Genomic DNA, 57,671 nt, shown 5'->3' with positions numbered 1-57,671 from the left:
AAAACATATTTGATAAAATAAAATCGAACGATCATTTTCTATCCTTGAGATAGTAACGACCGTTCGATTTTTATTTAACTATTTACTAAATTGTTAAGATGTCTATGACCAATAGACAGCGCTGTAAAACCATTTTCCCGTTCATTTTCAGGTTCCACTACTAACCACTGCGTACCAGCCTGTTTGCATGATAAATTGATTTTGCACCAATCATTCACATCCTCCGAATCTCCTAGCTTCACATCAAAAGAACCATCTCTTTTCACTGGTTTAGCATGAACTAATCGAGCACGAGCACCTAACTCTGCTATCAATTTTTGTGGGCACTGATTGCCTTTGATACTGCTGCCGGTATCTACTTCGATCCCAACCAGAGAATTCGTATTTTCACGAATAAGCTCAAAAGACGTTTGCTGACCCTCAATTTTTTCATTGAAGTCATAATCATGTGTATGATAGCTCAGTGTGAAACCGTTCCGAGACAAAGCCTCTTGAAGTTGATTCATCTTTTCGATATGAGCTTGCCATGTTGAACGTGTATTTTCAGTTTTCTTATGACCGGATTCCCAAGGACCGCCTAATGCGGAGATAATGATATTTTTGTTTCCAATAATATGATGGTAATCCATAACCTCTTGAAGATGTGCTTGATTGAGATAACGCCATGAGGTTTGTGCTCCGCTTACTTCCAGCTTGTATTTCTGACAAAGCTCTTTAATTTTGAGGGCTGGGTGGAAGAAATTTCCGTAAAGCTCGATTCCTTCGTAACCCATCAGTGCAATTTTTTTTAGCGTTTCATCGGGAGCTTTCTGGAATTCAGGGTAGACAGGAAAGAGTCCCGCTGAAAGCTTAAGCGCTGCTGCCATGTTAATCTTCCTTCACTTTATTTGCCATCAGCACAAACGGTAAATAAACGAACACCCCGACAACAATAATCACGATCTGCAAAATCGAAGCCCGAATGTCGCCTCCTGTTGACAAGTAGCCTGATAAACCAGCAGGCGTAACCCAAGGAACCGTCAAGTAGGTTTTCCCAACCCAGCCAAGACTTGTTGCTGTATAGGCGATCGTACTTGAGACAATCGGAACTAGGACATAGGGGATACCTAGCAATGGATTAAAAATTACGGGCAATCCGAACATTAACGGTTCACTAATGTTAAAGAAGCTTGGGACTGCTCCGATTTTTGCGACTGCCTTTAAATCGGCTTTTTTAGAACCAATCAGTACGGCGATAACTAACGAAACCATTGTAATATAGATATAGCAATCCACATAGGGCTGGGTCACGACGTTAGGAAGAGCCGTGCCATTTGCGTGTGCATCCATATTCTGTTGTAAGGAAGTCAATAAAACTGGACCTGATACTGATCCAAGTACAAAAGGACCATGGATACCAAAGAAAAAGAGCAAACAGGATAAGAAACAATAGAAGGTAATTCCGAAGTAGCTCTGGAAACCACCCACCAAAGGCATTTGAAAAACTTTAGCGACCACATCAGGAATCGAAAGGCCACTTAAATGACGGAGCGATACTTCTAAAATTCCAAAAATAATAGCAACGAACAACCCAGGCGCAAGGCCATTGAATGATTTAGCGATTGCCGGCGGGACACTTTCCGGCATTTTGATCTTTAATTTTTCACTGTTACTAAACAGAATAAACAAACGTACCCCAACTAACGCTGCAAAAATCCCTAAGAACAAGCCTGTTGCGCTGGTGTTCGATTGTGCGAAAACGCCTGTAACCTGTGCCGTTTCTCCTGTAGGTGTATAGGCAGTGACTGTATTGGGATTCAAAATAAAGAAACAGACAAGTGCGATTACTCCTTCTAAGTAGCCCTCTTTACCAAATGATTGGGCTAAGTGCAAACCAATCAGGAACGTGACAACCAACCCTAAAATTCCAATCGTTCCATTATAGATTTGACCGCCGATTTCCCGCAGTGCAACAAAATCTCCCAAGCTTCTGAGCAACCCATTCGTCGGATCCAAGAGTAAATTGTTAATCAAAATAAAGACCGAAGCGATGATCGTAAGCGGTATGGTACTAGCAAATGCATCACGAATCGCAGCGATGTACCGATTGCTTGCAAGCTTGTTCGCATAGTATGCGGCTTTTTCACCAAAAGCGTCTTTGTTAAACCAACCAGTTTTTTCCATTTTTTCTTCTCCTTTATTAAATGATTTTCGGTATAACTGCTCCATTCTCTCAAGCATTCATACCGATGACGGCAATGCATCTATTTTAAGAAAGGAATCCGGATTCTAATTGGCACAGATTCCATTTCTAATTATTTTTCTTCCATCTTATTTGAAATAAGAACGAACGGCATGTAAATGAAGACGCCCACAGCAATAATCACCAACTGTAAAATTGCGGCACGGATATCTCCAGCAGTTGCTAGATATCCTGATAATACAGGCGGCGTGACCCAAGGAATCAAGATATAGGTCGGATTGACTAAATGCAAGCTGGTGGCAACATAAGCCAAAATTGTTGAAACCATCGGCACGATACAAAACGGGATCGCATAGACCGGATTAAAGACGATCGGCAGTCCAAACATAATGGGTTCACTGATATTGAACAAGTTTGAGACACCACCCAATTTTGCGATCATACGTTGATCTTCTCTTTTTGAAAAGATTAATAGCGCAATGACTAAACAGATCATCGTACCGCCGCCGCCCATATAAACATAGGCATCAAGAAATGGCTGAGTCACGATATTCGGAGCAGCAGAACCTGTGTTAATCGCTTCCACATTTTGCTGCAATGATGTTAATAGAATTGGACCAGAAATTGCGCCAAAAACGAATGCTCCGTGAATCCCAAAGATAAAAACAAACGTTGATAAAAAGACATACATTAAAATCCCAGGCAAGGTTTGGAAGCCGCCAACTAATGGTGCTTGTAAAATATTGATGATAATTTCGGGAATCGTCAGACCTGTTGCAGTACGCAAACCTACTTCGACAATTGCAAATAAGCTAATCGTAAGAACCGTCGGAATCAAGCTGTTAAATGATTTAGCAATTGCCGGTGGAACACTATCCGGCATTTTGATCTTCAAGCGATCATTATTCGTTAACTTAACTACTAAAGGAACACTGACTAAAGCTGCTATAATTCCTAAAAGCATCGCAGAAGCACTGGTATATGTTTGAGTTAAAGCCCCAGCTATTTCCAGCCCTTTACCGTTTGTTCCAGTCACATTGATTACGTTAGGTACCAGTACAACGTAAGCAGCTAAGGCAACAATTCCTTCCAATGCACCATCAGCATCATAGGAGCGAGCCAAGCGCAACCCAATTAGAAACGTTACCATTAATCCCAAAATTCCTAGTGTACCATTATAAGCCTGCACACAAATTTCAGAGATCATCGCGCGACCAGGAATTCCTCGTAAAAGCCCCGTCTCTTCTGTCAGTAAAACATTATTTATTAATAAGAAAAATGCTGCAGTAATGGTGATTGGAATGGTACTGGCGAATGCATCACGAATCGCCGCAATAAAACGATTACTCGCAAGTTTATTTGCATATAAAGCAACTTTTTCTCCTAAAGCCTCTTTGTTGAACGTGCCATCTTTCATCATTGGTCTAAAACTCCTTCTTCATGTTATGGAATTAATTTTCAAGACGTCTATTATTTATTCTTCAGTTTTTATCAACTCTGCTACTAACGACAACCATTTACCGGCTATCCCAACCCATACCTCTTTATATGTGGCATTATTAAATTGCGGCCAGTAAGGTTCGTCCTCATTGCCGAAGGTCTGCATCCCAACCGGCATCTCGCCAGTCATTTCTCCGGAAGAAACGGAGTATTGCTGCGGATAGTTGTAGCCTTCACCATAGATCATGGATTGACCGAACGGATTTTTTCCAACCATCCATTGCAACTGCTGATCTGCTTGGTCCAGTAGTGTTTGACGATCAAGCAAACGCCCCATCACTGCAGCGCTTTTACCCATTGAGAGCAAAATACCGTTATTGCCGCGGAAGGAGAACCAAACTGGGAATCGCTTGATGTATAGACCCTCACCGATCTTGATTCCTTGCTTCAGCTGTTCCTGATAGCTTGTCTCTGCCTCGTCATCGACTAATAAATGCTGTCTGTAGAAGCTTTCCTTCTCCTGCCATTCGTCCTCATGGTAAATACCGCTGGCGTACATGGGATAAGGATCGGTAAATCGTCCTAGATAATCCAAATAATCCCCATAGTCATTTGCCTGTTTTAACCATTCAGTCCTTTTTTCATGTTTCGGTGAAGCAGCTAAAACTTCTTCGAAAGCCAAAGCGTAGAGATGCTCTCTGGCTTGATGATTGAAGTGCTGGAAGACTTTATGACTCTCGTCACGATAAAACATGCCTTTAAGCATGGTGCCATCTGACAGTTCAAGACCTGCTTGTTCCTGACAACGAAGCAACTCTTCAAACCATTCAGTCATTTGCTCTTGATACACTGCTTCTCCCGTTAGTTGATGCATGAGCGCTGCTGTCCAAGACATTGTCGCTAAGAAGAGACTCTTCGATGTATTGTAGGTATGTTCCCAGAAAATCGGTTCATGCGTGAAGCCCGTTTTCTTAAAGCCAGCAAGTGCATAGGAATAATCTTCTTTTACTACTTGCAGCAGCTGTGGTCGCAATGCATAGTTTTCGGGTAAGGTTTTAATGATCTTGGCTAACAAACCAGTAATCAAAAAATTATCATAGGGACTGTTATGAATTCTTGGTACCGCGTCGTCCATATTTCCAATACGATTGTCAGTCCAGCGAGTGATTCCCGCGCTAGTCACGCGATCGCCTTCATCCAAGCGGGTCTTTAGAATAAAATCGATGCCCCATTCGCCTTCTTCGATTAAACGCAGATAAAGCTCTTGTTGATCTTTGACTGTTTCCGCAGCTTCAAACAAGCTGCTAGTCACTTCGGCCGTTTGAACCAATTGCTGTGAAAGATCGCCAGCATCGTGCCAGCCACCATTGAAGCTGACCAATGAACCTTTGTATTCGACGGTTAAATCCTCATGACAAGTTCCGTGAATACCATGGACTGGACACCCGCAGCGCTCGCAGAAAATAAAGTTCAAGGACTTCCAAATCGAAGCTGCCTTTAGCATTGAAGTATTCCCGATCTGAAAGCTCGGTGTTTTCGTTTCACCAATTTGTAAATAATACATGCCAGATTCCTTGACAGATGTAAAATCCAATAAGCCGAAGGTGCCGGTTTCTGTTGAGGTCGTTTTAATCTCCGCTTGGAGCACGACCTGATCATCTTTTTTTAGCTCAAAAGTTTTCGCTGTGAAATCTTCACGATTAATAATTGCTGTTTTCGAATAATTCGGATGGTAGCCAATATGAGAAAAGACGATTTCATTTTTCGAGACCTGCCAGCCTTTCGCTGACGTGCTTTGCTGATTCCTTTCTAAAAATAATTTGCTGATGGTATAACTCAATTGCCCCTTTAGATTCATATAAGAACCATTTGCCCCAGTGAAGATGCGGATGCCTGTTACGACATCTCTTGGCAAATTGCTGATATCTAACACATACGTGCGTTGGGCCTGACCCTCCAAGTTAATCACATGGGTGCCTTCACGATTATAAATATCAGGAATTTTGATTTCCCCATCATTTTCTAAAGTAATCGTGATGTTGGGATTGACTGCATTGATGCACTCAGCCGAAATATCCAATTTGATCTGAGTAAACTCCGACCAGTCTTCTCTTGGAATCGGCAGGTACGCACCGACTTCACCAAAATTTACGTAATCGCCATCGTCTGGCGCCCCCTCTGCCCAACTGTCGTAACGCATTGGACTCAGTAACGTCACCGTTTGTTCGGTATGCTTGATTTCGCCGCGACTATTTTTTAGTGGTTGCCAATTTTGAAAACTATCGGTCAACGGCCACCGCGCTGTAATGACTTCTTTTTCTAGCTGTCGCTTCTCGAAGGAACGGCTGCTGTCTAATGGCAGTGGACGATGGATGTAGCCTGTTGCTTTTACATCTTGTATAAAATCACGCATATGTTTTCTTTAAGCCCCTTTCCATAATAAATGCCAAGGTTGCAGCACCTTTTAATGCCACTTCATTTGGGTTCAAGGTGGTTACCCGCATACCTTTTGTCACAAAACGGACGGTTTTGGCATTTAGAAACGTTACCAAATGTTTCAAAAACCAATCGTCATTCATCACGCCGCCACCGAAAACGACGGCTTCAGGATCGCTTACCCGCACCAAATTCATCGTCAAGGCTGCTACAGCCCGCAATGCCTGATCAACTACTTTTCTAGCCAGTGGATCATTGGCTTCATAGGCTGTAATCAACTCTTGAAAAGTAACACGGCGGTCTTCTTTAATCGTTAGCATCGTTTGTGGATAATTCGGAGCAAATTTCAGGGTCTGATTATGCATCCCTAACCCTGAGGCGAATAGCTCCACACAGCCGTTTCTTCCACAGGTGCATTGATCGTCACTGTTCATATCAACAACCATATGGCCGACTTCACCGGCATTGGAATTGCCGCCCTTGATTAATTGATTGTCAGCGACTACTCGTGCTGCGATTCCAGTACCGATATTGATGTAAACAAAATTACCGGTTTCTTGACCGATACCTAAAATACTTTCAGCCAGAGCCGCACTTGAAACATCATTCGTGATCCAGCAGGGTAATTGAAAAGCTTGTGCGATTTCATCAGCTAAGAAAATCGGCTCCGATAAGCCTGGATGAATCTCCAGCCACCGCCCCTGATCTGTATTCACTCTGCCTACTACACAAATTCCGATACCGACTAGATCACCTTGTATAATATGTTGTTGCAAGTAATTTTTGATTGCTAGTTTAATTTTTTCTGTTGCACTGCGTTGATCCATCACTGTTGATAGGTATTTCTCACTTGTGAGAATCTCACCAGCAGGAGTGACTTCACCAACTAAAATCTTGGTTCCGCCTAAATCAACCGCTAAAGCCGTTTGTGTCATTCTGCACCTCGCATCTGGTAACGTTACCAAATTTAAATATTATGTTTCCGTTTTCACAGTCATAATAACCTGTGTATATTCCACCTGTCAATAGTTTTTTTAACATTTAGAAACGTTACCAAAAATATCTTGCATTTTTTTCATTCCTCCCCTAAACTAAATTCTAGGAGGCGCTCTCTCATGAAAAAAAATATTACAATCAAAGAAATTGCTAAAGAAAGCGGTGTGTCTGTTTCGACCGTTTCTCGTGTTTTGAATAACCATCCTTCCGTTTCACCTGCTAAACGGGCCAAGGTCCAAGCGGTGATCGAAAAAGAAGGATTTCAACCAAGTATGTTAGCTCGCGGGATGATCTCTAATAAGACGAAAACCCTTGCAGTTGTCGTTTCGGATATCACTAACCCATACTTTACCTCATTGGTTTCAGAAATCGAACTAGCCAGTGTTGAACAGAATTATTCGCTCTTACTCTTTAATACCATGACTGCTGGCCGTCAAAAAAAAGCGGATAGCAGCTTTGCCGAACGCGATACCTTCAATACAATTTTTGAAAAAAAAGTCGATGGCGTATTGATACTCGGTGGTGAAATTGATCGGGACGAACCAAATCCTGATTATCTTCACACTCTGGAGCAGTTGAACAATCAAGTCCCTGTCCTGATCATTGGACAAAAACAGGCAAACTGCAGCTGTGAATTTATCGAGCGGGATCTGGAAAAGGGAATTTTTCTTTCCGTTCAGCATCTCTTAGCTCTTGGTCATCGAAAAATCGGCTTTATAGGTGGTGAACCGAATGTCAAAATCACGACACAACGGGTTCAAGCCTTTGAAAAGGTTATCTCGCTCTACAGCACCTTTGATCCGTCACTGATTCTTTTGAGTGATTTCTATACAGAGGATGGCTATCACAATATGGAAACCCTTATCCAAAAAGGTGACCTGCCTGATGCAGTCTTAGCGATTAATGATCGTGTGGCATTGGGGGCTTTTCGCGCATTGGCTGATCATGACCTGTCTTGTCCAAAAGACATTGCGATCGCCAGCTGCGATGCTTTTCCTGATGGGGATTATCAAATTCCTAGAATCACGACGATCAATCAGCACAATCAATTTCTGGGCAAACAGGCTGTGAAACGCTTGCTGAAAATGATTAATGAAGAACCGCTGGAAACCTTGGAGACACATTCGCCAGATTTGATCATTCGCGAATCCTGCGGTATTGGAAGGAAAAGAGGATAGATGGAAAAACATTTAATTTTTATGGATATTGATGGCACCCTCGTTGACCGTGATCAGCAGATCTCTCCACGAACGCGATCTGTCGTCACTGAACTTCAGCAAGAAGGACACGAATTTTATGTTGCTACCGGCAGAAAATATTCCTCCGCGTATGAAATGGCTAAAAAATTGACCGACGCCACACAGGTCATCGCTTCAAACGGCAGTGTTTACTCGATCAATGAGACTTTGCATAAGAAACGTTTATCGGATGCTGCTTTGGAATTTATCTATCAAACAATGTCAGTGCATGACTTGCCGATGTTTTTCTTTGGCGAGCATACGATTTTTTACACGCAGCAGCTGCCAAGCTATTTGCAAAAAAATGACCAATCGCGGATTGGCAATAGCGAAGAGGATTTTCTTTTTATTGACTCGCTGGAAACCTTGATGGCCATCAGCCAGCGAATCGTTAACGGGATCGTCATTGCGGATGAACGTGAAGCGGAGCTTGAACAGGTCCGTAAAATTTTGGAAGAGAGTCATTTGCTATCGGTCTCTTCTTCTCATCCCAATAATCTTGAGTTGATTCCCTTAGGCGTTAATAAAGCCACGGCGATTCAAGCCGTGCAAAATAATTTAGTGATCCCGCAGAAAAATATCATCAGCTTTGGCGATGGAATGAACGATCTAGAAATGCTCCAAGCTTCCGGTATAAGTGTCGCGATGGGCAATGCCGTCGCTGAGTTGAAAAAGCACGCGAAGTTCATCACTGATACCAATGTTGAAGATGGTATCGCCAATTTTCTGATTGATTATTTCAGCTAAAACAATTTAGGAGAAAAAATGATGTCAAAACCTACCATGTTGTCATATATTTTAGAAGAACAAGAAACCTTAACCGCAGCGATCAATGCCTACCCTACTAATATCGACGCAGCGATTAACGGACTAAATTTAGATGCCGCAAATTGGCTCGTTTTAGGAACAGGCTCAAGTATCAATGCGGCGAAAAGCGCAAAATACTATATCGAAAAAATGGCAGATGTGAAATTAGCCATTGAAGAGCCCTATAACTTCACGCATTATGAAAAAATCGATCCCCAGCTTCAAGTCGTTTTAGGAATCTCCCAAAGCGGACAAAGTACCTCAACGATTGAAGCGATGGCTAAGATTACGAATCATCATGCCGTGCATACAATGGCGGTCACCAGTATTCCAGATAGTGAAATAACAAAAGTCACGACCTCAACTTTGGATATCCTTTCTGGACGTGAACGTGTGGGCTACGTCACACTAGGCTTTTCTGCAACCGTTTTAGCTTTGATGCTTTTAGGTCTGCGTATCGGCGTGAAAAAAGGCTTGATTACACCTGAAAAAGAAGCCGCTGAACTACAAGAGTTTTTAGATCTGACTAGCCGCTTCAATCATGTGATTGAACAGTCCACTCGCTTCTTTGAGACACATCGCAAGGATTTCCAATTGGCTCCCCGCTTCACCTCGATCGCCTATGGACCAGCGGCGGGAACTGCCAAAGAAATGGAGACAAAATTCTCCGAAACGATTCGCGTCCCTTCACTGGGTGTCGAGCTGGAAGCCTTTATGCACGGGCCTTATCTAGAAATCAATCCAGAGCACCGCTTGTTCTTCATTGAGACTCCGGCAAAACCAGAGATCATTGAAAAAGCTGGGCTGTTAAAGGCATACGAGCAAAGGCATACGGGACATGTCTTTACCATTTCATTACGGACAAGTGCGGCCGAAGATCTGAATACGTTGGCCTTAGGAAATTGCACAGATGAGTTTAAAGCACCCTATCTAGCAATTCTTCCATTCCAAGTCTTTTGCTGGTATATCTCTCGAGAAAAAGGCATTGATATCACGAATCGAATCTTTACCGATTTTTCGCAAGCAGTAAAAAGTAAAACAGCTGTTCAAGATTACGTATAAACTTAACCCCCTATTTGATTTGGCAAACCCCTAAATTTGCCAATCAATTAGACATAAAAGCCGCGCCACTCAAGATTTCTCATAGAGTGGCGCGGCTTTATTTTATTATCCCTTCAGCAACTCCCCATGCTTAACCTGATTTTTATCCAATAAATCAAAACTTTCCCCGCCATTGGTAACCAGCGTTAAAACAACCTCGGCTTTTCCTGCATGCCGAATTTTATCAAAGTCTGCAATCACTAGTAGCGTATTTTCATCTACTACTTGTCCTTCTTGAACATGCACCTCAAAGGGAGAACCGGCTAATTCCACCGTGTCTAAACCAATATGAATCAAGACTTCACTACCTGACTGACTCGTCAAGCCAATTGCGTGCTTGGTTTGAAAAATCGTGGTGACCGTTCCTTTGATTGGTGCATAGATTTTGGATGAAGCCGGTTGAATTCCAAAGCCCTCACCCATCATCTTTTGTGAAAACACGGGATCAGCTACTTCGCTTAACGGAACAAACGTCCCATCCACGGGTGCAAAGAAAGCTTCTGCTTTTTTCTTTTTAAAGCGTTCAAACATTTTCTATTCTCCAATCCTGCGTATTAATCATCGCGTCCTAATAATTGATTGATTTCTTGACTAAACAAGTCGGCTTTTCCGCCAAAGACCGCCTGGATGCCACCTTGAACTTCAAAAACCGCAGTTGCTCCAAGTTTTTTGAATACCGGTTTTTGAACCTTATCGCCTTGTTTTACAGCCACGCGTAAACGCGTTGCACAGGCTGTCACGTTTTCAATATTTTCATCTCCGCCAAGTGCTTCAATGATCTGCCACGCTTGTTCCTTCAAACTCGCCGAACCAGAGTCATCGGCTACTTCAAGCATGTCCTCATCATTTTCCATACCAGGAATCGCAACTTTAAATTTTTTGATACAAAAACTGAAGACAAAGAAATAAATCAATGCCCAAGCGATCCCAAATGGAATCACTTTGATCCAATTGGTCTTATCATTTCCCTGCAGAACACCAAATAGCAAATAATCAATCAAGCCGCCAGAAAACGAATTTCCGATCCTAATATTCAAGATATCGGCAAAATAGAAGGACAATCCGTCTAAGAAGGCATGAATTACGTAGAGCCAAGGAGCAACAAATAAGAACATATACTCAATCGGTTCTGTAATCCCAGTTAAGAAAGACGTCAATGCCCCGCTGAAATACAAACCGCCATTTTTCTTGCGATTTTCTTTTGGAATCGCGCGATACATCGCATAACAAGCAGCTGGCAAGCCAAACATCATCGTTGCGAAACGGCCCGCAAAGAAGCGAGTTCCGTAAGTGAATAAACCCGTATGACTAGAATCTGCAAGTTGCGCGAAGAAAATATTCTGTGCTCCAGAGATCGATTGTCCGGCAACCGTTTCAACCCCGCCTAAAGAAGTGTACCAAAACATCGGGTAAATCGTGTGGTGCAAGCCCACAGCGCCAGTCAAACGCAATAAGAATCCATAAAAGAAGGTTCCGATACTCCCCATTTGCGCTACCTGCTGCCCAATGACCACCATCCCATTTTGAATCGGCGGCCAAATCAGATAGAAAACACAACCAATCGCAATCGCGCTAAAAGAAGAAACAATCGGGATAAAACGAGAACCTCCGAAGAAGCCTAAAAATTGCGGCAGCTCGATTTTACGATAACGATTATGCAGAAACGCCACCGTTCCACCGATCACAATCGAACCAACCACACCAGTATCAATGCTGGCATCTTTAGCAGAAAATAATTCCAATAACCCGCTGATCGTCGCTGTATAAACTAAAAATGCCACACCGCCTGCTAAACCGGCTGTCCCCTTATCTCCTTTAGCCAACCCAACTGCAAGTCCAATCGCAAAAATCAAGGCAAGATTGGCAAACACGGCATTTCCCGCAAAGCTCATGACACTTAAAATCGTTTGCAACCATGGCTGATTCAAAAATGGATAAGCCGCTACCGCACTCTCATTTGTCAGTGCGCCACCTAATCCCAACAACAAACCTGCCGCCGGCAAAATCGCGATTGGCAGCATAAAAGCTCGTCCTAACTGTGAAAACTTTTTAAACATGATTTATCCTCCTTATTCTTCATTCATCAATGCTTGAATAAAACGCGTCGCAATTTCCTTCGGTCTAGTAATCGCTCCGCCAACAACAACGCCCACAGCGCCTAAATCCTGAATACTTTTTGCCTCCTCTGGTGTATGAATTTGTCCTTCCGCAATCACATGAATTCCCTCATCAACCAAGGCTTTTACTAAATCACTGGTTGAGATCGAATCAGCTTTGGTATACCCTCTTAACGTTGTACCAACAAAGTCGACACCTGCTTGCCAAGCATTAACCCCTTCTTCAAAGGTTGAAATATCGGCCATCAAAAGTTGATTAGGATATTTCTCTTTGATTTGTTTAATCAATTGATTCATTGTCTGGCCATCGGGACGTTCACGCAAAGTACAATCAAGGGCAATCACCTCTACATTCGTTTCCGCTAACGCATCAACCTCTTTCATCGTAGGTGTGATAAAAACGTCAGAATTTGGATAGGTCTGTTTGATAATTCCAATAATCGGCAAATCAACTTTTTCTTGTATTTGCTGAATATCTCTGACGGTGTTCGCTCGAATCCCAACTGCTCCTGCTTCTTTTGCCGCTAAAGCCATTAATGGCATGATCCCCCCCTCTTCTGTATACAACGGTTCTCCTGGCAAAGCTTGACAAGAAACAATCAAGCCGCCTTTCATAATACTTAAAAACTCTTTTTTTCTCACGCTCCGTTTTCACTCCGTTTTTAAATTATTTTGGATTATTACTCCAAAAATATAGCATGCGCTTTCAAAAATGTAAATAGAAAATGAAAAAAAAAGTTTTTTGACGTATAATCGAAGATGACAACTGAGAGGAAAAAGGAGAAAGAATGACCATTTCATATACAATTCAAGAAAAATATGCGACCCTAACAAAATCCGAAAAAAAAATTGCTGACTATATTTTGTCCAGCGGTGAAAAAATCGTTCACAGCACCATGAGCGACATCAGGGAAGCCGCAACTGTTGGCGACGGAACGATTATGCGTTTTTGCCAAAAAATTGGCTTTTCTGGCTTTTCAGATTTAAAGATCGCCATCGCTAAAGAAGATTTCAGCAAACAGCAGGAAGATTCACAGGAATCTGATTTTTTTGATAAACGTACTAAAACCATCGACAAAGCTTTAAAAACCACGAATCAACGTTTGGATAATAATAAGCTTAAACAGGCTGTCCAGATGATTACCGAAGCCAATCAAATCTATATCTTTGGCGTAGGCTCTAGCGGTAATACTGGAAATGATTTAGAAGCAATGCTGCTGCGCGTCGGCGTCCAATCACGCTCAGTGATCGATCCTCATTTCCAAGCACAAATCGCTTCTCTGCTTACCGAAAAGGATTTAGTGATCGGCTTCTCCTTGTCTGGTCGAACAAAAGACACCCATGATTCTTTGAATATCGCTAAGAAAAATCATGCGAAGATCATCGCCATTACCAATTACCAACTGTCACCTATCGCCCAATTAGCTGACGTTGTCCTGCAAACAGCGATCGATGAATTTTTGGATGGCGCTTCACTGGCAGGTAAGATCTCCCAGTTATATTTGTGTGATTTACTTGTTCAAAGCTACGAGATCGAAAATAACGTAAACACAATCGAACTAAGAGAAACCGTGTTACGCTCTATTTTGGATAAAAGCTTGGATTGATAGTTAAAAGCCGCTCACCCTTGAGAAACTGTTTAGGGAAGCGGCTTTTTCTTCGTAAGATGTAGTAGGAAATCCAGGTTCATTTTCTTTCATGATGAACCCATACCAACAAAAAGGATATAATTTTCTGATTTGTCAAATTAAGCTAAACAATATATCTTTATCTATGCAGCTCAAAAATACTTCCAATGGTGTTCGTAATTGAGTGATTTTCTTGGATGCTTCTGTGCTTTAAATTAATGCTAGATCAGTTAGTTTGCTTAAAATTTCAGGTTTACTAGAGATGTAAAGCTCTTGCTTTCCTTTGTACTCACGAATTTTTGTAAACATATTTAATAATTCATAACTTAACGACAACTTTTCCAAGATTTGATAATTAAATTCTTTCACCACAACCACTCCTTTTTCTCCGCCATTTTATAATATTTGGCGGAGAAAGATCTTCTTTCAATTTTTTTATCCGCTAAGTAAAGCTTCATTTAATCACGATCAAAAAAGCTGCCTATCTTCTTCGACAGGCAGCGTCTTCTGATTTATTTTATTGTACGGTTTGCTGATTCGGATCAATAGCTTGAGGTTCTTGTTGGGCCGGTTGCTGATTTGGATCGGTTGTTTGTGTTCCTTGCGGATGCATCGCGAAATATTGTGCTTCACGATTCTCAGCATTTTGCTGCAGATTGTAATAATAGAAGCTGATGTCATTATTGTGGAATGAACCAGCTGGGAAAATCTTACGCGTACTTTCCGGCATCTCATATTTGGCTTTATCTACAGTTGAGGAGACCACCAGACCTCTTGTTCCATCAACCGTCGCATCTGCAAGATTCATGACCTTCGAGTAATCCCCGTTGTCATTTCGCACATAAGAACCTAGATTTTCTTCAGCTGTCGCTGGTGTGCCATCGGTTCTCCAGTTGATTGGATTAATCGCTAGTGCGCCTTCATCCCAAGTTGGCAAAGTACCAGTAAAATCTGGCGCAACCGTATTATATGAAATGACTACACCGGTATCATCCGGTCCTGTCGCAAATTTCACTTGCGGATTGTCGTTCATTTCTTGTTGGGTCACCGATTGACCTAATACATAGGCGGCGATCATCCGATCACTGACTCCAGGATTATTCTTGAAATAATCATACATGATGGCTTTGAGCATCCGAGCCCCTTGGGAGTGTCCCACTAAAATGAAAGGACGATTGTTGTTTTCATGTTTGATGTAATAATCAAAAGCTGCCATCACATCTGCTTTAGGAACACCATCCGTATATTGTGCCTGTTCTTCTTTAGATTTTGTCAGCAGCCATTTTGCATCCAATTGACGGTAATAAGGTGCATAAACATTGCCGCTTGTATCAAAGGCTGAACCTTGTGTCGCTAGAAATACTTGCGCTCCAGCACGCATCGTTGGGTTATCGATTTTTGCTACGGGAGATGAATTTTCATTTTTTTGTGCGTAAGCCGTTGGATACAACATAAAGACATCCGCTTGGCTCGTGATTTCTGTTGGCTTTGCCAGCCAATTATCAGTGTTGCTATAGTCGCTGGCTTTGATGGCTTCGCCGGCTTTTTCTGGTTCTTTTGCTTTTTTGATCGTTGTTTTCCGAGTTTCTTGCTTTGGTGCTTCTTCGCTAGTAAAGAAAGTCGTATAAGCATAGTAGCCGCCAACACCCAATACAGCTACTACTAATAGTCCAATAATGAATTTTTTCATTGTGTCCTCCAAAAAGATTTTATGTACCTCATTATAGGGTAGTTCGGTTTTATTTGACAAATTCCCTGTGTATTTAATTAGAAAAGCTTATGAATTGTTTGTTATTGATTAGTGAGTAATCATTAGAAATCAACTTCAAAATGCCAATAAGCCAACAGCATTGGTTGCCATGATGACATTTTTACTCGCAAATGGCTACTTAACTAACTTTAAGCCAAGAAGTTACAACAAAACAAGCGCTCAAAAGAAAAATCCGAGCGCTTGTTGATTAATTTTTTTTATTCGCTTCCAAGGCATTGGACAGTCTCGCAAATTCTTCTAAAGATAGCGTTTCACCGCGACGCTTTGGATCGATTTCGGCTTGTTCTAAGCTCGTTTCCAACCAAGTTTTCGTTAATTCGTCTTTGCCATAACTGCTTAACAAATTGTTCCATAACGTTTTACGGCGCATATTGAAAGCGGCTTTAGTCAATTTGAAGAATTCCGCTTCGTTTGTCACCTCGACTGCAGGTGTTTCGCGTCGTACTAAACGTAAAATCGCAGAATCCACGTTCGGCTGTGGAACGAACACTGTTTTTGGAACAATGAAGGCCGTACTTGCTTCCATATAATATTGAACAGCGATCGATAAGGAGCCATAAGCCTTTGTTCCCGGTTTTGCAGAGATTCGATCAGCGACTTCCCGCTGCATCATGACCACCATCTCATCAACAGCCAAATCTGATTCTAAGATGTGCATCATAATCGGTGTCGTAATATAATACGGCAGATTCGCCACGACTTTGATCGGCAGCGTTTGATCAAAATACTCGGTTTCTTTTTTCAGGTCCACCTTTAAAATGTCGTTGTGCACGACGCTAATATTGTCATAAGGACTCAAGGTATCTTCTAGTACCGGAATCAAACGATCATCAATCTCAAAGGCCAAGACTTGGTGAGCCGCACGAGCCAAGTGTTCAGTCAATGCGCCAATCCCCGGTCCAACTTCGATCACATTTGTGTGTTCGTCGATCTCGGCGGTAGCGACAATTTTTTGTAAAATATTTGGTTCGGTCAAAAAGTTCTGACCGAGACTCTTCTTGAAGGAGAAGCCATGCTTTTGCAAAATTTCTCTCGTTCTAGAAGGTGTTGCAATGTCTTTATAATTGTTCAAGAGGTTTCCTCAACTTTCTTCATAGCCTCATGCAATTGTGCTTCGGTGATCCGAAACATCGTTAAACGTTTTTCCAATTGTTTGGCGTTGGTATAGCCAATCTTCAGCTCATCCCCTAAACGTTCCCGCCGTTCACGGGCTTGAGCTCCCGCTATTAAACCATAATCTAAGAGCGTTTGTCTAGCTATTTTTGGTTCATCCCTCTCAGCGGGGGTGACAACCTTGTGCAGTGCGTCGATGATCGCCTCATCGCTAGCATGCTCCACTCCAAGACTGCTCCCGCGTTTTTGCGGTGCCGCCATTCTTCTAGATAAGAAGGCATGCTGAGCATCTGGGATTGCTTCCATAATCGTCTTGCGGATCTTTTCGCCGGAAAAATCAGGATCAGTAAAAACGATCACTCCCCGGGTTTCTTGCGCATGTTCGATTTGTTCTAGGATATTTTCATTGATGGCCGAACCGCGAGTCTCGATCGTATCCACATCAAAAACTTCCTTCAAACGTTTGGTATCGTCTTTGCCTTCGACTACGATGATTTCTTCAATTTTTTCCTTCTGTTTGTTATCCATTGGCTTTGATCCTGAATAAGCGGTGTGCATTTTCCGTCGTTTGCCGTGCTACTTCTTCCATTGGTAAATTCCGAAGTTCCGCGATTTTTTCTACAACATAACGGGTATAGCCGGGTTCATTGCGTTTCCCGCGATAAGGCATTGGTGCTAAATAAGGCGCGTCGGTCTCTACTAATAATTTATCCATCGGTACCACCGCTGCCGCCTCTTGAACATCTAAAGCCTTCTTAAAGGTCACAACCCCAGAAAAAGACACATGCATTCCTAAATCCAAAAAACGCTTCGCCCATTCACCGCTGCCGCTGAAGCTGTGCATGATTCCGCCGATGTCGCGAATGTCTTCTTCCTTCAGAATTTTATACGTATCCTCCAGTGCATCGCGGGTATGGATGCTGATAGGTAAATTCATTTCTTTTGCAATCGCTATTTGACGACGGAAAACTTTAGCTTGAACTTCCTTTGGATCTTCCATCCAGTAATAATCCAAACCAATTTCGCCAAGTGCTACAACCTTAGGCAATGTCAATTTCTGGATCAAATCTTCTTCGATTGCTTTCGTGTAGCTGCCCGCCTCTGTCGGATGCCAGCCGATGATGGAATAAATCCCCTCATATTGCTGGTTCAGCTCCAAGCTTTTTTCAATCGTCGGTGTATCAAAGCCAACTACAGCCATTTCTGTCACGCCAAGTTCACGCGCCCGTTCAACTGTCTCTGGAATCTCATTTTCAAATTGTTCCGCATTCAAATGTGTGTGAGAATCAAAAATCATGTGTAGTCCTCCTAAATCCTTCACTCTTATCTTCAAAATCCATTTAGAATCAACCTATTTTAACACATTGACTGCAAACAAACGAAAATCTAGTACAACAAAAAAAACTCTAAAACGATCATGTTCTAGAGTTCCCTTTCTTTGATTAGTTGTTTAACAATTGTTCAATCACTTCCAAAACTCCCTCTTGATTATTCGAACCAATCACTTCCTTTGAAGCTTGTTTGACTTTTTCCTGAGCATTTTCCATTGCATAACTCAAGCCGGCATATTCCAGCATTTCGATATCATTGCCGCTATCACCAAAAGCTGCGATCTCAGTAGGTGCAATGCCCCACTCGTTGCTTAATTTTGCCAACCCATTGGCCTTATGAACGCCAGGAATAATCAAGTCAATGTCACCATGCCCACTAGACACTGGAATCATTTGATCTGCCAACACTTCTTCCAAAGCGGCCAGCTTCTCCTCAATGCCAATATTAGAAAAGGTCAAGGCAAATTTGAATATTTCATCCTCTTGATTTGCGACATCTTCCAGCCGCTCAAGTTTTTTTATACTTGGATAATAAAATTTGACGATGCGAAACACATCATCTGGAATATCTTTTGAAACATAGGCACTTTTTTTGCCGCAAACGACTAGAACAATCGGTTGCAGTGCATTGATTTCCTTCAATGTTTCCAATACTTTATCCATTGCTAGTCGTGCATTGTAGTAATGCGTCCCTTCAACAATGATATTGGCTCCATTTTCCGAAACGAAGGACATTTCTGCATGATTCACAGGGAAAAAGCTTTTTAGCTGATCGTATTGATTCCCGCTGGCAACAACAAATTTTATCTCCTTTTCCTTCATTTGTTGGAAAATCCGATCAAATCGCTCCCGATTGTATTCTTTTTGATCATCTAAAAAGGTTCCATCCATATCAACTGCAATCATTTTTATACTCATTTTAGTCATCTCCCTCTATTTATTCGTCCTCATAAGAGTAACATAAACTATGGGACGCATTTCAGGTCAAGCGAAACTTCATTGAGAAAACTCGCCCATCTTTTGAGCATCAGGTAGGTACTGTTCCACATCAGCTCTGCAAGCAGTCGCTGTGTGTCTCAGCAATAAGACCAAAATATTTTTAAATTGCCAAGAAACACAGTGATCGAAGAGAACTGATGTTGATTGGTACCTCCTCGGTGCTCCTCAAATTTAGAAATTTTTTTACTTATTGCCGAAATGCTAGTTCTGCTTAACGGAGTTTAGCAGTAACTGTATGCGTAGAAAAGCTAGTTCGTGAAGCCGGACATGAATACACCTGCTGTCAAGCGACTTAATCATGTGAAAAATTTATTCTTTCCTTATATTTAAAAAATACTCCGTCTAAATCCCACAGAAAATCCGCCGAAAGTCGGATGTCTCTTTCAAATATTCTCTCTATAATAAGCGTTGTAAGTTACTATTTAGAAAGAGGTGAGTGTATGCCTGATTTTCAAAAGGAGTTTCCAAATGCCGCGCGTTATCTGAAACAACGCTATCCTGATAAGGAGCCACTAAGTAGCTTTTGGCATTGGGCGATTTTAGCACTTTTTGCCCTGCTATGTATCGCAACAATCAAGCAGCAATTGCTATTAATCGGTGGATTGATCCTTGTTTCCGCCTTGATCAAAGGACCAGGAATCTTAGTTTTCGGGGCCCTCTATTCCTTGTTAGTCAGTTTATTTCCGCCAATCGGTGTCGTTCTTTCCGCACTTTTTTTCCTATTAAATATTCGTTTATTGACTAAAAGCTGGCGGGTAAATATCGTAACTTCACTATTTTACTTGTATCCGTTAGGCTTGAGTATCCTGCGTTACTTCACCCAATGGGATGCGGTATGGCAGATTGGACTTCAGTTATTGCCAGGATTATTACTGCTCCATTTTGTATTGATGCAGGTTTACTATTTCCATCCAAGCGCCCGTCAAGTCGCTTGGACTGTATTAGCTACACCGTTTGAATTAATCTCACTTATCTTGCCAAAACGCTTCAAGAAACCGTTTCGGACTACCACACAATCAACGAGACTAAAAAACGTGAAAAAATATCGTTAAGGAAGGCAATCATGGCCCTTCTTTAACGATTTTTTATTGTAACCAGATTTTCCCGCTTCAATTAACCATGTTAAGATAAATGTGTAGAACTGACGTGTTTGTCTTTTGGAAGAGGTGACGATTATAAACCCTAAATATGAAATTCCTACGAATGAAGAGCGTTTAGCCAAAGAATTTGAAAAACTAGGCCGGCAATTCTTTGATAAAGTCGATGCGAAAAATTTCAGCCACGCCTATAAAATCCTGAATCAACTCACAGATAATCCGCAAAAAAATCCGCAAGAAACGAAGATTTATGACAAAAACAAAAAACTCATCTAAATGGATAATTCAGTTACGAAAAAAAAACTAATTCTCGCTACACATACGATTAGGCTAAACCACCTGTCTCGCATCTGGTTAAGAAGTAATCTCTGCCTATCAAAATTATTAAACTGCAAAAGGAACTGATTCACAAATAGGCAGCCAAGAAAGCTAGTCGCTTTCCTCGCTGCCTTTTTCTTTAGGGCTTTTGTGGTCGTCTAAGCCACGCCCTCTATTGGGTGGAAACGTACCCTTTCATCCGGCTAATTTGCTAACTAGCTGCTGCAATTGATACACATCTTGATTCGTCAAAAATGGATCAATGACAACAGTCGGATATTCCTCCGGTACTTCTTCCACACTGCTTGAAGTAATCAGTGCATCATATTTTTCTAACTCTGAACGATTGATGTTCACATTGGTCAATTTTTTCTCTACATAATGAACTTCAAAATTCCCGTAAATTTGATTCTCGATTTGACTGCCTAAAAAAAATTCCTCTGTCGGTGATAACTCAGACAATAGCAGCAGCTTCAATGGTCGATCACAGCTCGCCAACAATGTCAGACTTTGAGGAACCATTGTTATCAAAAGATATACGTAATTCCAGTTAAAATCCTCTTCTTGGTAGATCTGATAACGTCGGACAAAATGATCCACAATTTTCTTTACCTTTTTGACAGCTTGGTCATGGGTCTCAGACAATTTGTCTAAAAAGATTCTCCGCTGACGGAATAAAATATCAATCAGCTGTCCATCCGGCTCATAAATCCGATGCTCGTTCATCAAAACGATCGCCAATTCCTGTTTTTTGTCATTGCCCAATGAAAAATTCAATAAGCTATCGAACTCCTCCACTAGTTCTAAGTGACGATAATAATAGCTCGCGTACTCATCTTCTCTTCTTAGTGCACTGTTCAATTGCGTCTTGCTGGCAACCACCACATCCGCATACGACAACCATAGACAATCCTTGATTTTATCCGAAGACAGCTTCACGCGAAAAACTTCCAACGCCATCCGTTTGAAGGCATCTAAGATTTGTCTTTCCGGCAGCATCAGATCACTTTCCAGTTCTAAGGTTGGATAATAATGTCCATTTTTAATCCGCCACAAGCTGATATACATGTTATAGCCTAAACGTTTACGAGAAATGTAATTATCCTCTAGTTTATTCACTTGGATGAATTGATTCACCAATTCCGTGATGGCTTTGATCTGGAACTCTTTTAAATCCCGATATAACGAGTCCAAACGGTCTGATTTTTCAATGAAATAGCGGTAGTACATGTGCCGAATCACACTTTCATTCCCCTCCAAACGTAACGGACGGTATTGCAAGGTGATACCTGTTTTCAACAAGACACTCTCAATCTTCTTCAGATTCCTTTGGGTCTTCGATGGACTCAAAAAAAGCTTCTTCGACAGATCAATAATATTCTCGCACTCTTCATACAGCAGTTCCTCAATAATTTGAAACTCCGGCGATTGCTGGATCGTGTCGGCATATAGTCGATTGATACTGACATGCGATTTGATTTGCAGCTGATAAAGTCCTTTATATTTTACAATACGAAAAGCGTCTTGCTGGCTATTGATCAGCTTAACGTCCTTTAATAATACAGATAATGAGCATTCCAATTCTTCAAGTAATTGATCACTTGATAGACCAATGCGGCACGCGTAAAGTAATTCAACCAAACGCAGATGCCGCAGATTGCTTACCCCTAAAATATCTCTAAAATTCATACTATCACCCTCTTCACTAACTCCTATGCTTATCCCCACCAACTCCGACTTCTAAAAAACTAGCAGTCCTTGGTGCATGAAACAAAACCCCTTTTGTGCCATGCTGATAAACTCATTTTTTAAAGCACTAAAACTCGCTCATTTCCCCTCCTTTAGCTTTTTTGTCCGACAAAAGAAAAAGCCAAGCAATATCACAAAAATAAAATATTGCTTCGTTTTATCCATTGTCTTACTGTATAATAATGGTAACTGATAAAAGACTTCTCTGCTTTTGCCTTCTTAAAAAAAGAGAGTGTTATCGAATAGCTCATACAGCTCTTTGTAATAGCTTCATGACAAAGAAGCAAAGTTATTTAATTCACTTTTTAAAATAAAAATAAATTTTTTTAGAAACTAATAGTTAAATTTTTTTTATTCCGTTTGAATTAATGATAATTACGGATAATATAAAATAAATTCTGTAATTATTATTTTTATTAATTACTAAGAATTTTTCGCTTCTTCCTTTTTATATAACTTAATATATGACAAAAAAGAGTGATCCTAAGAAAAGGATCACTCTTTTTATTACTATTTGATTATTTAGCCGTACGAATGTTGACAAATTTGACGTTCACATATTCCTCGACTCCATACGTGCCATTTTCACGACCAAATCCTGAGTGTTTTACTCCGCCAAATGGTGTCGCCGAATTGGAAATAGAGGTATCATTGACGCCGACCATGCCATATTGTAATTTACTGCTGACATTTTCCACTGTATGGATATTGGTTGAGAAGAAATAAGATGCCAATCCAAATTCTGTATCATTTGCGTCTTCAATGACTTTTTCCTCATCCTCAAAGGTAATCAACGGAATCACCGGACCAAAGGTTTCTTCATAAAAGATATTCATTTCTTTTGTGACACCATCTAAGACAGTTGGTTCAAAGAAATTCCCATCAGCATACTCGCCTTCATCCAGCTTATGACCGCCAGCTAAGATTTTTGCGCCCTTATCCGTCGCATCCTTCAATTGTTCAACAACCTTTTCGACGCCAGCTTGATTGATCAGGGGTCCTACTGTTGGATCTTCTAATCCGTTTCCGACTGTTACTTCTTTGATCGCTTCCACGATACGATTCGTTACTTCATCTTTGATATCCTTATGGATAAAGGTTCGATTTGGTGAAGTGCAGACCTGACCATTATTGATGAACTTAGTTTGAATCAATGTTTCCACTGCCCGTTCAATGTCTGCGTCAGGGAAAATGATATATGGCGCATGTCCGCCTAATTCCATTGAAACATTTTTCAACGTTGGCGCTGCTTGTTCGTTTAGCTTTTGACCAACTCCAGTTGAACCAGTGAAGGTGATCTTTTGTACGTCTTCAGATTCTGAAAGAATTGGTCCAATCGTAGAAGAATCACCTAAGACGATGTTTACCACGCCGTCAGGAAACCCTGCCTGATCAAACAATTCCATCAACGCTAAAGCAGATAGCGGCGTTTCCTTCGATGGCTTCAAAATCACCGTACAGCCAGCAGCGATCGCTGGAGAAATCTTCCGAATAATCATATTCGATGGAAAATTCCATGGAGTGATGGCGCCCACGACACCCACCGCTTGCTTGCGTACCTGCCATTGATTGGTCACTGGGGATGGGACGATTTCACCTAATAATCGTTGTCCTTCTGCCGCGTTCCAGCGAAGATTCTCCACATTCGTTTGAATCTCACCTTTTGCCTGCGTCAAAGGCTTTCCCTGCTCCATTGTCATGATCGTCGCTAAGCGATCCGCGTCTTCTTCCACAAGATCAGCCATTTTATTCATTAATTTCGCTCGTTCAGCCGCAGATGTCCGCGACCATTCAGGAAACGCGTTGTTCGCCGCTTCAATTGCCGCGTGAACTTCCTTTTCCCCTCCGACATGAACCTCAACCAATGTTTCTCCTGTTGCCGGATTTGTTACTGGTTTGGTTCCTTCTGAGCCTTCCACCCATTTGCCATTAATATAGAGACGTGTTTCGACTGCTGGTAAAGCTTGTTCTTTTGCCATGTGTCTAATTCCTCCTATTTTATCATGTGCAGTAGTGGTTAAAATCGATCAACAGCATTCGTATCATTTTTTTCCTGCTGTTTACTACATTATTCACCGTAACACGGATAAAAAAACAACTCAAAAAATAAGCTTAAAGAAGAAAATGCTTATACAAATCTGATAAAAAAGGAAAATAGACAGTCCAAAACGAATGATCTCACCATTTTATTTTTGTTATGCTTAACGAAAAAAGGAGGACTGCTATGTTTGCGAATTTGAAATACCTTCCTTAAAAATACAAGCTCATATTTACGTTGATTGATCTGTTCAAAGGCGTTTCCAATCTCCAACAGCTTTGATACTATGGAAGAAAATGAATGGATGTGAGAACCATGGCTTTGATCGTGTTGATCGGCTCTCAGGCTGTCGGAAAGATGACTGTTGGAAAAGAATTGGAAAAACAAATAGATGGAAAGCTGTTGTTCAATCATCAAACATTGGATCTTTTCGCAGATTTCCTCGGCTACAGCAAAGACGCCTTTCTGCTCTCTGATAGGACCAGAAAAGAATTGTTCAAAGCCTTCGTCAATAGTCCAGAGACAAATACGACCAAAATAATCATCTTCACCGTAGTTATCGACTTCGATTCAGCCTATGACATTGAATTTTTACAGGATATCTCTTCGATCTTTTTAGAAGCCAATCAAGAGGTCTATTTTGTCGAACTTGTTGCCGCCTTGAGGGAACGCCTAAAGCGGAATGTTCATGAAGAGCGCTTGAAAGCTAAGCCTTCCAAACGAGATACCAAATTCTCAAGGAAAGAAATCTTAACTTCGGCACGAAAAAACCGTTTGGAAAGCCGTGAAAATGAAGTAAAGAAGCTTTTTCCAGCGGTGAAGCATTTAAAAATTAACAATACCAAGCTCGCTCCCAAAGAAGTTTGCACCCAGATCATTAGCGAGCTAGTATAATTAGTTCGTTTTTTGTAACTAAAGAAAAAAGGAGAATGTGAATGCCCTTAAAACATGAATTTGGGATCATAGATAAACTCACTGAAACGTCTTATGAGGAATACACACCTGAAAAATTTCATTGCATTTCAATTGATGATGCACATATTCAAATTTTACTACGGCCCCTATCTTTGTTTAAAACATATTTTCACGCCTTAGATCGACCGGAATACGGCTTAGCTTATTATGGAACGACAATTATACCTCCTGAATCATCGTCTGCCTTTTTAGAGATTGTTTTATCAGCTAAACAATTGAAGCAGAAAGATGAGATAAATGAACTTTGTAAAATAATCATGCAAGCAAAAAATGAAAATAAGTACATGATTCACTATGGAATTTGAGCTTGCTGGCACGCTGATCTTACTTCTCCATTTCTAGCTTTCGATACCATAAACTGCTTAGCTCAGTTCTTGTAGGTTGATTCTTTTGAGCGTACAATAGAAGAAAAGGAGGAGATTCGATGCGCTATATAATTGGTGTTTTTTTCCTGTTGCTTGCTATGTGGCAGTTTTGGATGACTAAACGTTCCTTTACTGGACTTAGACGAAATGGTAACGAAAATACGTCTCCCTTCATAATGTTAGGACAGTGGCATAGCTTATCACTCGCCATCGGGTTCCTGATTGTTGCAATCGCTTGTTTTTTTGTTGATATATCTAGCCTTTATTAAGCGATTAAAATTCTATTTTGATTATTTGCTACGATATCCTTATCACTAAATAGTTGGAGGGTTATTATGAAACAAAGTCTTGTTCACATTGCATTGATTGTAAACGATTACGATGAAGCGCTAAATTTTTATACAAATGTTCTTGATTTTGATTTGATTGAAGATACTTACCAACCTGAACAAGATAAACGCTGGGTGGTGGTTTCTCCCCGAAATTCAAACGGCGCCACCATATTATTGGCAAAAGCTTCTAAACCGATTCAGAAAGATTTTATAGGGAATCAGTCTGGCGGCAGAGTATTTCTATTTCTGGGAACGGATGATTTTTATCGTGATTATAACAACCTTGTTTCTAAAGGAGTGGAATTCGTCAGAGAGCCTAAAGTTGCGGATTATGGTACCGTCGCTGTTTTTAAAGATTTATACGGGAATTTATGGGATCTTGTTCAATTTAATCGGGATCATCCTATGGCTAATCGTTTAGTTTAATTGAATTTCTAATACTTTTGGGACTAGTTCTTCTAGTCTTTTTTTTGTGAGCCTACCTGTTCATACAGCTTAAATAGCTTCAGTTATATGAAATTAACATATACAAAGCGTTTTCTTAGATTTATCATTATTGTAAAAGGAATGATGCAGTATGAAAAAATATGCTTTGTGTTAACCGTCAGTACAGGTTTAACCTATACGTCAATTTTCCCCGCACCAGCTGTCCTGAATAACGAGGATTTAAAGAGGTATTTTTCAACGTATTACGATGTTTCGATTAATTACATTAGAGATAAGGATTCCGTTGATTATTTAGTTGTTCCGGATCCCTTTATTCCTTTTGAGAATGAAAACGAACTTCCTATAATCAAAGTCCCTGCACTACTATTCATGACGAATGATTTTGAAGGAATAAAGAATTCTATTGATAGTTATTTTAAAAATAGGAAAGACTAAGAATACAAGAGAAAAATCTCTTGTATTTTTTTGTTTTTTTCCCAATTATCGACCTTTTTAAACTATCTTTAGTAAACTGGAACAATCCAAAATATAACTATACTTTACTTTTTTAAAATAATAGTTTACTATGTTTTTAGAGGTGATTCTATGAAAAAAGATTTTGGCGATTCCATCGATAACAAAGTCTATGAGTTTAGAGTACTAGCGAGACTTTCACAACAAGAGCTCGCAAATAGAGTTGGTGTTTCTAAACAAACCATTTTTGTGATGGAAAAAGGAAATTATATTCCTACAATGTTACTTGCTTTCCGGCTTGCTAAAGTTTTTGAAGTTGATCTTAATGAACTATTCACTTACAAAGAAGGAGAAGATAATCATGAAAATTAAAGCTATTTCCGATATTCCAAATGCCGCGTTCTATTCACTTAAAACATGGGCCGAGAGCTCTAGTACTAATCTGAATATGCTAGTTGGTATTGGCTTTATCCTAATAATAATTGGAGCTATTCTAGTTTATTTTTATTATTAAAAATAGCATAAAAATCTAGTTATCCGCATAAAAACTGGACTTATCACACTTTATCAAGGTCAAAACCACTCAATTTACTACTAATTTACTACTTATGAATGAGCTTTGATACGACGATTTATCCTTGAAAAGTGAAGATATAAAGATACTTCCAATAAAATTTGAATATTTAATAGGTAGACACTTCAAAAAATGAGGTGTCTATTTTTTTACCCGATTTTGAAAGGAAGTGAACTTATGAAAACAAAAAATCAAGAATCAAAAGGTCGTTCCCCACTCTTTAAGACCATCAAACATTCATTCAGCCAATAAAAAAGAAAGGATAGGTAAAAATATGGAACTTAAATTTGTGATTCCCAACATGGAAAAAACATTCGGCAATTTAGAATTTGCTGGCGAGGATAAAGTCGTTCAGCGAAGAATCAACGGACGGCTAACTGTCTTATCAAGAAGCTATAATCTCTATTCTGATGTTCAAAGAGCAGATGATATTGTGGTGGTGCTTCCTGCTGAAGCTGGCGAAAAACATTTCGGCTTTGAGGAACGTGTGAAGTTAGTCAATCCACGTATTACCGCAGAGGGCTACAAAATCGGCACTCGTGGTTTTACAAATTACCTTTTACATGCTGACGACATGATAAAAGAATAAAGAAAGAGAGGAAAAATGATGAGATTAGCAAATGGCATTGTATTAGATAAAGACACGACTTTTGGAGAATTGAAATTCTCTGCTCTACGTCGTGAAGTGAGAATCCAAAATGAAGACGGGTCGGTTTCAGATGAAATCAAGGAACGTACCTATGACTTAAAATCCAAAGGACAAGGACGCATGATTCAAGTAAGTATTCCTGCCAGCGTGCCTTTGAAAGAGTTTGATTATAACGCACGGGTGGAACTTATCAATCCCATTGCGGACACCGTTGCTACTGCCACCTATCAAGGAGCAGATGTTGACTGGTATATCAAGGCAGACGATATTGTGCTGACAAAGGATTCTAGTTCATTCAAAGCTCAACCACAAGCAAAGAAAGAACCGACACAAGACAAATAGTCGCTAGGTAGAAAGGAGACTTTTTCGCATGAAACAGCGTGGTAAAAGGATTCGCCCATCTGGTAAAGATTTAGTCTTTCATTTTACGATAGCGTCACTCCTGCCTGTTTTCCTGCTGGTTGTCGGACTGTTTCATGTGAAGACAATCCAGCAGATCAACTGGCAGGATTTTAACCTATCACAAGCAGATAAGATTGACATTCCCTATTTAATTATCAGTTTCAGTGTCGCAATTCTTATCTGCTTGCTGGTAGCGTTTGTATTCAAACGGGTTCGCTATGATACGGTTAAACAACTTTACCACCGTCAAAAACTGGCAAAGATGATACTTGAAAACAAGTGGTATGAATCTGAACAGGTCAAAACAGAGGGTTTCTTTAAAGATAGTGCTGGTCGTACAAAGGAAAAGATAACCTACTTCCCTAAAATGTATTATCGACTTAAAAATGGCTTGATACAGATACGGGTGGAAATCACGCTGGGAAAATATCAAGACCAACTCTTACACTTGGAAAAGAAATTAGAGAGTGGCTTGTACTGTGAGCTGACGGATAAAGAGTTAAAGGATTCCTATGTGGAATATACTTTGCTCTATGACACCATAGCCAGTCGTATTTCTATTGATGAAGTAGAAGCTAAAGATGGTAAACTTCGCTTAATGAAAAACGTATGGTGGGAATATGATAAGCTCCCTCATATGTTGATTGCTGGTGGTACAGGTGGCGGTAAAACTTACTTTATACTGACACTGATTGAAGCCTTGCTTCATACAGATTCAAAACTGTATATTCTTGACCCGAAAAATGCTGACCTTGCGGACTTAGGTTCTGTGATGGCAAATGTCTACTATAGAAAAGAAGACTTGCTTTCTTGCATTGAAACATTCTATGAAGAAATGATGAAACGTAGTGAGGAAATGAAGCAGATGAAGAACTATAAGACTGGCAAAAATTATGCTTACTTAGGTCTCCCGGCACACTTCTTAATCTTTGATGAATACGTCGCTTTCATGGAAATGCTGGGAACAAAAGAAAACACCGCAGTTATGAATAAGCTGAAACAGATTGTCATGTTAGGTCGTCAAGCTGGCTTCTTTCTAATACTGGCTTGTCAACGTCCAGACGCAAAATATTTAGGCGACGGAATCCGTGATCAGTTTAATTTCAGAGTGGCTTTAGGTCGTATGTCTGAAATGGGCTATGGCATGATGTTTGGCAGTGACGTACAAAAGGATTTCTTCTTAAAGCGAATCAAAGGTCGTGGCTATGTTGATGTAGGAACAAGTGTCATATCAGAGTTTTATACTCCCCTTGTACCAAAAGGATATGATTTCTTGGAGGAAATTAAAAAGTTATCCAACAGCAGACAGTCCACGCAGGCGACGTGCGAAGCGGAAGTCGCAGGTGTGGACTGATCTTGCTGGCTGGTGTGGCAATAGCCACGCCAGCACTTAACCCCCCGTATCTAACAGGGGGGTACAAATCGACAGGAAACAGTCAAAAAAACATTAGAAAATCCTTTGGTTACAAGGGATTTACAAAATTTCAGCGTATGTCAAATGGGCTTTAAAAGTTGACATACGCCTTTTTGATTGGAGGGATTTTTACTGAATGAACAAACTTGGTTACAGCATTTAAAAGAAAAACGCTTGGCTTATGGACTATCTCAAAACCGTTTAGCTGTTGCGACTGGTATTACAAGGCAGTATCTAAGCGATATTGAAACAGGAAAAGTCAAGCCATCAGAGGATTTACAGCAGTCCCTTTGGGAAGCTCTGGAACGCTTCAATCCCGACGCTCCCCTTGAAATGCTGTTTGATTATGTAAGGATTCGCTTTCCGACAACAGACGTACAGCAGGTGGTCGAAAACATCTTACAACTGAAACTGTCCTATTTTCTTCATGAGGACTATGGTTTCTATTCTTATTCAGAGCATTATGCTTTAGGCGACATATTCGTCCTTTGCTCCCATGAACTGGACAAAGGAGTTCTGGTGGAATTGAAAGGTCGTGGGTGCAGACAATTTGAAAGCTATCTTCTGGCACAACAAAGAAGCTGGTATGAGTTCTTTATGGACGTTTTGGTGGCTGGCGGTGTGATGAAACGCCTTGACCTTGCCATTAACGATAAGACAGGGATTTTGAATATCCCTGTACTCACTGAAAAGTGCCAACAGGAAGAATGTATCTCCGTCTTCCGCAGTTTTAAAAGCTATCGCAGTGGCGAACTGGTACGCAAAGAGGAAAAGGAATGTATGGGAAACACCCTCTATATCGGTTCATTACAAAGTGAAGTTTATTTCTGTATCTATGAAAAGGACTACGAGCAGTACAAGAAAAATGATATTCCCATTGAAGACGCAGAAGTAAAAAACCGTTTTGAGATTCGATTGAAAAATGAGCGTGCCTATTATGCAGTCCGTGATTTACTCGTCTATGACAATCCAGAGCATACCGCCTTTAAAATTATCAATCGGTATATCCGTTTTGTAGATAAAGACGATTCCAAACCTCGTTCTGATTGGAAACTGAATGAAGAATGGGCTTGGTTTATTGGGAACAATCGTGAACGATTAAAACTAACCACAAAACCAGAGCCTTACTCCTTCCAAAGGACGCTGAACTGGCTATCTCATCAAGTTGCCCCGACCTTAAAGGTTGCGATTAAACTTGATGAAATCAACCAGACGCAGGTTGTAAAAGACATTCTCGACCATGCGAAACTGACAGACCGACACAAGCAGATTTTGAAGCAACAGTCAGTAAAAGAACAGGACGTGATAACAACAAAAAAATAACTCAAATACAAATTCATTGAATATAGAGAGGAGAACATTTTTATGAATTTTGGACAAAACCTTTATAACTGGTTTCTATCAAACGCTCAATCACTGGTGCTTTTAGCAATCGTTGTGATTGGCTTGTATCTTGGCTTCAAGCGTGAGTTTAGCAAACTGATTGGCTTTTTAATTATTGCGATTATTGCGGTTGGCTTAGTCTTCAACGCTGCTGGAGTAAAAGACATTTTACTAGAGCTATTCAATCGCATTATTGGTGCTTAAATAAAACCGTTCTTTTGTGGAATATAAGTGGTTTTCTTATGTTCCGCAAAGGAATGGTACACCAAACGAAGTGCGGTAGGGATTTTTGAATCTCTACAAAGAAAGGACGTGAATATATGGACGATATGCAAGTCTATATTGCGAATTTAGGCAAATACAATGAGGGCGAATTGGTCGGTGCGTGGTTTACCTTTCCCATTGACTTTGAGGAAGTCAAAGAGAAAATCGGCTTGAATGATGAATATGAGGAATACGCCATTCATGACTACGAGTTACCCTTTACGGTTGACGAATACACTTCCATTGGCGAACTCAATCGACTATGGGAAATGGTATCGGAATTACCCGAAGAATTACAATCGGAGCTATCTGCTCTGCTCACTCATTTTTCAAGCATTGAAGAACTAAGCGAACATCAAGAGGATATTATCATTCATTCCGATTGTGATGATATGTATGACGTGGCACGCTACTACATTGAAGAAACGGGTGCTTTAGGCGAAGTACCAGCTAGTCTTCAAAACTATATTGATTATCAAGCCTATGGTCGGGATTTAGACCTTTCAGGAACGTTTATCTCAACCAATCATGGGATTTTTGAAATCGTCTATTAAATCTGTCGGTACATTACTACTGGCAGATTTTCTATTTTACGGGGTGGCTCAATCAGCTACCCCTATTTTTTATGAAAGGATTGATTACATGAAGAAAATACGAAGCTATACCAGTATCTGGTCTGTGGAAAAGGTACTGTATTCTATCAATGATTTTAGACTTCCGTTTCCCATAACCTTTACGCAAATGACATGGTTTGTCGTGTCACTCTTTGCAGTGATGATACTTGGCAACTTGCCCCCTCTTTCCATGATAGAGGGAGCATTTCTCAAATACTTTGGGATTCCTGTGGCTTTCACATGGTTTATGTCTACAAAAACTTTTGATGGTAAAAAGCCTTATGGATTTTTGAAGTCTGTCATTGCTTATGCACTGCGACCAAAGCTGACCTATGCAGGAAAAAAAGTAACGCTTGGCAGAAACCAGCCACAAGAAGCCATTACAGCAGTTAGGAGTGAATTTTATGGCATATCCAATTAAATACATTGAAAACAATCTCGTCTGGAATAAAGACGGGGAATGTTATGCTTACTATGAGCTTGTTCCTTACAATTACTCATTTCTAAGTCCAGAACAGAAAATACAAGTGCATGATTCTTTCAGACAGCTTATCGCACAAAATCGTGATGGCAAAATTCATGCTTTACAAATCAGTACAGAATCCAGCATACGTTCTGCACAAGAGCGTTCCAAAAATGAAGTCACTGGCAAGCTCAAAGCGGTTGCCTATGACAAAATCGACCAACAGACAGACGCTTTAATATCCATGATTGGCGAAAATCAAGTGAACTACCGTTTCTTTATCGGCTTTAAGTTGCTTCTCAACGATCAGGAGTTTTCTATGAAAAGTCTTACCGTTGAAGCAAAAAATGCTTTGTCTGATTTTGTCTATGATGTGAACCATAAGCTGATGGGCGATTTTGTTAGTATGAGTAATGATGAAATCCTGCGTTTTCAGAAGATGGAAAAGCTCTTAGAAAATAAAATCTCTCGTCGTTTCAAAATCCGCAGGTTAGATAAGGACGACTTCGGCTATCTGATTGAACACCTTTACGGACAGACAGGCACTGCCTATGAAGAGTATGAGTACCATCTATCAAAGAAAAAGCTGGATAATGAAACGCTGATTAAATACTATGACTTGATTAAGCCTACTCGCTGTTTGGTGGAAGAAAAACAGCGATATTTGAAAATCCAGCAGGAAGATGAAACCGTCTATGTAGCTTACTTTACCATTAACAGCATTGTCGGAGAACTGGACTTCCCGTCCTCTGAAATCTTCTACTACCAGCAACAGCAATTTACATTCCCGATTGATACGTCAATGAATGTGGAAATTGTAGCGAATCGTAAAGCCCTATCTACTGTCCGCAATAAAAAGAAAGAACTGAAAGACTTGGATAACCACGCTTGGCAAAGTGATAATGAAACCAGCTCCAATGTGGCGGAAGCTCTGGAAAGTGTGAATGAGCTGGAAACCAATTTAGACCAAAGCAAGGAATCTATGTACAAGCTGTCTTATGTGGTAAGGGTATCAGCAAATGATCTTGACGAACTCAAACGTCGTTGTAATGAAGTGAAAGATTTTTATGACGATTTAAGCGTAAAACTGGTACGACCATTTGGGGATATGCTCGGCTTACATGAAGAATTTTTACCTGCCAGCAAGCGTTATATGAATGATTATATTCAATACGGTGCGACTCGTTTCCCTATAAGTGCATAGGCATGAAATGGGAGAATTATCAAGAACTAAAGATAATTACAACTAGTTATTTCACAGTTGAAATGAAAACCGTCAAGTTGGTTGAAGCAACTGGTCTGATACTCCTACATGCGAATATTCATAACAGTGAATATTCGTGTGAAGCTAGGTAAAGTCGGCAGAACAATACCTAAGTAAGTAATAACTTATATGGTAAAGGATATGCCGGGACGCCACAAACTATCTATGGTGAGAATGTTCCTACGGAACTGACGAACTTGCGAATGTACGGGTCTAAAGGATGACTTTTATCGAAAGATAATTGGGTTGCAAAAGCAACGAATATTACCGAAAAGTAAGAGTCGTATTTATGAAATTCGGGATAAGGAACAATGACCTTATATAATATTCAGGCTCAAAGTAAGCACCTAAGGATAGATGTATGGCTAGAATAACTGGAACGAGGAAAACAGAAAACACTTATTCAACAACTGTTATTGGAGCGTTGGATATAAGACTAATAGTCGAAAATCCTTAATTTCTGCGAGAGTAGGGGCACAGTACCTGTGAAGCGTCTAATCAACGTGGAGGGATAGCCCCAAGACTTGTTCTTTGAAAAGTGAATACAGTTAAATGAAACTCACAAGATCTGGTAAGAGGATGGGACTAATTTTAAAGTTAGGAGAAATAATCCATCAGTGAGTACAGAATTACGATATTATGAATACTATCAAATGCAAGAAACTTTTGATTGGCTCTATGAAAGAAGTAGCAAACAAGCAACAAAAGGTATTGACCTTTATAAAATAATTATGTCAGAGGAAAATATCCTACTAGCATATAGAATTATTAAATCAAATACTGGTTCTAAAACATCTGGGATAGATAATCAAACAATCAGTGATTTCAAATTTCAAAACAAACAAAAGTTTGTAAATGATATTCGAAAAACAATTGAAAATTATCAGCCGCAGCCAGTTAGACGAGTCAACATTCCAAAAAGTAATGGGAAAACTCGTCCTCTAGGCATTCCCACTATGAAAGACCGCTTGATACAACAAATGTTTAAACAAGTGTTAGAACCCATATGTGAAGCAAAATTTTTCAAACATTCCTATGGGTTCCGACCTAATCGCTCTACAGAACATGCAATAGCAAGATGTAATTTTATTGCACATAAATGCAAATGTCATCATGTGGTAGATGTCGACATTAAGGGATTCTTTGATAACGTCCATCATGGAAAGTTAATCAAACAGCTTTATACCATCGGTATAAAAGATCGACGCGTATTAGCAATAATCTCTAAAATGTTAAAAGTGACAGTAGCAGGACAAGGCACTTCCACTTCTGGCGTCCCACAAGGTGGCGTGTTATCTACATTATTATCGAATGTTGTTCTAAATGACTTAGATTGGTGGATTGCCAATCAATGGGAAACATTTCAAACAAAAAGAAAATATAGCAGTGTAGATAATATGCACCATGCTTTGGTAAAGTCGAAATTAAAGAAAATGCACATCGTACGTTATTGTGATGATTTTAAAATCTTTACAACAAATCATAAACATGCAGTAAAAATCTATCATGCGGTCAAGGGATATATTAAACAACGGTTGAACCTAGATATTTCACCAGACAAATCAAAAATTACAAATCTTAGAAGAAATTATTCAGAATTTCTAGGATTCGAGCTAAAGGTCATAAAACAAAAGAAACAACAATATGTTACTGTTTCGAGAGTCTCAAAGAAATCAAAAAGTAGAATTAAGAAGGAAATCAGAGAAAAGATAAAAGCAATTCAGAAATCTCCTACTAGAAAAACTGTTAACCAATACAACCAGTATGTACGAGGTATTCAGAATTATTATCAAAAAGCCACCTTGATTAACCATGACTTTTCTTCTATCTACTATTCCTGCTTACCAGCACTATATAATCGTTTAAAACCATTCGGAAAATATGAAATCCCTAGAAGCCCACCCATTACGTATAAAAAGTTTTATCCTCTCACAAAAAGAACGTTTTGTGTTAGGAAGAATTATTTATTTCCATTAGATAGCGTGAAATGGAAAAGGTTAGAATTTTTCAAACCTCACATCAACAACTATACGCAAGATGGACGATTGGCTAAACTGAGGAAATTAAAACCTTCGGTTTATTCTGAATTGGTTACCCTTAGTACGATGGAAACAGATGAAAGTCTTGAATACTTAGACAATCGACTGTCAAGATATTCTATGCAAAATGGAAAATGTTCCGTTACAGGGATTTTTCTAAGAACGCAAGATGTTCATTGTCATCATATTATTCCTCGTAAATTTGGGGGTACAGATGAGTTTGATAACCTAGTTATTATCCATAAATGGGTACACAGACTCATCCATGCCAAAACAAAAGAAACGATTAAAGAGTATCTACAACTTCTTCAACTAACAAATAAGCAAATGAAGAAGTTAAACAAATATCGTTTAGAATGTAATTTAACTGAATTTCACTAAAGAAATACGAACAAGTTGGAACGCCGTATGCGATGAAAGTTGCACGTACGGTGTGGAGCGGGGGAAAACCTAGAGATAACTTCAAAGGGTTACCTATCGCTATTGACCTCTGATTTCCTCGCTGGTTTAGGTTTTGGTGCTACTCAAATGCTGGGGGAAAATGAGGGGATTTATGTTGGCTACAGCTTAGATACTGGACGCAATGTCTATCTGAAACCTGCTCTTGCCAGTCAAGGGGTTAAGGGTTCAGTAACCAATGCGTTAGCGTCGGCTTTTGTTGGTTCGCTGGGTGGTGGTAAATCCTTTGCGAATAACCTTATCGTCTATTATGCGGTGCTTTATGGGGCACAAGCAGTGATTGTAGACCCAAAAGCAGAACGTGGCAGATGGAAAGAAACCTTGCCAGAGATTTCCCATGAAATCAATATCGTCACTCTGACTTCTGATGAGAAAAACAAAGGCTTACTTGACCCTTATGTGATTATGAAAAATCCCAAAGATTCTGAATCACTGGCTATTGATATTCTGACATTCCTTACGGGGATTTCCTCTCGTGATGGGGAACGCTTCCCAATCCTTAGAAAAGCCATTCGTGCAGTAACCAATAGTGAAGTACGAGGGTTGATGAAAGTGATTGAGGAATTACGGGTTGAGAATACGCCACTAAGTACCAGTATAGCCGACCATATCGAAAGTTTTACAGACTATGACTTTGCACATTTATTATTCAGTAATGGTTATGTGGAGCAGTCTATCAGCTTAGAAAAACAACTGAACATTATACAGGTTGCGGACTTGGTACTTCCCGACAAGGAAACTTCCTTTGAGGAATATACCACTATGGAGCTTTTATCCGTTGCTATGCTGATTGTCATTAGTACCTTTGCTTTAGACTTTATCCATACAGACCGAAGCATTTTCAAGATTGTAGATTTAGACGAAGCATGGAGCTTTTTACAGGTAGCACAAGGAAAAACACTATCTATGAAGCTGGTTCGGGCTGGTCGTGCTATGAACGCTGGGGTATATTTCGTGACCCAAAATACAGACGACCTCTTAGATGAAAAACTGAAAAATAACCTCGGCTTAAAATTTGCATTTCGTTCCACTGACCTTAACGAGATTAAAAAGACCTTAGCCTTTTTTGGTGTAGACCCAGAGGACGAAAACAATCAGAAGCGATTGCGTGATTTGGAAAACGGGCAATGCCTTATCAGTGATTTATATGGTCGTGTCGGTGTGATACAGTTCCACCCTGTATTTGAAGAACTGCTCCATGCCTTTGATACCAGACCACCTGTGCGAAAAGAGGTGTAAATGTGAAACCATCAATAGTAAACAGAATAAAATCAAACTGGACGCTGAAACGTCTAGGTAAAGTGGCAATGACAGTGGCTTTCACACTTGTGATTGCCATTTTTCTTTTAGCCATGCTGGGAACGGTGGTTCAAGCTGCGGGCTTGGTAGATGATACGGTCAATGTGGCAAATGAATACAGCCGATACCCACTTGAAAACTATCAACTGGATTTTTATGTGGATAATAGCTGGGGCTGGCTTCCGTGGAACTGGTCGGACGGGATTGGAAAACAGGTCATGTATGGACTATATGCCATTACCAATTTTATTTGGACAATCAGTTTGTATGTTTCCAATGCGACAGGTTACTTAGTACAGGAAGCCTATTCCTTAGACTTCATTTCCGCTACAGCAGATTCCATTGGTAAGAATATGCAGACCTTAGCTGGTGTGAGTGCAAACGGATTTTCAACAGAGGGTTTCTATGTTGGATTCCTCTTACTCTTGATTTTGGTTCTTGGGGTTTATGTTGCCTATACGGGACTGATAAAGAGAGAAACCACAAAGGCAATTCATGCCATTATGAATTTTGTGCTGGTGTTTATCCTATCGGCTTCCTTTATTGCCTACGCTCCCGACTACATTAAAAAAATCAATGACTTTTCATCAGACATCAGTAATGCCAGTTTATCACTTGGCACGAAGATTGTCATGCCCCATTCCGATAGTCAAGGCAAGGACAGCGTGGACTTAATCAGAGATAGCCTGTTTTCCATACAGGTTCAGCAACCGTGGCTACTGCTTCAATACAACAGTTCAGACATTGAAAGTATCGGTATTGACCGTGTGGAAAGCCTGCTCTCCACCAGCCCAGATTCCAACAATGGCGAAGACAGAGAAAAAATTGTTGCGGAAGAAATTGAAGACAGAAGCAATACCAATCTAACCATTACAAAGACCATTAACCGTTTAGGTACAGTCTTCTTCCTATTTGTCTTCAATATTGGGATTTCCATATTTGTATTCCTATTAACAGGAATCATGATTTTCTCGCAGGTACTTTTTATCATCTATGCTATGTTTCTGCCTGTGAGCTTTATTTTAAGCATGATTCCATCATTTGATGGTATGTCAAAACGAGCCATAACAAAGCTCTTTAATACCATTTTGACACGAGCTGGAATCACATTGATTATTACGACAGCATTTAGTATTTCAACCATGCTCTATACCTTATCGGCTGGTTATCCGTTCTTTTTGATTGCTTTTCTACAGATTGTGACCTTTGCAGGAATCTACTTCAAGCTGGGCGATTTAATGAGTATGTTTTCTCTACAGAGTAACGATTCTCAAAGTGTGGGAAGTCGTGTGATGAGAAAACCTCGTATGCTTATGCACGCTCACATGCACCGTCTACAGCGGAAACTTGGACGTTCCATGACTACTCTAGGGGCTGGGTCTGCCATTGTTACAGGTAAAAAAGGACAGTCGGGTTCGGGGAGTTCTGCAAGGACACAAGCAGATCACTCCCGACCAGACGGAAAGGAAAAATCAACACTTGGAAAACGTATCGGTCAAACCATCGGTACAGTAGCTGATACCAAAGACAGAATGGTAGACACTGCTAGTGGTTTGAAAGAACAGGTTAAAGATTTGCCGACCAATGCAAGATATGCAGTATATCAAGGAAAATCCAAAGTAAAAGAGAATGTCCGTGATTTAACCAGTAGTATTTCTCAAACCAAAGCGGACAGAGCCAGTGGACGCAAGGAACAGCAGGAACAAAGGCGAAAAACCATTGCGAAGCGTCGCTCTGAAATGGAACAGGTCAAACAGAAAAAACAGCCTGCTTCTTCTGTTCATGAAAGACCGACTACAAGACAAGAACAATATCATGATGAACAGACCTCAAAACAGTCTAATATTCAGACTTCATATAAGGAATCTCAACAAGCCAAACAAGAGCGTCCAGCAGTTAAGTCCGATTTTTCAAGTCCAAAAGTGGAACGCCAAGGCAATACCGTTCAAGAAAAAACCGTTCAAAAGCCAGCAACTTCAACCACTACAGCAGATAGAACTTCACAACGTCCAATCACAAAAGAACGTCCGTCTACTGTTCAAAGAGTACCACTACAAAATACAAGAAGTAGACCACCAATCAAAACCGCCACCATTAAGAAAGTCGGTAAGAAACCATGAAGTTGAAAACTTTAGTGATTGGTGGTTCTGGATTATTCTTGATGGTCTTCTCACTGCTTCTGTTTGTTGCCATTTTATTTTCAGATGAACAGGACAGCGGAATTTCCAATATTCATTATGGAGGTGTGAATGTTTCCGCAGAAGTGCTGGCTCATAAGCCTATGGTAGAAAAATATGCCAAAGAATATGGCGTTGAAGAATATGTCAACATACTTCTTGCGATTATACAGGTGGAATCGGGCGGTACTGCGGAAGATGTTATGCAGTCCTCGGAATCCCTCGGTCTTCCACCTAATTCATTGAGTACAGAAGAATCCATTAAGCAAGGTGTGAAGTATTTCAGTGAATTATTAGCCAGTAGCGAAAGGCTCAGTGTAGATTTAGAATCGGTTATCCAGTCCTACAATTATGGTGGTGGTTTCTTAGGGTATGTGGCTAATCGTGGAAATAAATATACCTTTGAACTGGCTCAAAGTTTCTCAAAAGAGTATTCAGGTGGCGAAAAAGTGTCTTACCCCAATCCCATAGCCATACCTATCAATGGGGGCTGGCGATACAACTATGGCAATATGTTTTATGTGCAACTGGTAACGCAGTATCTTGTCACAACAGAGTTTGATGATGATACGGTACAAGCCATCATGGACGAAGCACTGAAATATGAGGGCTGGCGATACGTTTACGGTGGAGCTTCCCCGACTACTTCTTTTGATTGTAGCGGACTGACACAATGGACGTATGGAAAAGCTGGAATTAACTTACCACGAACCGCACAACAGCAATATGATGTGACCCAGCATATCCCACTATCGGAAGCACAAGCTGGCGATTTGGTTTTCTTTCATTCTACCTATAACGCTGGCTCTTATATTACTCATGTTGGGATATACCTTGGCAATAACCGTATGTTTCATGCAGGCGAACCAATCGGTTATGCCGACTTAACAAGCCCCTACTGGCAACAGCATTTAGTGGGAGCAGGACGAATCAAACAATGAGAAAGGAAGATTTAATGATGAAATTTAGAAAAAATCAGAATAAAGAAAAACAGATACCAAAGGAAAAGAAACCTCGTGTCTATAAGGTCAATCCTCATAAAAAGGTTGTGATTGCCTTGTGGGTACTTTTAGGGCTTAGTTTCAGCTTTGCGATATTCAAGCACTTTACAGCTATAGATACTCATACTATTCACGAAACAACTATCATAGAAAAGGAATACGTTGATACTCATCATGTAGAAAATTTTGTAGAGAACTTTGCGAAAGTCTACTATTCATGGGAGCAATCCGATAAGTCCATTGATAATCGAATGGAAAGTCTAAAAGGCTATCTGACAGATGAACTTCAAGCTCTCAATGTTGATACAGTACGCAAAGATATTCCTGTATCGTCTTCTGTAAGAGGATTTCAGATATGGACGGTAGAGCCAACTGGCGACAATGAGTTTAATGTAACCTACAGTGTAGACCAGCTCATTACAGAGGGAGAAAATACAAAGACCGTCCACTCTGCTTATATAGTGAGTGTCTATGTAGATGGTTCTGGAAATATGGTACTGGTTAAGAATCCGACCATTACCAACATACCTAAGAAATCAAGTTATAAACCAAAAGCCATTGAAAGTGAGGGGACGGTTGATTCCATTACAACCAATGAAATCAATGAGTTTTTAACGACGTTCTTCAAGCTCTATCCTACAGCGACAGCCAGTGAACTTTCCTACTATGTGAATGACGGGATATTAAAACCAATCGGAAAAGAGTACATCTTTCAAGAACTGGTAAATCCTATTCACAATCGTAAGGATAATCAAGTCACGGTATCGCTGACAGTGGAGTATATCGACCAGCAGACCAAAGCAACGCAGGTATCTCAATTTGATTTGGTACTTGAAAAGAACGGGAGTAATTGGAAGATTATAGAATAACAAATATTGGTACATTATTACAGCTATTTTGTAATCACGTACTCTCTTTGATAAAAAATTGGAGATTCCTTTACAAATATGCTCTTACGTGCTATTATTTAAGTATCTATTTAAAAGGAGTTAATAAATATGCGGCAAGGTATTCTTAAATAAACTGTCAATTTGATAGTGGGAACAAATAATTGGATGTCCTTTTTTAGGAGGGCTTAGTTTTTTGTACCCAGTTTAAGAATACCTTTATCATGTGATTCTAAAGTATCCGGAGAATATCTGTATGCTTTGTATGCCTATGGTTATGCATAAAAATCCCAGTGATAAGAGTATTTATCACTGGGATTTTTATGCCCTTTTGGGCTTTTGAATGGAGGAAAATCACATGAAAATTATTAATATTGGAGTTTTAGCTCATGTTGATGCAGGAAAAACTACCTTAACAGAAAGCTTATTATATAACAGTGGAGCGATTACAGAATTAGGAAGCGTGGACAAAGGTACAACGAGGACGGATAATACGCTTTTAGAACGTCAGAGAGGAATTACAATTCAGACAGGAATAACCTCTTTTCAGTGGGAAAATACGAAGGTGAACATCATAGACACGCCAGGACATATGGATTTCTTAGCAGAAGTATATCGTTCATTATCAGTTTTAGATGGGGCAATTCTACTGATTTCTGCAAAAGATGGCGTACAAGCACAAACTCGTATATTATTTCATGCACTTAGGAAAATGGGGATTCCCACAATCTTTTTTATCAATAAGATTGACCAAAATGGAATTGATTTATCAACGGTTTATCAGGATATTAAAGAGAAACTTTCTGCCGAAATTGTAATCAAACAGAAGGTAGAACTGTATCCTAATGTGTGTGTGACGAACTTTACCGAATCTGAACAATGGGATACGGTAATAGAGGGAAACGATGACCTTTTAGAGAAATATATGTCCGGTAAATCATTAGAAGCATTGGAACTCGAACAAGAGGAAAGCATAAGATTTCAGAATTGTTCTCTGTTCCCTCTTTATCATGGAAGTGCAAAAAGTAATATAGGGATTGATAACCTTATAGAAGTTATTACTAATAAATTTTATTCATCAACACATCGAGGTCCGTCTGAACTTTGCGGAAATGTTTTCAAAATTGAATATACAAAAAAAAGACAACGTCTTGCATATATACGCCTTTATAGTGGAGTACTACATTTACGAGATTCGGTTAGAGTATCAGAAAAAGAAAAAATAAAAGTTACAGAAATGTATACTTCAATAAATGGTGAATTATGTAAGATTGATAGAGCTTATTCTGGAGAAATTGTTATTTTGCAAAATGAGTTTTTGAAGTTAAATAGTGTTCTTGGAGATACAAAACTATTGCCACAGAGAAAAAAGATTGAAAATCCGCACCCTCTACTACAAACAACTGTTGAACCGAGTAAACCTGAACAGAGAGAAATGTTGCTTGATGCCCTTTTGGAAATCTCAGATAGTGATCCGCTTCTACGATATTACGTGGATTCTACGACACATGAAATTATACTTTCTTTCTTAGGGAAAGTACAAATGGAAGTGATTAGTGCACTGTTGCAAGAAAAGTATCATGTGGAGATAGAACTAAAAGAGCCTACAGTCATTTATATGGAGAGACCGTTAAAAAATGCAGAATATACCATTCACATCGAAGTGCCGCCAAATCCTTTCTGGGCTTCCATTGGTTTATCTGTATCACCGCTTCCGTTGGGAAGTGGAATGCAGTATGAGAGCTCGGTTTCTCTTGGATACTTAAATCAATCATTTCAAAATGCAGTTATGGAAGGGATACGCTATGGTTGTGAACAAGGATTGTATGGTTGGAATGTGACGGACTGTAAAATCTGTTTTAAGTATGGCTTATACTATAGCCCTGTTAGTACCCCAGCAGATTTTCGGATGCTTGCTCCTATTGTATTGGAACAAGTCTTAAAAAAAGCTGGAACAGAATTGTTAGAGCCATATCTTAGTTTTAAAATTTATGCGCCACAGGAATATCTTTCACGAGCATACAACGATGCTCCTAAATATTGTGCGAACATCGTAGACACTCAATTGAAAAATAATGAGGTCATTCTTAGTGGAGAAATCCCTGCTCGGTGTATTCAAGAATATCGTAGTGATTTAACTTTCTTTACAAATGGACGTAGTGTTTGTTTAACAGAGTTAAAAGGGTACCATGTTACTACCGGTGAACCTGTTTGCCAGCCCCGTCGTCCAAATAGTCGGATAGATAAAGTACGATATATGTTCAATAAAATAACTTAGTGTATTTTATGTTGTTATATAAATATGGTTTCTTGTTAAATAAGATGAAATATTTTTTAATAAAGATTTGAATTAAAGTGTAAAGGAGGAGATAGTTATTATAAACTACAAGTGGATATTGTGTCCTGTATGTGGAAATAAAACACGATTAAAGATAAGGGAAGATACTGAATTAAAAAAATTCCCCCTCTATTGTCCGAAATGCAGACAAGAAAATTTAATTGAAATAAAGCAGTTCAAAGTAACTGTGATTACAGAGCCAGACGCAAAGACGCAGAGCCGATAAAATGAGATTAATACAATCTCATTTTATCGGCTCTTTCCGTTATGTATGGATTCTTTTAATTAGTCTTCGATGTTTCTTGCTTCGTTGATACCGCTGGCTAAAGATTCCATTAAGGATAGTTCTTTGTCTGTAAAGCTATCCATGTATTTCTCTATCTGTAATCGTCGGGTGCTTTTTACCAAGTTATTAGCAGGTAAGAAAAATTCATCAACGGAAACATGAAGTAACGATACAAGGTCATAAAGAACTTGTATGCTGGGGTGTTGCCCTTTATTTTCAATATTAGTTAAGTACCGTGGGTCAATTTCAATCAATGCTCCCACTTGTTCACGAGTTAAACCTCGTTTCAATCGAGCTTCTTTAATGGCTAAACCAAAGGCTCTAAAATCATATTTATCTTCTTTTTTACGCATAGTAGACCACCTCTATACATTTTATTGTTCCTACTGAATTAAAAACAGGTATAGAAAAACGTGTTATATGGTTTATAGGTTTATATTTAATAAAAAGCACTACTAAACGCCAATAAAAAAAACCGTTATATGGTAGTGCTATTTACGCTGTTAAAATATTGTATATTACTTCCAAATGGCGGTTTGTTGGAGGTCAACGTCGCCATGAAGTACATCATATACAATAAATTTCCTTACATTGGGTTCTTGTCAAAAAAAGTCGTCTATCTGCAATAGATAAGTACGTCCACCAATGTGGTTTTATAAATCATATAGATAGAATAACAGAAGCATGTAAACAGAGAAATAAATCTGTTTATATGCTTTTTTGGCTATTCAGAACTTTTTTACAAAGTTTATTTATCAGTAATGCAACAAATCCCCCTTTCACATTGGGACTAAGAGTGAAAGGAGATAAACGAGCAAGGCTCACTTCCTTTCCTAGACAGAAAGGGGGTGAGAAACATGAAACCATCTTCTTTTCAGACCACAATAGAAAATCAGTTTGACTATATCTGTAAACGTGCTATGGAAGACGAGCGAAAGAATTATATGCTTTATCTTTCAAGGATTGCAAAGCGTGAGGTGTCCTTTTCGGATGTTGGCGATTATCTTGTTAGCCAGTTTGCGACAACAGATAACTATTCAACTGACTTTCAGATTTTTACACTCAATGGGTTATCAGTAGGCGTTGAAAATGATTTGTTGAGTGAAGCATTACGTGAGTTGCCAGACAAGAAACGTGAAATTCTACTGCTGTTTTACTTTATGGACATGAGCGATTCAGAAATTGCAGACCTGTTGAAATTGAACCGTTCTACTGTCTATCGGCATAGAACCAGTGGACTAGCCTTAATTAAAAAGTTTATGGAGGAATTTGAAGAATGAAAACACAATATCCTATGATTCCCTTTCCTCTCATTGTAAAGGCAACAGATGGCGATACCGAAGCGATTAACCAGATTCTACATCATTACAGAGGGTACATAACGAAGCGTTCCCTACGACTTATGAAAGATGAATATGGCAATCAAAGTATGGTCGTTGATGAAGTCTTACGTGGAAGAATGGAAACCAGACTGATTACAAAGATTTTGTCATTTGAAATTAAGTAATATCCTCTCTCCTTTCGTGGAAGCGTGCTAAACCATTCCACGCTTCCCGAACAGGGAGGTTTGTTATTCCACCAAAGCATATTGAGCTTTCAATGTGTTTTGATAGGCTAACGAGCCATTGTTCTTTGAAAACTGAATAAAAGTAATCGAATACGTTTCGATAAGAAAAGAGCCAACGGAACTAACCGCCATGACCTATCTTATAAAGATAGCGAGCGATTCATGTTAGTGATCCGAGAAGCAATCTTTAGCAGGATTGCCTGCAACGACATTCTTATCGTGATAATGATACTCCCATACAGTCAATAGTCCGAGCGTGATAAAACCGTCGCAGGCAATGAGTATGGCTACATGAGAACCATGCAGGGGTGGAACTCCCGTGAGCTTTGCTAAAGCTGTTCGATTGCTGGTAAAACAACTTTTATGAAATCCAAATAAGTGATTTGGAAAGGAGGATTTTATGAAGCAGACTGACATTCCTATTTGGGAACGTTATACCCTAACCATTGAAGAAGCGTCAAAATATTTTCGTATTGGCGAAAACAAGCTACGACGCTTGGCAGAGGAAAATAAAAATGCAAATTGGCTGATTATGAATGGCAATCGTATTCAGATTAAACGAAAACAATTTGAAAAAATTATAGATACATTGGACGCAATCTAGCGTCGCCAAAGGGTCTTGTATATGATAAAATAGTATTAAGTCGTATCAAGGCTCTTTCCATAAAGGAAAGGAGCAAATGCCATGTCAGAAAAAAGACGTGACAATAAAGGTCGAATCTTAAAGACTGGAGAGAGCCAACGAAAAGACGGAAGATACTTATACAAATATATAGATTCATTTGGAGAACCGCAATTTGTTTACTCGTGGAAACTTGTGGCTACAGACCGAGTACCAGCAGGAAAGCGTGATTGTATCTCACTTAGAGAGAAAATCGCAGAGTTACAGAAAGACATTCATGATGGTATTGATGTTGTAGGAAAGAAAATGACACTCTGCCAGCTTTACGCAAAACAGAACGCTCAAAGACCAAAGGTTAGAAAAAACACTGAAACTGGACGCAAATATCTTATGGATATTTTGAAGAAAGACAAGTTAGGTGTAAGAAGTATTGACAGTATTAAGCCATCAGACGCTAAAGAATGGGCTATTAGAATGAGTGAAAATGGTTATGCTTATCAAACCATCAATAACTACAAACGTTCTTTAAAGGCTTCATTCTATATTGCTATACAAGATGATTGTGTTCGGAAGAATCCATTTGACTTTCAACTGAAAGCAGTTCTTGATGATGATACTGTCCCTAAGACCGTACTAACAGAAGAACAGGAAGAAAAACTGTTAGCCTTTGCAAAAGCTGATAAAACCTACAGCAAAAATTATGATGAAATTCTGATACTCTTAAAAACAGGTCTTCGTATTTCAGAGTTTGGTGGTTTGACACTTCCAGATTTAGATTTTGAGAATCGTCTTGTCAATATAGACCATCAGCTATTGAGAGATACTGAAATTGGGTACTACATTGAAACACCAAAGACCAAAAGTGGCGAACGTCAAGTTCCTATGGTTGAAGAAGCCTATCAAGCATTTAAGCGAGTGTTAGCGAATCGAAAGAATGATAAGCGTGTTGAGATTGATGGATATAGTGATTTCCTCTTTCTTAATAGAAAGAACTATCCAAAAGTGGCAAGTGATTACAACGGCATGATGAAAGGTCTTGTTAAGAAATACAATAAGTATAACGAGGATAAATTGCCACACATCACTCCACATAGTTTGCGACATACATTCTGTACCAACTATGCAAATGCAGGAATGAATCCAAAGGCATTACAGTACATTATGGGACATGCTAATATAGCCATGACGCTGAACTATTACGCACATGCAACATTCGATTCTGCAATGGCAGAAATGAAACGCTTGAATAAAGAGAAGCAACAGGAGCGTCTTGTTGCTTAGTAGTACAAATGAATTTACTACTTATTTACCACTTCTGACAGCTAAGACATGAGGAAATATGCAAAGAAACGTGAAGTATCTTCCTACAGTAAAAATACTCGAAAGCACATAGAATAAGGCTTTACGAGCATTTAAGAAAATATAAAAAGATAATTAGAAATTTATACTTTGTTTATACTAAAAAGATTGGAAAAGAAGATGAGTACTCTCGTAAAATTTATTACAAATCTACAGTTGCCATGCTTTGGACTATCGTAATTTGTGACATCATATTTCCTAAAACATACATGTGGAATCAATTTTTTATGTTTAAATACGCCTTAGCTTTAATAATTGCCGGAATTAGTATGTCTCTTCAATATCGAAAAGACTTTTCTTAATCCTCATATAGATGATAAGTTAGAAAATCGTTTTGACTTATCATCTATTTCTATGCATCTACTCCATTTTCGGGCTATTTCCTCCGTTTATTAAATTAATTGTGTTCATCCCCCACCTCTATCTATTTATCTATGACAGTTTTCGCATTTAACAATTATATATTTGCCCTTTCAAAAACATTTTCTATTTTCTCAATGAGTTTTAGAACTCTCAGTATCAAAATTTTTACTTCACTACGGCTATATTGTAATGTCTGTTGTCGTACAAATAGTGAAATATCCCCCCAGCATTTTTCATTTCAATTTAATTCTCAAAAGAGGAAATTTTTTGAACCAGTATTACTCTTTACTTTATCTTTATTTACTATGTTGTCATTAGCTGGATGTTCTACTAAAGCAAGTAAGAGCGACAATGCTTCTACAATGTCATCTAATGCTAGTCAAACAGCATCAGAAGTGACAACTACTTCTAAAACTAATTTAAAAGATAGTAATTCTGAAAATACACTTGATACGAGCGTGAACGTGCTTGACTCAGAAGAAAGCACGTTTGAAACTCATTCTCTTTCCAGCTCTAGTAATCAAGAACCAACAAATAACTCTGAAAATTATTACCAACAAATCAAGGACGCGTGGCAAAAGGAAAAAGACTACGTAGAGGCGATTGAAGATCCTAAGTTGAAACAATCTGTTCAAACACCTTCGGCTGCTGCTAATGCCATGGCAAGTAAGTTAGAGATGGAAAATCCCGCAGATTCCAAAATTATTGAAAGTAGCTTACAAAAAGTTTTAGCTGGTCAATAATACTGGGGAAAATTTCAAAGTTCATAATGTAAATACCCTATTTTTACTTTTTTAGAAGCAAATAATATTTTAGGAAGACTTTTTTGAACTTAAAGCAAGCAAATCGGGGAATTGTTGTAACAGCGACCATCTTATTGTTCTTTTTCCTACTTTCTTTATATACATCCAACTGTCATTTTCTTTTTGGAGCAACAGGCACGTTTGCAATATTTCTTTATTATATTTCATGTCGAATTACTGCTAAGCGAAACTCTTCATAACACATTTTTAATTTAAGTCTCTTAATGATACGGCCCGCTTATGAGCCGTATCATTTCTAAAATTCTTCATTTGATGAACTAAAAAGAAAAAGGATGTGTATTTTTGTTTAAAAAGGACGATGTTGCTTTATTATTTTCGATAATCATAACCCTTTCCCTATATTTTCTTGGTCTTATTTTAGATAACTCAGTACTAAGATTTATTCAAGGATTTTCTACAGCCATAGTAATTGATATTATAATTCAAAAAATTAGGAATATCTGTTGCTCTAAAGTAACCTAGTTAACTAACCACACTTTTAATTCCTCCACTAAGCCAGAATGCTAGTAAGAAAATAAACGCTTTTGTCTCTATGAAAAGTTTCCTATTACTAACAGATCCATTTTTTTATCTGCTGTACTAACTCAAAAAGTACAGCACTCGTGGAATTTGGCTATTCTTTATGTATTATTCGAATTGTTATCCAAGCTGCCTATAAAAACAGAAGAATTTAGCTGATAAGTTTTAACTTTTTTTTAATGTGTTAACTACCAAAATCTACTAATTAGCAAAAATCTTCAAATCGTGGTATGATAACTCATGGAATTTCGTTATGAACGTTTTAGTTGCCTTTCGTCACTAATTGAGAAAGGAGAATGCTTTATGACATTCACTAACAACAAATTGGAATACCGCGTAACTTTAGATACCAACTTAAATCTATTTATTGTTTTCGACAAAAAAGACGAAAACAAATTTGCGACCGGTACGACAATTGAAAATGCAGTACAAGAATTAGCAAAAATCGCATAAGGAGTGTAATCCTCTAATGGACAATTACTGTTCGTACTGAAAGCATCTGCTGTGGCTCACGGTAGATGCTTATTTTTTTGCAGAAATAGCCCTCCTAATTAATCTCTTTTACTACATCCACACTTTTTCAACTAATTCTATAATCAGATAATCTTACATCTTCTCAATTTATCAACCGAACAATGACGCTACATGATTATTTTTAACTTATTTCTTTTTATCTACCGTTCGCGTTTGTTTTTGAACCCAGCTACTTGATACAATGTGTTCGTCTAGTAATAGACAAAGTATGTGCGTGAGCTAGGTAACTAATTGACAAATTAGCTTCCCCCTTAGCTCCGAGACTGCCGATTCATGCCCGGCAGTCTTTTTTTAGCGAAACCACCCGTTATTACCATTCGCGTCTTTTTCAATACCGTTTGCGGTTGCGTTTTTATTCAACTTTGATAGTATTTCACTGTCTGGCGAATACAAATCGCTGGATCAATGTTCTAGACAGTCTCTTTAGTAGGCTGTCTTTTTTTTGCAATTGCCCAGTAAGTCTTTCTTGCTGTTCACGACTGATATAATACCGTTCGAAGTTGCTTACATAATGTAATTTTCTATATTACTGAAATTTAAAAAGAAAGGTATTTTATCATTTATAAAATGAGGATATTCTCGAATCAGAGCTTGACGCTGAAATTTTTGTAAATACTTGGAATCGAGTCTAAACTAATTTATTTCAGATAATTCAATTTAATTCTCAAATCCTAGATTTGCATCAAATTGACGCAAAACGCAAATATACCCTGGATTTTTTTCAAGCGCCTGAAACATATTTATCCGTTTTTCTCTATGATCAGCGCATCCGCTGTATCACTTTCCAAACCTTTTGGAATCTTTTTTATTTCACCCAGCGTCCAGTCATGCTTTTTACCCTCGGCAGTTTTAAAAATCTATACAAGCGTGTACCGATATTTCGAAGGTTCCGCCTTCTCATATTTCTTTTTCTATTCGATAGGCTGAGTTAGCTGAACTTTTAATCAGTAGGTCACTAATTCGAACCCTCATATTCCCCTTTGGTGCAAAATTTTTGCTCTGGATAATTGACCAATGTAAAATAAAAATAAATTACCTACAGTTAGCCTTTCAAAGACATATTAAACGATGATTATTTATTCCTATATAAATAAACAACCAGAATGGAGGTTGATTAAATGATAAATTTATTAGCAGCTGGCTTTATGTTTGTTGGTGGTGCGATACTTATGTTAGCAGGTGAATATGCCAAATGGGTCCCAATTATAGGAAGCATCATTGCCCTAATTGGTTTAGGAATGTTGATTTATTATTTGTTCAGCAAAGATGGAAATTACAATGGAAATTAAACGTTTCTTCGTCAACATTAAATGCATAAACCTACTAGGAAAATCCAGTTGTCAATTAGACTTCTGGATTTTCTAGTACTTACTTGTTCGGCGTGGTTAACGTACTACAATCAAAAAAATGAGCAGAAGGTCTTAGACACCTTCTGCTCATTCTTTTCTATCAATTAAACTTCAAAACGTACACGACGGTAGCGAACGATTGCTGCTGCCATCAAACCAAGACCAATTACGATAAAGGCAATGATACCCATTCCACCAGTTGATGGTAACGTGCCGCCTTTAGAGCTATTGGCAATTGGTAATGCTGTTGCGTTGTTGTAAGAATCTTTGTCGATTTCGAAATCAACATCGTCGGTTAATTTTTGGAACCCATTTGGCGCTTTGATTTCTCGAAGCATGTAATCACCGTATGCTAAACCAGTTACTTCAAAGCGTCCATCTGCATCAGAAATGAATTTTGTTGCGTTTGCGTAGTCTTCATTTGGTCCAACTGGCGTCCAAGTTTTAGAATCTGTACCAACTGTTAGGTATTGTTCTACGCCATTTACTTCTCTGATAACAACGAATTCCGCACCAGCTAATCCTTTTGTTTCGCCATCTTCATGTTTGAAGAATTTTTTACCGCCAGTGATGATTGGATCAATTGGATCATTTGTTTTCACATCATCTTGTCCACCATCATGATTCATTGTTACAGTAAATTCGTTATTGATGTCCAAGTCGACGGGTGTTTCATCTGTGAATGAAACAGTGTAGTAAAATTCAATTCTTTGTCCAGCATATTGACTTAAGTATTGCGCTGTTGCAGGTCCCGCAGCACCTGTCAAGTTCATTGCAATATTAAATCCAGCATAGCCAGTGAACGGTGCCGCTGTATTATAATAGTCAGCTGTTGCATTCGCTAAGAAAGTCGCTGGGGTAACTGCCGTACCACCAATCACGATTTGATCAATTCCTTCGAATTTCACACCTGTTTGGTCAACCGCATCTTTGAATTCTAATTTCGTATAACGAGGTGCTCCGTTAACCAGATCACCGATTTGGCTAGGAATCACAAAGCTTGCACGGTAATGAATTTGTTGTCCAACTTCAAAGTCGTAAGCACCTGCTGGACGTGGTGGTAATGGATCGCCGTTATCATCCACTAATTCTTTCTCAGGGTCTTCGCCTTCTACTTTGTTCTTAGGATACAAATGGATTTTTGTTAAATCTTGTCCGTTGCTGCCTTTCATTGGTAGCATCATAATCAATTTGTACGAACCGATTTCAACGCCTTGTGAAGCATGCTCTTCAAAGAAGTATACTTTGTATGTTCCGTCAGCGTTTTTTGTTGGTAAGTTAGTGAAATTTGCATTCCCATCTTGATCAGTTGTTTGATCAGTACCAACTCTAGTTGCATTTGGTGCATTATTTAATTCAAAGTTATTCATTACTTCTTTAGCAATTGTATTGTATTCAGCGTCTGTTTCATTCCCGGTCAGACGTGAACGTAATTCTGCATAGAAATCTTCTGAAATATCCCACGCTGTGAAGGTAATTCCTGGTAAACCTTCATAACGATTGAATTCATTCATTTCTTCCCCAGTATTTTCGATACTGCTATTTGGAAACTCATCCATTTTTTTCTTGTGAATAGTCACATCTACTGAATCTGCTGCGTATGCGCTATCTCCTCCGCCTAGCACCCCTGCTAGTAAAGGAATTAAGCATAGCAATGTCGTTAACAGTGCAACCCATTTCTTCTTATTTTTCATAATTTTTTTCCCCCTTATTTTTGTTCAATCCAACTAAACCAACAATCATCAACAACAACCCTAGAAAACAATAATTACGTATCAACTCGTTTGTAGACGGAAGCTCCTTTCCTGAGTAACTTGGTCCCTCCCCTCCACTTGGTGTTCCAATCGTTTTTGGTAAGTCTTTCCTTGGTCCTGAGCTATCTGTTATCGGCGGTTCTGTCGATTTAGTTGTAGTAGTCGTCGTTGTTGACGGTGGTGGTTCAGATGTTGGCGGTGTCACTGGAATTTCACGATATTTACATGTAATCTCCAGCTTATCCGCTTCCGCCAACGTATTCGTCATTCTCTGCGGCAAATAAATAATGATCGGAACCATATGATAGTTGCCTGTTTCGCCTGAAGAAAGGATCAGATAGGCGGCATCTTGATTATTCTGCTGCCGCGGCAGGCTCAGTGAGATTTCCCCCTTGGCATCCACTGAGTACGGCGCCTGATTGATCTTCTTCAATTGCTCAGTTTGGACAAATGTTGCTAATCGTTCTTGGGTCGGATAGGTGTCCATGATATATTCCTTATCGGCCTTTTCGTTGCTGGCGCGTTTTTGGCGCCATTCGGTCAAATCATAAACATCCATGTCGATTTGCTCGATCCCTGTATATACATTACCGGTTTCCGGCCTGGTCTTGATCAGTACTTCCACTAGACTTTCCTCTGCAAAAGCAGTAACCCCCATGTTACAAATTCCCAGAATAAGTCCCAAGAGAAGAATCATTTTTTTCATTACGATCCCCTCCTCTTCGTGTGAAGCCAGTAAAGGCTGCCAAGCAGTCCTCCTGCTGTAGAGATAACTCCAAGTGCTACTTTAAAGAACATCGCTGTCCCCGATCCGCCTGTACTAGGCAGCGGACCCGCTCCGCGCTTCCTGTTTGTGACAGTCAATTGAATAAGATTCGGATTGCCGACTCCGCCTGATCCACTGACATTCGGATTGGATTGAATACTTACAACACCTTCACGCGAAATACTGATTCGAACAGTGCCGCTCATTCCTTGATAGCCGTTTGGAACGACCGTTTCAGATAAACTGTATTCACCAGGTCGCAATCCACTAAATTCGAAGTATGGTCCCCCTGTTTCCGTTTGATCATAACTCGTTCCGATCAGTCGGAAGCTCGCTCCGCGAAGTTCATTTCCGTCTTGATCGACTTTCTTGATCTTCAGCTTGAAATCAGCCAATTTATTCGTCACTTTGTATGGAGAAGTTTTGCCATTCAATGTAATATTCAAAACCGTTCCCGCAGCGTTTTCCACTGCTTTAAGATCGATGTTTGCCATTTTTTCATATCCTGCTGGTACATAGGATTCTTCAATGATGAAGTCCCCCATCGGAATATTCTCGATCGTGACTTGCCCATTATTATCTGGCTCGAGGTCTGTCGCTAATACTTTGCCGTCAGATCTGCGAGTGACAGTGAATTTGGGTTTGTCCTTACCAAACGGTGTCTTGCCATCATCCATGTATTTACAGATGACCGCCTTGCCGGTCAATAATTTGTTCGTGAGTTTGATACCCTCTTTTGGTTTCGTTGCAGCAGTGAAGCTCGTTCCGTAATTGTAGGTTGGCTTGGCATACCCAATTGTTCGGGCTTCCTCAACCACTCGATAGACGGTGTTTCCGCCCTCAACATTTTGGAATACCCCTTTCCAATTGTCGATCGGTGTCAACGTCAAGGATTCGACATCCTCCCACGTACTTCCTGTTCTCTTTTGCAATGTGACTCGCACATAATTTGTCCGAAGTCCCCAATAGTTTTCTGTCCCCCGATGACTATCCGACCAAACCTTCTCAACTGGAATCTCCAGGTCTTTCGTTCGTTTATTGGTCACCTCATGCAATGAGGTCTTACTGTTTACAGTAATATTAAGGTCTGTTCCTGCAGAATTTTCGACTGCCTTCACATCGATATCAGTCATCTTGTCATAGCCTTGAGGCACATAGGTCTCTTCTACAACAAAATCACCAAGTGGAATGTCTGTGATGAGTACTTGACCTCTAGCATTCGGCTCAAGGTTGCTCACCAATACTTTGCCATCCGATTTACGCCTTATGGTAAATCGCGGCAAATCTGACGTAAATGGTGTCTTCCCGTCTTCCATATACTTACAAAAGACCGTTGCCCCCTTCAGCAACTTATTGGTAATTTGAACTCCTTTGCTCGGTAATGTTTTCGCGGTAAATTCATTCACATTGGAATCCGGCTTGGCATATCCCGTTGTCCTCTCAGGCTCAACGACCCTATAGATAGTGCTGCCGCCATCCGCCGAAAATGATGTTTTCCAATTATTTGCCGCATTCAACGTCTTCGTTTCAACGTCTACCCATGAACTGCCACTTTTTCTTTGTAAAACAACTCTGACACTATTTGCGCGAAGTCCCCAATAATTTTCTGTGTTCATATGCGAATCTGACCATTTCTTCTCAACTGGAATTTCGAACTTATTCGCCTTACCCTTAACTGACGGTACGCCAAAATCTAGCTTATCCGTCGTTCGTTCAGGCGTTGGTGTTAATGTCGTCCTTCCGTTCGTTTGATACCATGTGTCGCCTTCATAATTCACAGCGTCTGTTTTTAACCGAAGCTTGTAATCCAATTGAACTTCTTGCTGACCATAAAGATTGATATTATCCACTTTGATCGTATTGTTTGTCACAACCGGATCGTTCGGCAGTTTACTTGTTTCAATTGCTGGCACACCGCTTTTTTTGATTTCCTTAACAGTAGGTTTTCCTACTAGCTCAAACATATCTCCGATTGGATCTTCAATAACGCCTTTATCTACTGTTTGAATGACTGAGTTAAACCAATCATCAAAAGAAATGTCAAAATCACCTGTTGTACTAGCATGATAAAATTGGTAATCAGCCTGTGAATCTCCAGCAGCGTTCGCCTTTTTGGAAGCCATACGATACAAACCAGTGACCAATTCATCCCTTGAATGCCGTTCTACTGTAAAGTTTTTTTGGATATTGATAGCGATGGAATTAATCTCCATTCCTTGATCCTTAATATCCGCTGCAGTCGAATTGGCAGGCGTTAAATGACTATAAATCCTTTGTCCCGTAGTTCCTACCGCGATTCCCGAAGGTTTATATACCGTAAAATATCTTTCACCATTAGGCTCTCTTTCTGGAAGTCCCCAATAACGTCCACTATAGGTCAGAGACCCATCATAAATTGGAGGTGGACTAGGATGGTTTGAATCAATTCGCAACTTATCGTAATAGATACTTGAATCTGAATGCCCTGATAGCGGTACTTCACTCATATTTGGTGCACCGTCAGTCAAAAGAAAAATAACCTTTCGCCGATTGGTTCCATTTGCATTATTCAGCATCGTTTGCGCATCCATTAATGCTTTTTGTGTGAAGGTATTTCCATCTGAAGCAATACTTTTATACCTATCAACTACGTTTTGCCAGCCTGTCGAGTTGGCAGACATAGGAACAATTTGGTTTCCTGAATAATCAGGCGAAGAGTAAATTACTCCACCAATACGAAGGCTGTCAGTATCTGGGTTTGCCGCTTTGAACTTATCGATCAATTTTTGTAACGAGTTGACCGCTAATGTTTTTCTCGTCATCCCGCCAATATTTCCTTGCGATTGAATCATTGAAGCTGAATTATCCAACACAAAACAAACATCTACCCCAGGTTTTGGAATTGTTCTGCCTCGGACATTTAGACGAACATTAAATTCATCTTCTTTAGATGTCTCACTCGCATATTTTCGCAATTCAATATTAGGTTTTGATTTATTTTCTCCATATTTGATATACGATTTCGTATAGTCATCTGAAGAGACATCCCAACTCGTTACTCCATCCCAACCAGATTCTTTCTCATAACCACCTTGATGATTGCGAACGTTTGACTGTCCGGTCGGCGTCCAATAGCAAGTAGGATAGGTGCCGTTATTCGACGTATACACTGGTGCTTTATTGGTATATTTCGGTGGGTCCATCCGAAGCAACCCATTGTTTGGAACTGCCGTTGCTGGTACTGGCACAACTTCTTCTGGTTCAGGCGGACCGATAAAATCTTCTGAACTTGTTTTGACCGCTGCTTTACTCTCAGAAGTTTTTGTTTCTTCTTTTGTATCCTGCGCTTTAAGAACAAAGGATTCTTTAATATCAAGAATGTTTTCCTGTATCTTCGCGTCTTTTCCGTTAGAAAGAGTCTGCTCGTCTAGTTGAACATCTAAATTGAGTTTCTTTGTTGATTTCGGTAACTCAAAAACGAGTTGTCCTTCCATGGAAGCTGAATAGTTCTTTTCAATTAGCCATTCATCCTTCTCATCCATGTTCTTAATCGTTGGATACGTGATCACTTTTCCTTTCTCATTTGTTA

The 57,671-nt window shown here is 39.5% G+C and carries 52 protein-coding genes and 3 pseudogenes; 35 read left to right on the top strand and 20 right to left on the bottom strand.

What is annotated here, in order from left to right; genetic code table 11:
• Positions 1-74: 74 nt before the first annotated feature.
• The 5 genes from AUF14_RS00410 to AUF14_RS00390 form a co-directional block, all read right to left on the bottom strand.
• Positions 75-866, bottom strand: a complete 792-nt coding sequence (locus AUF14_RS00410) for a sugar phosphate isomerase/epimerase family protein (RefSeq protein WP_049221125.1) — start codon at positions 864-866, stop codon at positions 75-77.
• Between the two features lies 1 nt (position 867).
• The gene (locus tag AUF14_RS00405; protein ID WP_049221123.1) at positions 868-2,163 is read right to left on the bottom strand and encodes a PTS sugar transporter subunit IIC; all 1,296 of its coding nucleotides are present in this window, start codon (positions 2,161-2,163) and stop codon (positions 868-870) included.
• A 131-nt stretch (positions 2,164-2,294) separates the two neighbouring features.
• On the bottom strand, positions 2,295-3,602 hold the full coding sequence (locus tag AUF14_RS00400; protein ID WP_049221121.1) for a PTS sugar transporter subunit IIC: 1,308 nt from the start codon (positions 3,600-3,602) through the stop codon (positions 2,295-2,297).
• Between the two features lie 54 nt (positions 3,603-3,656).
• On the bottom strand, positions 3,657-6,035 hold the full coding sequence (locus AUF14_RS00395; RefSeq protein ID WP_049221119.1) for a glycoside hydrolase family 9 protein: 2,379 nt from the start codon (positions 6,033-6,035) through the stop codon (positions 3,657-3,659).
• Positions 6,028-6,993 (bottom strand): ROK family protein, encoded by a 966-nt coding sequence (locus AUF14_RS00390; RefSeq protein ID WP_049221117.1) that lies wholly within the window; start codon positions 6,991-6,993, stop codon positions 6,028-6,030. The genes AUF14_RS00395 and AUF14_RS00390 overlap by 8 nt, the downstream gene beginning before the upstream one ends.
• Before the next feature lie 180 nt (positions 6,994-7,173).
• Between AUF14_RS00390 and AUF14_RS00385 the strand changes: the two genes are divergently transcribed.
• The 3 genes from AUF14_RS00385 to AUF14_RS00375 are packed head-to-tail and all read left to right on the top strand — an operon-like array spanning position 7,174 to position 10,161.
• On the top strand, positions 7,174-8,232 hold the full coding sequence (locus AUF14_RS00385; protein ID WP_049221115.1) for a LacI family DNA-binding transcriptional regulator: 1,059 nt from the start codon (positions 7,174-7,176) through the stop codon (positions 8,230-8,232).
• Positions 8,233-9,039, top strand: coding sequence for an HAD family hydrolase (locus AUF14_RS00380; RefSeq protein WP_049221114.1), 807 nt, complete (start codon positions 8,233-8,235; stop codon positions 9,037-9,039).
• A gap of 21 nt (positions 9,040-9,060) precedes the next feature.
• Positions 9,061-10,161: an SIS domain-containing protein gene (locus tag AUF14_RS00375; RefSeq protein WP_049221112.1), complete on the top strand. Its 1,101-nt coding sequence runs from the start codon at positions 9,061-9,063 to the stop codon at positions 10,159-10,161.
• A gap of 105 nt (positions 10,162-10,266) precedes the next feature.
• Here AUF14_RS00375 and AUF14_RS00370 read toward each other — a convergent pair whose 3' ends face one another.
• From AUF14_RS00370 to AUF14_RS00360, 3 genes are read right to left on the bottom strand one after another with little or no spacing between them, the layout of a single operon-like run.
• Positions 10,267-10,731: a PTS sugar transporter subunit IIA gene (locus AUF14_RS00370; RefSeq protein WP_049221110.1), complete on the bottom strand. Its 465-nt coding sequence runs from the start codon at positions 10,729-10,731 to the stop codon at positions 10,267-10,269.
• Positions 10,732-10,754: 23 nt separating this feature from the next.
• Positions 10,755-12,257 carry a PTS transporter subunit EIIC gene (locus tag AUF14_RS00365; RefSeq protein WP_016181080.1) on the bottom strand — a complete coding sequence of 501 codons (1,503 nt, stop codon included), beginning with the start codon at positions 12,255-12,257 and terminating at the stop codon, positions 10,755-10,757.
• Positions 12,258-12,269: 12 nt separating this feature from the next.
• Complete coding sequence (locus AUF14_RS00360; protein WP_049221104.1) at positions 12,270-12,959, bottom strand: N-acetylmannosamine-6-phosphate 2-epimerase; 690 nt, start codon at positions 12,957-12,959, stop codon at positions 12,270-12,272.
• A gap of 146 nt (positions 12,960-13,105) precedes the next feature.
• On the opposite strand from AUF14_RS00360, the gene AUF14_RS00355 reads away from it, so the two are divergent.
• On the top strand, positions 13,106-13,924 hold the full coding sequence (locus AUF14_RS00355; RefSeq protein WP_016181082.1) for a MurR/RpiR family transcriptional regulator: 819 nt from the start codon (positions 13,106-13,108) through the stop codon (positions 13,922-13,924).
• A 231-nt stretch (positions 13,925-14,155) separates the two neighbouring features.
• Here AUF14_RS00355 and AUF14_RS22400 read toward each other — a convergent pair whose 3' ends face one another.
• From AUF14_RS22400 to AUF14_RS00330, 6 genes are all read right to left on the bottom strand, one after another.
• Positions 14,156-14,314: a hypothetical protein gene (locus AUF14_RS22400; RefSeq protein ID WP_162531755.1), complete on the bottom strand. Its 159-nt coding sequence runs from the start codon at positions 14,312-14,314 to the stop codon at positions 14,156-14,158.
• A gap of 148 nt (positions 14,315-14,462) precedes the next feature.
• Positions 14,463-15,635, bottom strand: coding sequence for a DUF3089 domain-containing protein (locus AUF14_RS00350; protein ID WP_049219489.1), 1,173 nt, complete (start codon positions 15,633-15,635; stop codon positions 14,463-14,465).
• Positions 15,636-15,903: 268 nt separating this feature from the next.
• Positions 15,904-16,788 (bottom strand): 16S rRNA (adenine(1518)-N(6)/adenine(1519)-N(6))-dimethyltransferase RsmA, encoded by an 885-nt coding sequence (gene rsmA, locus AUF14_RS00345; protein ID WP_102865855.1) that lies wholly within the window; start codon positions 16,786-16,788, stop codon positions 15,904-15,906.
• Positions 16,785-17,357, bottom strand: a complete 573-nt coding sequence (rnmV, locus tag AUF14_RS00340) for a ribonuclease M5 (RefSeq protein WP_049219620.1) — start codon at positions 17,355-17,357, stop codon at positions 16,785-16,787. Before rnmV ends, rsmA begins: the two co-directional genes overlap by 4 nt.
• A complete protein-coding gene (locus AUF14_RS00335) occupies positions 17,350-18,126 on the bottom strand; it encodes a TatD family hydrolase (RefSeq protein ID WP_049219618.1) in 777 nt (258 codons plus the stop codon). The genes rnmV and AUF14_RS00335 overlap by 8 nt, the downstream gene beginning before the upstream one ends.
• A gap of 145 nt (positions 18,127-18,271) precedes the next feature.
• On the bottom strand, positions 18,272-19,078 hold the full coding sequence (locus AUF14_RS00330; RefSeq protein WP_049219616.1) for a Cof-type HAD-IIB family hydrolase: 807 nt from the start codon (positions 19,076-19,078) through the stop codon (positions 18,272-18,274).
• 521 nt (positions 19,079-19,599) lie between these two features.
• On the opposite strand from AUF14_RS00330, the gene AUF14_RS00325 reads away from it, so the two are divergent.
• Both AUF14_RS00325 and AUF14_RS00320 read left to right on the top strand, forming a co-directional pair.
• A complete protein-coding gene (locus AUF14_RS00325; protein WP_016181093.1) occupies positions 19,600-20,211 on the top strand; it encodes a hypothetical protein in 612 nt (203 codons plus the stop codon).
• A 114-nt stretch (positions 20,212-20,325) separates the two neighbouring features.
• On the top strand, positions 20,326-20,532 hold the full coding sequence (locus AUF14_RS00320) for a hypothetical protein (protein ID WP_225844237.1): 207 nt from the start codon (positions 20,326-20,328) through the stop codon (positions 20,530-20,532).
• A gap of 237 nt (positions 20,533-20,769) precedes the next feature.
• On the opposite strand, the gene AUF14_RS00315 is transcribed toward AUF14_RS00320, so the two are convergent.
• On the bottom strand, positions 20,770-22,263 hold the full coding sequence (locus AUF14_RS00315) for a helix-turn-helix domain-containing protein (protein WP_102865854.1): 1,494 nt from the start codon (positions 22,261-22,263) through the stop codon (positions 20,770-20,772).
• A gap of 578 nt (positions 22,264-22,841) precedes the next feature.
• Positions 22,842-24,302: an NAD-dependent succinate-semialdehyde dehydrogenase gene (locus tag AUF14_RS00310; RefSeq protein WP_102865853.1), complete on the bottom strand. Its 1,461-nt coding sequence runs from the start codon at positions 24,300-24,302 to the stop codon at positions 22,842-22,844.
• Between the two features lie 374 nt (positions 24,303-24,676).
• On the opposite strand from AUF14_RS00310, the gene AUF14_RS00305 reads away from it, so the two are divergent.
• From AUF14_RS00305 to AUF14_RS00190, 22 genes and pseudogenes are all read left to right on the top strand, one after another.
• The gene (locus AUF14_RS00305) at positions 24,677-25,255 is read left to right on the top strand and encodes a DEAD/DEAH box helicase family protein (protein ID WP_049218123.1); all 579 of its coding nucleotides are present in this window, start codon (positions 24,677-24,679) and stop codon (positions 25,253-25,255) included.
• Positions 25,256-25,296: 41 nt separating this feature from the next.
• The gene (locus tag AUF14_RS00300; RefSeq protein WP_049218120.1) at positions 25,297-25,641 is read left to right on the top strand and encodes a hypothetical protein; all 345 of its coding nucleotides are present in this window, start codon (positions 25,297-25,299) and stop codon (positions 25,639-25,641) included.
• 119 nt (positions 25,642-25,760) lie between these two features.
• A complete protein-coding gene (locus AUF14_RS00295) occupies positions 25,761-25,970 on the top strand; it encodes a hypothetical protein (RefSeq protein ID WP_049218119.1) in 210 nt (69 codons plus the stop codon).
• Between the two features lie 66 nt (positions 25,971-26,036).
• Positions 26,037-26,459, top strand: a complete 423-nt coding sequence (locus AUF14_RS00290; RefSeq protein WP_049218118.1) for a VOC family protein — start codon at positions 26,037-26,039, stop codon at positions 26,457-26,459.
• Positions 26,460-26,600: 141 nt separating this feature from the next.
• On the top strand, positions 26,601-26,915 hold the full coding sequence (locus AUF14_RS00285) for a hypothetical protein (protein ID WP_225844236.1): 315 nt from the start codon (positions 26,601-26,603) through the stop codon (positions 26,913-26,915).
• A gap of 150 nt (positions 26,916-27,065) precedes the next feature.
• On the top strand, positions 27,066-27,305 hold the full coding sequence (locus tag AUF14_RS00280) for a helix-turn-helix transcriptional regulator (protein ID WP_049218116.1): 240 nt from the start codon (positions 27,066-27,068) through the stop codon (positions 27,303-27,305).
• Between the two features lie 476 nt (positions 27,306-27,781).
• Positions 27,782-28,096: a YdcP family protein gene (locus tag AUF14_RS00270; RefSeq protein WP_000420682.1), complete on the top strand. Its 315-nt coding sequence runs from the start codon at positions 27,782-27,784 to the stop codon at positions 28,094-28,096.
• A 15-nt stretch (positions 28,097-28,111) separates the two neighbouring features.
• On the top strand, positions 28,112-28,498 hold the full coding sequence (locus tag AUF14_RS00265; protein WP_000985015.1) for a YdcP family protein: 387 nt from the start codon (positions 28,112-28,114) through the stop codon (positions 28,496-28,498).
• A gap of 28 nt (positions 28,499-28,526) precedes the next feature.
• Positions 28,527-29,912 carry an FtsK/SpoIIIE domain-containing protein gene (locus tag AUF14_RS00260; RefSeq protein WP_000813488.1) on the top strand — a complete coding sequence of 462 codons (1,386 nt, stop codon included), beginning with the start codon at positions 28,527-28,529 and terminating at the stop codon, positions 29,910-29,912.
• 177 nt (positions 29,913-30,089) lie between these two features.
• Positions 30,090-31,295: a MobT family relaxase gene (gene mobT, locus AUF14_RS00250; RefSeq protein WP_000398284.1), complete on the top strand. Its 1,206-nt coding sequence runs from the start codon at positions 30,090-30,092 to the stop codon at positions 31,293-31,295.
• Positions 31,296-31,337: 42 nt separating this feature from the next.
• Positions 31,338-31,559: a hypothetical protein gene (locus AUF14_RS00245; protein WP_001009056.1), complete on the top strand. Its 222-nt coding sequence runs from the start codon at positions 31,338-31,340 to the stop codon at positions 31,557-31,559.
• Positions 31,560-31,675: 116 nt separating this feature from the next.
• Positions 31,676-32,173 (top strand): antirestriction protein ArdA, encoded by a 498-nt coding sequence (locus AUF14_RS00240; RefSeq protein WP_000342539.1) that lies wholly within the window; start codon positions 31,676-31,678, stop codon positions 32,171-32,173.
• Between the two features lie 88 nt (positions 32,174-32,261).
• On the top strand, positions 32,262-32,654 hold the full coding sequence (locus AUF14_RS00235; protein WP_000723888.1) for a conjugal transfer protein: 393 nt from the start codon (positions 32,262-32,264) through the stop codon (positions 32,652-32,654).
• A pseudogene (locus tag AUF14_RS00230) lies at positions 32,638-33,885 on the top strand (ATP-binding protein); the annotation flags it as partial. The gene AUF14_RS00235 and the pseudogene AUF14_RS00230, both read left to right, overlap by 17 nt.
• 692 nt (positions 33,886-34,577) lie before the next feature.
• Complete coding sequence (gene ltrA / locus AUF14_RS00225; RefSeq protein ID WP_002303686.1) at positions 34,578-36,380, top strand: group II intron reverse transcriptase/maturase; 1,803 nt, start codon at positions 34,578-34,580, stop codon at positions 36,378-36,380.
• Positions 36,381-36,470: 90 nt separating this feature from the next.
• Positions 36,471-37,697: pseudogene (locus AUF14_RS00220) on the top strand (ATP-binding protein); the annotation flags it as partial.
• 2 nt (positions 37,698-37,699) lie between these two features.
• On the top strand, positions 37,700-39,877 hold the full coding sequence (locus AUF14_RS00215) for a CD3337/EF1877 family mobilome membrane protein (RefSeq protein ID WP_000804748.1): 2,178 nt from the start codon (positions 37,700-37,702) through the stop codon (positions 39,875-39,877).
• Entirely contained in the window at positions 39,874-40,875 is a 1,002-nt protein-coding gene (locus tag AUF14_RS00210) for a bifunctional lytic transglycosylase/C40 family peptidase (RefSeq protein ID WP_102865852.1), read from the top strand. The genes AUF14_RS00215 and AUF14_RS00210 overlap by 4 nt, the downstream gene beginning before the upstream one ends.
• Positions 40,872-41,804: a conjugal transfer protein gene (locus AUF14_RS00205; protein ID WP_001224318.1), complete on the top strand. Its 933-nt coding sequence runs from the start codon at positions 40,872-40,874 to the stop codon at positions 41,802-41,804. The genes AUF14_RS00210 and AUF14_RS00205 overlap by 4 nt, the downstream gene beginning before the upstream one ends.
• Positions 41,805-42,117: 313 nt before the next feature.
• Positions 42,118-42,165, top strand: a pseudogene (locus AUF14_RS23255) (hypothetical protein); the annotation flags it as partial.
• A gap of 15 nt (positions 42,166-42,180) precedes the next feature.
• Positions 42,181-44,100: a tetracycline resistance ribosomal protection protein Tet(M) gene (gene tet(M), locus AUF14_RS00195; protein WP_000691749.1), complete on the top strand. Its 1,920-nt coding sequence runs from the start codon at positions 42,181-42,183 to the stop codon at positions 44,098-44,100.
• Between the two features lie 100 nt (positions 44,101-44,200).
• Complete coding sequence (locus AUF14_RS00190) at positions 44,201-44,386, top strand: cysteine-rich KTR domain-containing protein (protein WP_011058338.1); 186 nt, start codon at positions 44,201-44,203, stop codon at positions 44,384-44,386.
• Between the two features lie 59 nt (positions 44,387-44,445).
• On the opposite strand, the gene AUF14_RS00185 is transcribed toward AUF14_RS00190, so the two are convergent.
• Positions 44,446-44,799: a helix-turn-helix transcriptional regulator gene (locus AUF14_RS00185; RefSeq protein WP_001227347.1), complete on the bottom strand. Its 354-nt coding sequence runs from the start codon at positions 44,797-44,799 to the stop codon at positions 44,446-44,448.
• Positions 44,800-45,303: 504 nt separating this feature from the next.
• On the opposite strand from AUF14_RS00185, the gene AUF14_RS00175 reads away from it, so the two are divergent.
• The 7 genes from AUF14_RS00175 to AUF14_RS22390 all read left to right on the top strand — a co-directional run bounded on the left by AUF14_RS00175 (position 45,304) and on the right by AUF14_RS22390 (position 51,523).
• Positions 45,304-45,726, top strand: a complete 423-nt coding sequence (locus AUF14_RS00175; protein ID WP_000804885.1) for a sigma-70 family RNA polymerase sigma factor — start codon at positions 45,304-45,306, stop codon at positions 45,724-45,726.
• Positions 45,723-45,953, top strand: coding sequence for a helix-turn-helix domain-containing protein (locus tag AUF14_RS00170; protein WP_000857133.1), 231 nt, complete (start codon positions 45,723-45,725; stop codon positions 45,951-45,953). The genes AUF14_RS00175 and AUF14_RS00170 overlap by 4 nt, the downstream gene beginning before the upstream one ends.
• A 460-nt stretch (positions 45,954-46,413) precedes the next feature.
• Positions 46,414-46,617, top strand: coding sequence for an excisionase (locus AUF14_RS00160; protein WP_000814511.1), 204 nt, complete (start codon positions 46,414-46,416; stop codon positions 46,615-46,617).
• 81 nt (positions 46,618-46,698) lie between these two features.
• On the top strand, positions 46,699-47,916 hold the full coding sequence (locus tag AUF14_RS00155) for a tyrosine-type recombinase/integrase (protein ID WP_001291561.1): 1,218 nt from the start codon (positions 46,699-46,701) through the stop codon (positions 47,914-47,916).
• A 512-nt stretch (positions 47,917-48,428) separates the two neighbouring features.
• Positions 48,429-49,100 carry a hypothetical protein gene (locus AUF14_RS00145; protein ID WP_225844235.1) on the top strand — a complete coding sequence of 224 codons (672 nt, stop codon included), beginning with the start codon at positions 48,429-48,431 and terminating at the stop codon, positions 49,098-49,100.
• Between the two features lie 903 nt (positions 49,101-50,003).
• Entirely contained in the window at positions 50,004-50,153 is a 150-nt protein-coding gene (locus tag AUF14_RS22395; protein ID WP_016181098.1) for a hypothetical protein, read from the top strand.
• A 1,199-nt stretch (positions 50,154-51,352) separates the two neighbouring features.
• Positions 51,353-51,523 carry a hypothetical protein gene (locus AUF14_RS22390; RefSeq protein WP_185937708.1) on the top strand — a complete coding sequence of 57 codons (171 nt, stop codon included), beginning with the start codon at positions 51,353-51,355 and terminating at the stop codon, positions 51,521-51,523.
• Between the two features lie 164 nt (positions 51,524-51,687).
• Here the strand turns inward: AUF14_RS22390 and AUF14_RS00140 are convergent, their stop codons facing one another.
• From AUF14_RS00140 to AUF14_RS00130, 3 genes are all read right to left on the bottom strand, one after another.
• Complete coding sequence (locus tag AUF14_RS00140; protein WP_049218113.1) at positions 51,688-53,277, bottom strand: SpaH/EbpB family LPXTG-anchored major pilin; 1,590 nt, start codon at positions 53,275-53,277, stop codon at positions 51,688-51,690.
• Positions 53,267-54,043 carry a pilin N-terminal domain-containing protein gene (locus AUF14_RS00135; protein ID WP_102865851.1) on the bottom strand — a complete coding sequence of 259 codons (777 nt, stop codon included), beginning with the start codon at positions 54,041-54,043 and terminating at the stop codon, positions 53,267-53,269. The genes AUF14_RS00140 and AUF14_RS00135 overlap by 11 nt, the downstream gene beginning before the upstream one ends.
• Positions 54,043-57,671: VWA domain-containing protein (locus AUF14_RS00130; protein WP_102865850.1), on the bottom strand; the 3,629-nt coding region annotated here is incomplete at its 5' end. The genes AUF14_RS00130 and AUF14_RS00135, both read right to left, overlap by 1 nt.

The organism is Enterococcus avium (assembly GCF_002891025.1).
GTDB lineage: Bacteria > Bacillota > Bacilli > Lactobacillales > Enterococcaceae > Enterococcus_A > Enterococcus_A avium.
The sequence above is the reverse complement of the archived record's forward strand: the minus strand, read 5'-3'. Positions and strand labels throughout refer to the sequence as shown.

Bases quoted from the DNA above. Each gene is read 5' to 3' on its own strand.
- AUF14_RS00410 (WP_049221125.1), bottom strand. From the start codon at position 866: ATGGCAGCAGCGCTTAAGCTTTCAGCGGGACTCTTTCCTGTCTACCCT.
- AUF14_RS00405 (WP_049221123.1), bottom strand. From the start codon at position 2,163: ATGGAAAAAACTGGTTGGTTTAACAAAGACGCTTTTGGTGAAAAAGCC.
- AUF14_RS00400 (WP_049221121.1), bottom strand. From the start codon at position 3,602: ATGATGAAAGATGGCACGTTCAACAAAGAGGCTTTAGGAGAAAAAGTT.
- AUF14_RS00395 (WP_049221119.1), bottom strand. From the start codon at position 6,035: ATGCGTGATTTTATACAAGATGTAAAAGCAACAGGCTACATCCATCGT.
- AUF14_RS00390 (WP_049221117.1), bottom strand. From the start codon at position 6,993: ATGACACAAACGGCTTTAGCGGTTGATTTAGGCGGAACCAAGATTTTA.
- AUF14_RS00385 (WP_049221115.1), top strand. From the start codon at position 7,174: ATGAAAAAAAATATTACAATCAAAGAAATTGCTAAAGAAAGCGGTGTG.
- AUF14_RS00380 (WP_049221114.1), top strand. From the start codon at position 8,233: ATGGAAAAACATTTAATTTTTATGGATATTGATGGCACCCTCGTTGAC.
- AUF14_RS00375 (WP_049221112.1), top strand. From the start codon at position 9,061: ATGTCAAAACCTACCATGTTGTCATATATTTTAGAAGAACAAGAAACC.
- AUF14_RS00370 (WP_049221110.1), bottom strand. From the start codon at position 10,731: ATGTTTGAACGCTTTAAAAAGAAAAAAGCAGAAGCTTTCTTTGCACCC.
- AUF14_RS00365 (WP_016181080.1), bottom strand. From the start codon at position 12,257: ATGTTTAAAAAGTTTTCACAGTTAGGACGAGCTTTTATGCTGCCAATC.
- AUF14_RS00355 (WP_016181082.1), top strand. From the start codon at position 13,106: ATGACCATTTCATATACAATTCAAGAAAAATATGCGACCCTAACAAAA.
- AUF14_RS00350 (WP_049219489.1), bottom strand. From the start codon at position 15,635: ATGAAAAAATTCATTATTGGACTATTAGTAGTAGCTGTATTGGGTGTT.
- rnmV (WP_049219620.1), bottom strand. From the start codon at position 17,357: ATGGATAACAAACAGAAGGAAAAAATTGAAGAAATCATCGTAGTCGAA.
- AUF14_RS00335 (WP_049219618.1), bottom strand. From the start codon at position 18,126: ATGATTTTTGATTCTCACACACATTTGAATGCGGAACAATTTGAAAAT.
- AUF14_RS00330 (WP_049219616.1), bottom strand. From the start codon at position 19,078: ATGAGTATAAAAATGATTGCAGTTGATATGGATGGAACCTTTTTAGAT.
- AUF14_RS00325 (WP_016181093.1), top strand. From the start codon at position 19,600: ATGCCTGATTTTCAAAAGGAGTTTCCAAATGCCGCGCGTTATCTGAAA.
- AUF14_RS00315 (WP_102865854.1), bottom strand. From the start codon at position 22,263: ATGAATTTTAGAGATATTTTAGGGGTAAGCAATCTGCGGCATCTGCGT.
- AUF14_RS00310 (WP_102865853.1), bottom strand. From the start codon at position 24,302: ATGGCAAAAGAACAAGCTTTACCAGCAGTCGAAACACGTCTCTATATT.
- AUF14_RS00305 (WP_049218123.1), top strand. From the start codon at position 24,677: ATGGCTTTGATCGTGTTGATCGGCTCTCAGGCTGTCGGAAAGATGACT.
- AUF14_RS00300 (WP_049218120.1), top strand. From the start codon at position 25,297: ATGCCCTTAAAACATGAATTTGGGATCATAGATAAACTCACTGAAACG.
- AUF14_RS00295 (WP_049218119.1), top strand. From the start codon at position 25,761: ATGCGCTATATAATTGGTGTTTTTTTCCTGTTGCTTGCTATGTGGCAG.
- AUF14_RS00290 (WP_049218118.1), top strand. From the start codon at position 26,037: ATGAAACAAAGTCTTGTTCACATTGCATTGATTGTAAACGATTACGAT.
- AUF14_RS00285 (WP_225844236.1), top strand. From the start codon at position 26,601: ATGATGCAGTATGAAAAAATATGCTTTGTGTTAACCGTCAGTACAGGT.
- AUF14_RS00280 (WP_049218116.1), top strand. From the start codon at position 27,066: ATGAAAAAAGATTTTGGCGATTCCATCGATAACAAAGTCTATGAGTTT.
- AUF14_RS00270 (WP_000420682.1), top strand. From the start codon at position 27,782: ATGGAACTTAAATTTGTGATTCCCAACATGGAAAAAACATTCGGCAAT.
- AUF14_RS00265 (WP_000985015.1), top strand. From the start codon at position 28,112: ATGATGAGATTAGCAAATGGCATTGTATTAGATAAAGACACGACTTTT.
- AUF14_RS00260 (WP_000813488.1), top strand. From the start codon at position 28,527: ATGAAACAGCGTGGTAAAAGGATTCGCCCATCTGGTAAAGATTTAGTC.
- AUF14_RS00245 (WP_001009056.1), top strand. From the start codon at position 31,338: ATGAATTTTGGACAAAACCTTTATAACTGGTTTCTATCAAACGCTCAA.
- AUF14_RS00240 (WP_000342539.1), top strand. From the start codon at position 31,676: ATGGACGATATGCAAGTCTATATTGCGAATTTAGGCAAATACAATGAG.
- AUF14_RS00235 (WP_000723888.1), top strand. From the start codon at position 32,262: ATGAAGAAAATACGAAGCTATACCAGTATCTGGTCTGTGGAAAAGGTA.
- AUF14_RS00210 (WP_102865852.1), top strand. From the start codon at position 39,874: ATGAAGTTGAAAACTTTAGTGATTGGTGGTTCTGGATTATTCTTGATG.
- AUF14_RS00205 (WP_001224318.1), top strand. From the start codon at position 40,872: ATGAGAAAGGAAGATTTAATGATGAAATTTAGAAAAAATCAGAATAAA.
- AUF14_RS00185 (WP_001227347.1), bottom strand. From the start codon at position 44,799: ATGCGTAAAAAAGAAGATAAATATGATTTTAGAGCCTTTGGTTTAGCC.
- AUF14_RS00175 (WP_000804885.1), top strand. From the start codon at position 45,304: ATGAAACCATCTTCTTTTCAGACCACAATAGAAAATCAGTTTGACTAT.
- AUF14_RS00170 (WP_000857133.1), top strand. From the start codon at position 45,723: ATGAAAACACAATATCCTATGATTCCCTTTCCTCTCATTGTAAAGGCA.
- AUF14_RS00160 (WP_000814511.1), top strand. From the start codon at position 46,414: ATGAAGCAGACTGACATTCCTATTTGGGAACGTTATACCCTAACCATT.
- AUF14_RS00155 (WP_001291561.1), top strand. From the start codon at position 46,699: ATGTCAGAAAAAAGACGTGACAATAAAGGTCGAATCTTAAAGACTGGA.
- AUF14_RS00145 (WP_225844235.1), top strand. From the start codon at position 48,429: ATGACAGTTTTCGCATTTAACAATTATATATTTGCCCTTTCAAAAACA.
- AUF14_RS22395 (WP_016181098.1), top strand. From the start codon at position 50,004: ATGACATTCACTAACAACAAATTGGAATACCGCGTAACTTTAGATACC.
- AUF14_RS22390 (WP_185937708.1), top strand. From the start codon at position 51,353: ATGATAAATTTATTAGCAGCTGGCTTTATGTTTGTTGGTGGTGCGATA.
- AUF14_RS00140 (WP_049218113.1), bottom strand. From the start codon at position 53,277: ATGAAAAATAAGAAGAAATGGGTTGCACTGTTAACGACATTGCTATGC.
- AUF14_RS00135 (WP_102865851.1), bottom strand. From the start codon at position 54,043: ATGAAAAAAATGATTCTTCTCTTGGGACTTATTCTGGGAATTTGTAAC.